Source organism: Mycobacterium colombiense, from assembly GCF_001953985.1.
In the GTDB taxonomy this organism is placed as follows: domain Bacteria; phylum Actinomycetota; class Actinomycetes; order Mycobacteriales; family Mycobacteriaceae; genus Mycobacterium; species Mycobacterium colombiense_B.
The window spans coordinates 1-44,009 of the sequence record NZ_MBEI01000024.1; the positions used below are offsets into that span (position 1 = coordinate 1).

A 44,009-nucleotide genomic window follows, 5' to 3' on the forward strand; every position below is an offset into this window, starting at 1 on the left:
GGTCCCATCGCTGGTTCTCGCCGCGGCGCGCGCGGGCAGCAAACGGCTGCGGCTGGTCTGGTTCAACCTGGTGCAGACCGCGGTGGCCGCCGGCCTGTCCTGGTACCTGGCGCACGATGTTCTGGAGCACCCGCAGCCGTTCTTCGCGCCGATCGCCGCCGCGGTGTCGTTGTCGACCAGCAATGTGCTGCGCGCGCAACGCGCCATCCAGATGATGATCGGGGTGACCCTGGGGATCGGGGTGGGCTCGCTGGTGCAGGGCCTGCTCGGTCCCGGCGGGGTGCCCATCGGGGTCGCCGCGCACGTGGCGCTGGGCGCCGCGGTGTTCATCGGGGGCGGCTTCATCGGACACGGCATGATGTTCGCCAACCAGACCGTGGTGTCGGCGATCCTGGTGCTGGCCCTTTACCGCGGCGGCGTCGGGCTGGAACGCATCTTCGACGCGCTGCTCGGCGGCGCTGTGGCCATCGTCTTCGCCGTCCTGCTGTTCCCCGCCGACCCGCTGACGGTGCTGCGCGACGCCCGCGTCGGCGTGCTCGGCGTGCTGCGCGACGTGCTGTCCCGGGCGGCGGACGTCGCCGTCGGCCGCAAGGAGCCGCCGCCGGACTGGCCGCTGACGGCCGTCGACCGGGTGCACGAGCAGCTCAGCGGGCTGCTCGAGGCACGCACCACGGCGCGCCACGTCGTCACCATCGCGCCGCGACGATGGGGCCTGCGGACCGCGATCCAGGCCGCCGACCATCAGGCCGTGCACGTGGCCCTGCTGGCCGGCTCGGTGCTGCAACTGGCCCGCGCCGTCTCGCCGGGCCCCGAGACCACCTCAGGCCGCGGGCGCCTTTCCGAGCCGGTGCCCACCGTGCTGGTGGTGCTGGCGGCCGCGACCGCGCTCGCCGACACCGATCCCGTCGGCGCCTGCGCGTACGCGGCCTCGGCGCGTCATCACGCCGCGGAACTGCAGTCAGGCGCGGGCGAGAAGACGCAGGTGATCCTCGCGGACGTCGTCAGCGCCTGCGTCGACGACCTGCAACGGGTCATCGATCTTCGGCACGTGTGAGCGCTTCAGCGCGAGTCGGCCAGGAACTCCTGAACCAGTTTTCGCGGCGCCTGGGTCAGCCACGCCTCGGTGATCAGGTCCTCGAGGTCACGCACCGAAATTGCGGCCAGGTTGACCAGCACCGCGGGATAGCCGTCGAAATGCGGTGTGGTGAAGTAGATTCCGGGCTCGTCGTCGATCAGCGCGAACTTGACGCCCTCGTCGGACACCCGAACGCCGAGGATGTCGCCCTGCGGCGGTTGGGGGTTGTCGCGCTCCAGCGCCTCGCGCTCGGAGGGGCGCAGCGGCCGCTCCCAGGCCAGCAATTTCTTGCCGACCCGCCAGTCGTGCGGTGACGGCTCGGAGGTGAGTGCCAGCTCACCAACGATGCGGGCGACCTCGCCCCACGTGGCCACAACACGATTGTGCTCCCGTTTTTGCGCGAATGCCGTCGGATCGGCAAACGGTACGCGCCGAGGGTCCCACGCACCCCACTCAACCCGTCGGCATGTGATGAGATCAGCGGTAAGGAGGAGGAAGCGCTTGCCAGCAGAACCATCGGAACCGGGGACCGGGGTCGCACGCCGCCACCGGGTCACCCACCGCACCGAGTACCGCTACTCCGACGTTGTGACCAGCTCGTACGGCCGCGGATTTCTCACCCCGCGCGACTCGCTGCGGCAGCGCTGTGTCGCGCACCGGCTGATCATCGACCCCGCCCCCGCCGACAGCTCCACCAGCGAGGACAGCTACGGCAACATCAGCTCCTATTTCCACGTGACCGAGCCGCACCGCGTGCTGAAGGTGACTAGTGATTCCATCGTCGACGTCTATCCGCCCCGCCCCGATTCCCGCACACCGGCGGCGCAGCCGTGGGAGGCGGCCCGGCCCGTCGGGCCCGGCGGAGCGCTGGCGACCGAGTTCACCCTGGACCTCAATCCGCCCGAGATCACCGACGATGTGCGCGACTACGCGGCGCCCAGCTTCACCCCCGGGCGCCCGCTGATCGAGGTGTTGGGCGATCTGACGTCGCGCATCTTTACCGATTTCACCTACCGATCGGGGTCGACGACGATTTCGACCGGGGTCAATGAGGTTCTGGCCGCCCGCGAAGGGGTATGTCAAGACTTTGCCAGGCTGGCGATTGCCTGCCTGCGAGCCAACGGGTTGGCGGCCAGTTACGTATCCGGGTACCTGGCCACCGATCCGCCACCCGGAAAGGATCGGATGATCGGCATCGACGCCACCCATGCCTGGGCGGCGGTGTGGACTCCGCAGCAGCCCGGCCAATTCGAATGGCTGGGGCTCGATCCCACCAACGACCAGATGGTCGACGAGCGCTACATCGTCGTAGGCCGGGGGCGTGACTACGCGGACGTCCCGCCGCTGCGGGGCATCATCTACACCAACTCCGAGCACAGCGTGATCGACGTCGCCGTCGACGTGGTGCCCTACGAAGGCGAAGTGCTGCATGCGTGACTTCACCTGCCCCAACTGCGGCCAGCGCCTGACCTTCGAGAACTCGACCTGCCTGAATTGCGGTAGCGCGCTGGGGTTTTCGCTCGATCAGATGGCGCTGTTGGTGATCTCGGAGGACGACACAGGCGAGCACGCCGGCTTCGTGCACGCCAGCGAGTATCAGCTGTGCGCCAATTTGCTTCTCGCCGAATGCAATTGGCTGGTCCCCGTCAACACCCCCCGGCTGCTGTGCCCCTCGTGCGCGCTGACCATCGAACGGCCCAACGATGCCGACACCGTCGGGATGGCCGAGTTCGCCCGCGCCGAGGCGGCCAAGCGCAGGCTGATCGCCGAGCTGAACGAGCTCAAGCTGCCGATCGTCGGGCGGGACAAGGATCCCGACTACGGCCTGGCGTTCCGGCTGCTGTCCAGCGCCCACGAGAAGGTGATGACCGGACACGAAAACGGGGTCATCACCATCGATTTGGCCGAAGGTGACGACGCGCACCGCGAACAGCTGCGCGTCGAGATGGACGAGCCCTACCGGACCCTGTTGGGGCACTTCCGCCACGAGATCGGGCATTACTATTACTACCGGCTGATCGCGCCGTTCAGCGACTACGTGCAGCGGTTCAACGAGCTGTTCGGTGACCACGAAGCCGACTATCAGGAAGCGCTCGACCGCCACTACAACGAGGGCGCTCCCGAGGGCTGGCAGGAGGACTTCGTGTCGTCCTATGCCACCATGCATCCCGCCGAGGACTGGGCCGAGACGTTCGCCCACTACCTGCACATCCGCGACACGCTGGACACCTCGGCGTGGTGCGGACTGGCGCCGGCCTCGGCCACGTTCGACCGGCCCGCCCTGGGCCCCAGCGCTTTTCAGACGATCATCGACATGTGGCTGCCCCTGTCGTGGTCGCTAAACATGGTGAACCGGTCGATGGGACACGACGACCTGTACCCGTTCGTGCTGCCGGTCGCGGTGCTGGAGAAGATGAGGTTCATCCACACCGTGGTCGACGACGTGACCTCGGAATCCCGCGGTCGCGCCTCGGTAGCCGGCTAGGGCGCTACGGTGTGCTTCTCGATCACGGCGGACCTGGTGGTGGGCACCGCGCTGGTGCCGGTCGCGGTGGCGACCCTGCGTGAGGTGAAGCACTGGCGCGAAGTGCCATTCGCTTTGTTGCCGACGGTGTTCGCGGTCCACCAGTTCATCGAGGCGGCCGTGTGGCCCAACGGCGTTGTCTCCACGGGAATGGCCAACTTGGCGATGCGTGCGTATGTCTTCATCGCGCTGCCACTGCTTCCCGCGCTGGTGCCGTGGGCGATCTTGATGCTGGAACCGCGCGGCGCCCGGCTGCGGGTGGCGCCGTTCGCGGCGCTCGGCACGGTCGTGTCGGTCTATCTGGCCGTCGTCGTGCTCACCGAACCGGTCACGGTGACGAAGGGTCCCCACGCGCTGCAGTACCAGACCGGCGTGAGCGACGGCTACGTGTGGGCGGTGCTGTACGTCATCGCCGTCATCGGGCCGGCGGTGATGTCGGGCTATCGGTCGATTGTGGTGTTCGGGTTGGCGAACCTGGTGGGGCTGATCGTGGTCGCGATCCTCTACACGCAGGCATTCGCGTCGCTGTGGTGCATCTACGCCGCCGCGCTGTCGGTCCTGGCGCTGGTGCACATGGTGCGGCGCCGGCGCCTGCCCGATCCGCACCGCTTACGTGGCGTCGTCGAGGAGCGGGCGACGTCGAACGCGTGAGGCTAGGCCGGCATCACCCGTCGTTCGTCGGGACCCCAAATCGGTTGCATGCCACCGGGCAGCGTCAGCTGGGTGGTGGTGATGACCTCGGCCAGGTCGCGCAGCTCGCCATGCACCGCCGCGAGCAGCTCCGCGAGCTCCGCACGCCGGCCGTCGCCGCCGACCCGTTCGAGCTCGGCGGGATGGGACCGCCGCAGCAGGGTGCCGATCTCGTCCACCAACCGTTCGGGCCGCGACGACCCCGACGAGCCGGGCAGGTCCCGGAGATTGGTGCGCAGGCGCTCCAGCTGGTACAGCAGTGACCGCGGGTTCTGCGCGTCGAACAGCATCAGCTCGGCCATGGCGGCCACACTGATCTTGCCCACCGTGCGGCGCCGGTAGATGACCGAGGACTCGCACGCCACCAGGGTGGACTCGATGACGGTCTGCTCGGCCGCGGCGCCGCGGCCGACGGTCAGGGTGGACTGCAGCAACGCCGTCAGCCACAGCCCGCGTTCGATCCGTTTGCCGATGTCCATCATCGTCCAGCCGACGTCGCGCACCAGCGACTCGCTGGCCACCCCGGACAGGGTCAGCATGCCGGCCAGCGTCTGGGCCTGGGCGCCGGTGAGCAGGGCGTCGGCCTCGGAAAGTGAGTCCGGCGGTTCGCTTTCCAGTGCCAGCGCGCGCTCGACCGCGGCCAGCACCATCCAGGTGTCGTTCGACATCTGGTCACGGACCGCCCGCGCCGCCAGAGCCAGCCCCTCCACCGACTGCACCAGGGAGCCGGGCCGGTACGGATCGACGGTGAGTGACCACAGCGTGGAGGGGGCGATCGCGATCATCTCGGCGTGGTCGCCGTCGCTGTCGGGCGTGATGTCGGTTCCGGTGATGCGGCCCAGCGCGGTCATCAGCACCGGCACGCATTCGCTTTCCTCGCTGTGCTGGTGGTGGCGGTAGACGTGGAACCGGTCGCGGGTGACGATCAGCAGCCGCGCCATGCTTTCCGCACGCTCGCCATAGCGGCCGATCCAGAACATGTCGGACAGCACACGGGGAGAACTGATGCCCCAGGTGCCCGCGGCCGTCTTCGCCGGCGGCTCCGGCGTTGGCAGGCTGATCGCCTCGGCGCGGGCCCGCTCGGTGGGCCGCACCCAGACATCCTTTGCCGCAATGGTTTTCAGTGTGTATGCGGCGGATCCAGGTGCCAGCACATAGCCGATGCCGCCGATCATCGGCGCGTAGCCGCCGCGCTGGGCAACGGTGAACAACCGGATGCCGACGCCCGCCGACGACAGCACGCCGGCGTGGTCGGTGGGCGCGGACGAGAACTGCGGCAGCTCCTGGCCGATCCACTGCCACGGCGTCCGCTCGATGCCGGCCGCCAACTCTGTCAGCTGCCGAGACGAAAGCGTGGGCCCGACAAGGGTTTTCTCGCCGACGGTGGACTTCACCAACAACGACGACAGGTTCGCCAGCAGGTGTGAGCGCTCACTGGCGATGCCGCCCCAGTAGACCTGGGCGGTGGGCAGTTGCAGCGTTTCCGAGAGCAGGTGCTCGGCGATCGCGGGCAGGAAACGCAGCAGCCCAGGGTTTTCCAGAACTCCGCTGCCCAGCGTGTTCACCACGGTCACCGTCCCGCGGTGCTGGGCCTCCACCAAACCGGCCACCCCGAGCCGGGAGTCGGCGCGCAGGTCCAGCGGGTCCGTGTAGTCGGCGTCGACCCGGCGCAGCACGACGTCGACGCGCTTCAGCGTGCCCAGGGAGCGCATCCACAACATGCCGTCGCGCACCACCAGGTCGGCGCTTTCCACCATCGGAAAACCCAGCAGCGTGGCCAGATACGCCTGGTCGAACGCGGTCTCGGAGTAGATGCCCGGAGACAGCACCACCACGACCGGGTCCTGGGCGTCATCGGGTGCCGCGTCGATCAGGGCCAGCCGCAGCGTCTGGGCGAACGGCGTCGTCGGCCGCGGCGCGATGCTCTCGTAGAGCTCGGGAATCGAGTGCGCGATCACGCGCCGGTCGGCCAGCGCGTAGCCGGCCCCGGAGGGCGCCTGGGTGCGGTCGCCGTTGACGACGAAGGTGCCGTCCGGTCGCCGGCTGACATCGCAGGCATGCATGAAAAGCTGGTGGCGGCCCGGGATTTCGATGCCGTTGGCCGCGCGCACGTACCCGGGGTGGCCGAACAGCAGCTCGGGCGGCAGGACGCCTTCGGTGAGCAGGCTGCGCGGACCGTACAGGTCGGCCAGCACGGCGTCGAGCACCCGCGATCGTTGCAGCAGGCCGGCCTCGAGCACCTCCCAGTCGGCCGCGGACAGCACGATGGGCAGGGTGTCCAGCTGCCAGGGCCGGGGCTCCTGGCCGCGACCGCCGGGCACGACGTCGGTGTAGGTGATGCCGTCGTTGTCGATGAGGTCGTGCACCACCGAGCGCAGCCGGTCCAGCCCGGCGCGGCCGCGCTCGGCGATGGCGTCGGCCAGCTCCGCCCACGCGGGGCGCACGTTGCCGTCTTGGTCGACGAACTCGTCATAGCCGCTCGCCGGGCCGTGCCGCAGGTCGAAGAGCGCCTCCTGGGCCCGCGCGGCGCGGTACCCGGCCAGCAGGCGGTCGGCGTCGTAGTGCGCGGTGCCGGCCATCGAGCCGGACCCAGCCGGTGCACCGGTGCCGAATGTCATGTCCGCAAACGCCATTACTGCGCAACGGTACGCACGCGGCGCAGGTCAAGGATGCCCGGCGCGCCGACATCGGTGACGGGCGCCAGCCGGTCAAAGGTGTGGCTGGTGTGGTGCTCCAGCGCAACTTTGATGCTCATAGTCGCTGATCCCATCACACGCGCGGACACGGCGCAGGGCGCCGCAATTGCGGCTGACCGCGCCGTAATACGAGAAATCTGCGCGCAGTGTCAGGCCGGTGCGTGTCCCGGCGGGGTGCCGGGCGGCGGGCCGGCCTGGTATCCCGCCTGCTGCGGCGCGGCGACCTGGCCGCCGGAGAACTTGCGGTAGGCGTAGATCCCCACCAGCGCGGCGACCGGGACCGCCACCAACACACCGACGCCACACGCCAGGAAGCCCACCACGACGGCGGCGACCTCGACCAGCCACACCAGCAGGGCGTTGCCGAAGTTCGACGTGACGGTGGAGAAGCTGGAGGTGAGCGCCTTGATGGGCTGTTCGGACCGATCGATCGCGTACGGGATGGTGAACTGGGCAAAGATCCCCAGGATCAGGCCGGGCAGGAAGCACAGCACCGAGGCGATCGAGGTGAGAATTCCGACCAGCAGCGCCGCCAGAAACACCATGCCGAAGTTGCGCGGCTTGAAGAAGGACCCGATGGTCACCGGGCGACCGTCGGCCAGATCCAGGCAGCCGGACAGGAACGCGGACTGGGCGAACGCACCCACGAGGTAGGCGACGAGATAGCCGAGGATCAGCAGCGCCGTCCCGCCGCCGTTGAGGTTCGCGGTGAAGGTGAAGTAGTCGTCGTCGGCGTTGCTCGTCGTGCCCATGTTCTGGCTCAGGCCGATCAGGGTGGAGGCGATGGCGAACAGCACCGCGTACGCCAGGGTCGGAACGATAAGTGCCACAGCGTTTTTGGTGAACGTGTTCCAGGCCCAGCCGAACGCGTCTCCGATGCTGAACGCGGGCCGGCCACCGTAGCCTGGTGGCGGTCCGTAGCCGGGAGGGGGCGCGCCATATCCCGGGGGCGGTCCGTAACCCGGAGGCGGCGGTGGGGGTGCGCCGTAGCCCGGCGGCGGGGGAGGTGTGCCATAACCCGGCGGAGGCGGTGCGCCGTAGCCCGGCGGCGGCTGGTAGCCGGGAGGGTTGCTGCCCTGGGGATCTGCCGGGATGCCCGGATACTCGGGAGGTTGGCTCATGTCCGTCCTTGCTCTCGGATTTCCTCGTGTGGCGAAGTTTCCTAGGAGGGAACGCGCGCGGAACTTGGCAAACCGGAACTTAGCAAAGATGCGGCCCAGGCGCGCGGATTGCCGGCCCGCATGCCTGGGCCGGCGCGAGTGTCCGCCCGCCGTGGTATGCCTGAAACCGTGTCCGACGGTCTGTTTGACCTCCCCGGTGCGCCGCAGCCGACCGATCACGGGCTGGTCGTGTCGGGCGGTGCACCCCTGGCGGTCCGGATGCGTCCGGCATCGCTGGACGAGGTGGTCGGGCAGGACCATCTGCTGGCGCCCGGATCTCCGCTGCGCCGGCTGGTCGAGGGCTCGGGTGTGGCGTCGGCCATCCTGTACGGCCCGCCCGGCAGCGGCAAGACGACGTTGGCGGCGCTGATCTCGCAGGCGACCGGCCGTCGGTTCGAGGCGCTGTCGGCCCTGTCGGCCGGTGTCAAAGACGTTCGGGCGGTGATCGACACCGCGCGGCGGGCGCTGCTGTCCGGTGAGCAGACGGTGCTGTTCATCGACGAGGTGCACCGGTTCTCCAAGACCCAGCAGGACGCGCTGTTGTCCGCCGTGGAGAACCGGGTGGTGCTGCTGGTGGCGGCGACCACGGAGAATCCGTCGTTCTCGGTGGTGGCGCCGTTGCTGTCGCGCTCGCTGATCCTGCAGTTGCGGCCGCTGAGCGCCGACGACATCCGCACCGTGGTGCAACGCGCGATCGAGGACCCGCGCGGGCTGGGCGGCCAGGTCGCGGTCGCGCCCGAGGCCGTCGACCTGCTGGTGCGGCTGGCCGCGGGTGATGCCCGGCGCGCCCTGACGGCGCTGGAGGTCGCCGCCGAGGCGGTCGAGCCCGGCGGCGAGCTGACCGTCGCGGCGGTCGAGCAGTCCCTGGACGAGGCCGCGGTGCGCTACGACCGCGACGGCGACCAGCACTACGACGTCATCAGCGCCTTCATCAAGTCGGTGCGCGGCTCGGACGTCGACGCCGCGCTGCACTACCTGGCCCGCATGCTCGTCGCCGGCGAGGACCCACGGTTTGTCGCGCGCCGGCTGATGATCCTGGCCAGCGAGGACATCGGCATGGCCGACCCGAACGCGCTGCAGGTCGCGGTAGCGGCCGCGCAGACGGTGGCGCTGATCGGCATGCCCGAGGCGCAGCTGACCCTGGCGCACTGCACGATTTATCTGGCCACCGCGCCGAAGTCGAACGCGGTCACCACGGCGCTGGCCGCGGCGATGGCCGACATCAGGGCCGGCAAAGCCGGTCTGGTTCCGCCCCATCTACGCGACGGTCACTATTCGGGTGCGGCGGGACTGGGCAACGCGCAGGGCTACAAGTATTCCCACGACCACCCGGATGGGGTTGTCGCACAACAATATCCGCCGGACGAGCTGGCAGGGGTCGACTACTACCGGCCCACCGGACGCGGCGGTGAACGTGAGATGGCCGGCCGGCTGGACCGGCTGCGCGCGATCATCCGCAAGAGGGGACGGCCATGAAGATCTTCACCGACGAGGAGATGGGCGCTCTGCTGCCCACCGCCCGGCCCTACAGCGTGGTGATCCTCAAGCGCGGCCCGAGGTTCGGCGACGAGTCGTCAGTGGGCGTCATCTGGGAGCACGGCCGGCGCAATTTCGGGCTGCGAGACGACGGCGTGCTCGCGGTGGTGCTGCCGGTCAGCGACGAATCCGACGTCTGCGGCATCGGGGTCTTCGCGGCGACGGTCGAGGACACCACGGCGATCATGGCCGACGACCCCGGGGTCGCCGCGAATGTCTTCACCTACGAGGTGCACGCCTGCCGCGGATTCCCCGGCGACGCGCTGCCCTGAAGCGCTAGACCAGCTCGGGCACCCGCAGGTGGGCGATCGCCAGCTCGAACTCGGCCACGTCGATCACCTCGGCGCCCAGTTCGCGCACGCGCCGGCTGCGCAGCTCGCTGGCGCGGTCGCGGTTGCGGGCCATCGCCTCCATCGAGTCGAACGTGGAGCAGCTGACGGCGCGGCGGCAGGCGGGGTGATCGACCATCAGGCTGGCGCTGCAGAACCCGTCGAGGTTTTGCATCTCGGGCAGCACGGCCATGCGGTAGAAGTCCAGCGACCGGTCGAGCTGATCCGGCACCACCTTGAGCCAGGTGGCGCGCACGCACGCGCCGGGGCGGGACGGGTGGTCGCGGTGCAGCAACGGGATATCCCATTCCTCGACGCGCGCGCTGCCGTCGAACATCAGCGAGGCCCGGTCGCGGATGGGTGCGACCTGCTCGGCGCTTCCGCGCATGGCTTCCATGGTGTCCCACGAGCTGGTGGCGATGCAGGTGCCCGATTGCCGGTCAACCAGCAGCGACAGTCCGACACACCCGTCGATCTCGGTGAGCGCGGGCATGACGACATCGCGGACATGCGCAATGCCGATGTCGACCGACAGGGGTTGCGCCTGGATGGTGGTGGAGCGTGCGTACACGGTCGACCCCTCCTATGTCGGGGCGGCGCCCCGGTGGCGCCACCGGTCCCACTCGCTACCTTCCTCCTGCCGGTTACTCGCCGCAATGCTTTCCGGGCGCAGATCGCTGACCGGCCGAATGCCTGGTTCGGCCGGTCAACCGCCGCATCTCGATCAGACCAGCTCGGGCACGCGGAGGTGCGCCAGCGCCAGCTCGAACTCGCATTCATCGAGTTCCTCGGCGCGCGCCTCTTGCATCGAGGAGTCCTTCAGCGCGGTTGCCTGGTCCCTGTTCCGCTCCATCGCGTCGATGCTGTCGAACGTCGCCGAGGACACACCACGCCCTGAGGCGCGGTCGATCAGCAGGCTCGCGCTGCAGAACCCGTCGAGGTCCTCGAGCTGGGGCAGGACGGACGACTTGTAGTACTCGATGCCCTGGTCCATGGTCTCGGGCGGCACCTTGACCCAAGTCGCACGCACGCCCGCACCGTCGGGCGCGCGGTGGTCGCGATGCAGCACCGCGATCTCCCACTGCTCGACGTCCGCCGTGCCGCCGAACATCTCCGACGCCCGGTCACGGATCGGCGTCACGCTTTCACCGCTGGCGCGCATGGACTCGTCGCTTTCCCAGGCGCTGGTGGCGATGCACCGGCCTGAGCGACGGTCGACCAAAAGGGATACTCCGATGCACCCCGGCATACCTTGCAGCGCGGGCATGACCTCGTCGCGAACATGCGCAATTCCGGCGTCGATGGACGAGGGTTGCGCCTGAATTGTGGTAGAGCGTGCGTACACGATCCACCCCCTCTTTGTTCGGGGCAGCGCCCCGGTGGCGCCACCGGTCATGAACTACCTTCCTCCTGCCCGTCGGCACCGGCAATGGTGTGGCAGCACTCACAATTGGTTGGCCGGTCATGTCGCCGGCGCCGTAGGCTTGACCGGATGCATACCGATGTGTTGGACGTGGACACCTCCCGCCGCCGCATCGTCGATCTCACCGAGGCGGTGCGCGGGTTCTGCTGGTCGCGGGGAGATGGCCTGTGCAACGTGTTCGTCCCGCACGCCACCGCGGGGGTGGCCATCATCGAGACCGGCGCCGGTTCCGACGACGACCTGGTCGACACGCTGGAACGGCTGTTGCCGCGCGACGATCGCTACCGGCATTCGCACGGTTCCGCGGGCCACGGCGCCGACCACGTGATGCCGGCGCTCGTCGCGCCGTCCGTGACGGTTCCGGTGTCCGCCGGTGAGCCGATGCTGGGGACGTGGCAGAGCATCGTCCTGGTCGACCTGAACCGGGACAACCCGCAACGCTCGGTCCGGCTGAGCTTTCTGGAGGGTTAGCGGCCCGGTGCCCGGCGCGCCGGGGCAGGTACTGTGAGCGGTCGAAATGCGTCGTGAGACGGGCTTGCCATGCCCCGGCGAATAGGCTGGGAATGAGACATCGAAGTAACGGAAAGAAGCGGACTCGAAAGTGCAGACACACGAGATCAGGAAGCGGTTTCTTGATCATTTCGTGAAGGCGGGCCACACCGAGGTGCCGAGCGCATCGGTGATCCTCGACGACCCCAACCTGCTGTTCGTCAATGCGGGCATGGTCCAGTTCGTGCCCTACTTCCTGGGCGCGCGCACCCCCGAATACTCGACCGCCACCAGCATCCAAAAGTGCATCCGCACCCCCGATATCGACGAGGTCGGTATCACCACCCGACACAACACGTTCTTTCAGATGGCCGGGAACTTCTCGTTCGGCGACTATTTCAAGCGCCGCGCCATCGAACTGGCCTGGACCCTGCTGACCAACGGTGTCGAGCAGGGCGGTTACGGCCTGGATCCCGAACGCATCTGGACGACGGTCTTTTTCGACGACGACGAGGCCGTGCGGCTGTGGCAGGAGATCGCCGGGCTGCCCGAGGATCGCATCCAGCGCCGCGGCATGGAGGACAACTACTGGTCGATGGGCATCCCCGGCCCGTGCGGCCCGTCCTCGGAGATCTACTACGACCGCGGGCCGGAGTTCGGCGTCGAGGGCGGCCCGATCGCCAACGAGGACCGCTACATCGAGATCTGGAATCTCGTGTTCATGCAGAACGTGCGTGGCGAAGGGGCCGGCAAGGCCGACTTCGAGATCCTGGGGCCGTTGCCCCGCAAGAACATTGACACCGGGATGGGTGTGGAGCGGGTCGCCTTCATCCTGCAGGGCGTGCACAACGTCTACGAGACCGACCTGTTGCGGCCCGTCATCGACACCGCGGCCGCGCGCGCCCCGCGCGGGTATGACGTCGGCAACCACGAAGACGACGTGCGCTACCGGGTCATCGCCGACCACAGCCGCACCGCGGCCATCCTGATCGGCGACGGCGTCACGCCCGGCAACGACGGCCGCGGCTATGTGTTGCGCCGGCTGCTGCGCCGGGTGATCCGCTCGGCCAGGCTGCTCGACATCGAGGGGCCCATCGTCGGTGATCTGATGGCCACCGTGCGCGACGCGATGGGCCCGTCGTATCCCGAGCTCGTCACCGACTTCGATCGGATCCGGCGCATCGCGGTCGCCGAGGAGACCGCGTTCAACCGCACGCTGGCGGCGGGCTCCAAGCTGTTCGACGAGGTGGCCGGAACCACCAAAGCCTCCGGTGCAAAAGCGATCTCGGGTTCGGACGCCTTCACCCTGCACGACACCTATGGGTTCCCGATCGAGCTCACGCTGGAGATGGCGTCCGAGGCCGGCCTGCACGTGGACGAGGTCGGCTTCCGGGAACTGATGGCCGAGCAGCGCCGCCGCGCCAAGGCCGATGCCGCCGCGCGCAAGCACGCGCACGCCGACCTGACGGCCTACCGGGAGCTGGTCGACGCCGGGCCCACCGAGTTCACCGGCTTCGACGAATTGACTTCCGAGGCAAAGATTCTGGGCATCTTCGTGGACGGCAGGCGGGTTCCGGTGGTCACCCACGGGGTCGAGGGGGCCGACCGGGTCGAGCTGGTGCTGGACCGCACGCCGTTGTACGCCGAGGCCGGCGGCCAGATCGCCGACGAGGGCACCATCAGCGGAACGGGCGCCGGACAGAGCGCCCGCGCCGCCGTCACCGACGTGCAGAAGATCGCCAAAACCCTGTGGGTGCACCGCGTTAACGTCGAGTCCGGTGAATTCGTGGAGGGCGACACCGTCGTCGCGGCCGTCGACCCGCAGTGGCGCCACGGCGCCACCCAGGGGCACTCGGGCACCCACATGGTGCACGCGGCGCTGCGACAGGTGTTGGGGCCCAACGCCGTTCAGGCCGGATCGCTGAACCGGCCGGGCTATCTGCGGTTCGACTTCAACTGGCAGGGGCCGCTGTCCGAAGAACAGCGCACCCAGGTCGAAGAGGTGACCAACCAGGCCGTCCAGGCCGACTTCGAGGTGCACACGTTCACCGAGCAGCTGGAGAGGGCCAAGGCGATGGGCGCGATGGCCATGTTCGGCGAGGCCTACCCCGACGAGGTCCGGGTGGTGGAGATCGGCGGCCCGTTCTCGCTGGAGCTCTGCGGCGGGACCCACGTGCACAACTCGGCGCAGATCGGGCCGGTGACCATCCTGGGCGAATCCTCGGTCGGTTCCGGGGTGCGCCGGGTGGAGGCCTACGTCGGGCTGGAGTCGTTCCGGCACCTGGCCAAGGAACGCGCGCTGATGGCGGGGCTGGCGTCGTCGCTGAAGGTGCCGTCCGACGAGGTGCCCGCCCGGGTGGCCAACCTGGTGGAGCGGCTCAAGGCGGCGGAGAAGGAACTCGAACGCGCGCGGCTGGCAGGCGCGCGGGCCGCGGCGACCAACGCGGCGGCGGGCGCGGAGCGTATCGGTAACGTCCGGGTGGTGGCGCAGCGGATGTCGGGCGGGATGACGGCGGCCGATCTGCGCTCCCTGGTCGGCGACATTCGCGGGAAGCTGGGCAGCGATCCCGCGGTGGTCGCGCTGATCGCCGAGGGCGAGGGCGGGTCCGTTCCGTATGCGGTCGCCGCCAACCCGGCCGCCCAGGATCTCGGGCTGCGCGCCAATGACCTGGTCAAACAGCTCGCCGCGACGGTCGAAGGCCGCGGGGGCGGCAAGGCGGACCTCGCGCAGGGCTCGGGCAAGGATCCGGCGGGCATCGACGCAGCGCTCGACGCGGTACGTTCCGAGATCGCCGTGATAGCGCGGGTCGACTGAGTGGTCTCCACACAACACCGCTTGCCCGACCGGCCCGGCGATCCCCACCAGGACCCAGGACGGGGACGGCGGCTCGGCATCGACGTGGGCAGCGTCCGCATCGGGGTGGCCTGCAGCGACCCCGACGCCATCCTGGCCACCCCGGTCGAGACCGTCCGCCGCGACCGCAACGGCAAACACCTGCGGCGGCTGGCCGCGCTGGCCGCCGAACTCGAGGCCGTCGAGGTGGTCGTCGGCCTGCCGCGCACGCTGGCCGATCGCACCGGCCCGTCGGCGATCGACGCGATCGAGGTGGCCGACGCGCTGGCCCAGCGGATCGCGCCCACTCCGGTGCGGCTGGCCGACGAGCGGCTGACCACGGTGGCCGCGCAGCGTTCCCTGCGCGCGGCCGGGGTCCGGGCCAAAGAACAGCGTGCGGTGATCGATCAGGCGGCGGCGGTGGCGATCCTGCAGAGTTGGCTGGATCAGCGTCGCGCGGCGGTGGCGGGGGAGCTCAGCGATGGTTGACAGCGCACGGCGGGAACGGGCCGAGCCCGAGGCGGTGGGTGCGCCGTCGGGGCGCAGGCCGAGCCGCGTCTCCCGCAAACAGGCCAAGCGGGGCCGTCGGCGGCGGTTCGTCGGCAAGATCGGGCTCGCGCTGCTGGTCGTGGTGGTGCTCGCGGGTGTCTTCGCGGGCGGCAGGCTGTGGCACACCCTGTTCGGGCCCGACAACGACTTCAGCGGTGGCGGCAAGCGGGACCTGGTGATCCAGGTGCAGGCCGGCGACTCGACCACCAACATCGGCGAGACCCTGCAGAAAGAGCAGGTGGTCAAGACGGTGCGGGCGTTCGTCAACGCCGCGCACGGCAACAGCGCCATCAACTCGATCCAGCCCGGCTTCTACCGGATGCGCACCGAAATCCCGGCGGCCAACGCCGTCGCGCGGCTGACCGATCCGAAGAGCCGGGTGGGCCGGCTGGTCATCCCGGAGGGCCGCCAGCTCGACGACACCACCGACATGAAGACCAACGTGGTGACGCCGGGGATCCTGACGCTTATTTCGCGCGCCACCTGCGTGGATTTCGACGGTGACACGCGCTGCGCCCGGGTGGAGGACCTGCGCGCGGCCGCGACCAACAGTTCCGCCTTGGCGTTGGCGGTGCCGCCATGGGCCACCGAACCCGTCGGTGAGCTCGGCAAGGACCACCGCCGGATCGAGGGCCTGATCGCGCCGGGCACCTTCAACATCGATCCGTCCGCGTCGCCGGAGGCCATCCTGGCCACCCTGATCGGCGCCGGCGGCGAGGAGTACGTGAAGTCCGGGCTGGTGGACACCGCCCAGGCCATGGGCCTGTCGCCCTACGACATCCTGGTGGTGGCGTCGCTGGTGCAGCAGGAATCGAACTCCCAGGACTTCGCCAAGGTCGCGCAGGTCATCTACAACCGTCTGCACGCCCACCACACGCTCGAGTTCGACTCGACGGTCAACTACCCGCTGGACCGCCGCGAGGTGGCCACCAGCGACGCTGACCGCGCCCAGAAGACGCCGTGGAACACCTACGTGTCGCAGGGCCTGCCGGCCACCGCGATCTGTTCGCCCGGCACCGACGCGCTGCGCGCCGCCGAGCATCCGCAGCCCGGTGACTGGCTGTACTTCGTCACCATCGACGGCCAGGGCACGACGCTGTTCACCCGCGACTATCAACAACATCTGGCCAACATCGAGCTGGCTAAGCGCAACGGTGTCCTCGACAGCACGCCCCGCTAGCGCGGGCCCCCGCAAGGCTGCCGTGCTCGGCAAGCCGATCGCCCACTCGAAGTCCCCACAGTTGCACCTGGCCGCCTACCGTGCGCTGGGCCTGGCCGACTGGACGTACGAGCGCATCGAATGCGACGCCGAGCAGCTGCCCGGCGTGGTCGGCGGCTTCGGCCCCGAATGGGTCGGCGTATCGGTGACCATGCCCGGCAAGTTCGTCGCCCTGCGATTCGCCGACGAGCGCACCGACCGGGCGCGGCGGGTGGGATCGGCCAACACCCTGGTGCGCACGCCCGCGGGCTGGCGGGCCGACAACACCGACATCGACGGGGTCGCCGGGGCGCTCGGCAGCGCCTCGGGATGGGCGCTCGTCTGTGGATCGGGCGGCACCGCGCCGGCCGCCGTCGCCGGCCTGGCCCAGCTGCGCGTCGCCGGCATCACGGTGGTGGCCCGCGATCCGCGCAAGGCGGCCCGGCTGGTGGACCTGGGCAACGAGCTGGGCGTGCCGACCCGGTTCTGCGACCTGGACGGCGACGGGCTGGCCGATGAGGTGGCGGGCGCCGAGGTGCTGGTCAGCACCATCCCGGCGGACGTGGCCGAACGGTACGCCGGCACCTTCGCCCGCATCGGGGTGCTGCTGGACGCCGTCTACGACCCGTGGCCCACGCCGCTGGCCGCCGCGGTGAGCGCCGCCGGCGGGCGGGTGGTCAGCGGCCTGCAGATGCTGCTGCACCAGGCGTTCGCGCAGGTGGAACAGTTCACCGGGCGGCCCGCGCCGCGCGAGGCGATGACTTGCGCGGTGACCGCACCGGAATAGCCTGCCGCGCATGCGGATTGCGGCCGCGTGCCTGGTGCTGGCCTGGTTGGCGGCGTTGAGTTGCTACGACCTTCGCGAACGCCGCCTGCCCAACGCGCTGACGCTGACCGGGGCCGCGGCGATCCTGGTGGTCGCGACGCTGGCCGGGCGCGGGCCGGCGGCCCTGGCCGGAACGCTCGCCCTGACCGCGATCTACCTGACGGTGCACTGCGCGGCGCCGGGCGGGATGGGCGCCGGTGACGTCAAGCTGGCCCTCGGTCTGGGCGCGTTGACCGGTTGCTTCGGCGTCGGCGTGTGGTTTGTCGCGGCGCTGGGCGCGCCGCTGCTGACCGCGGCGCTCGGGGTGGTCGCCCGGCTTCGCGGCGGTGCCGACGACACGGCCACGGTGCCGCACGGGCCGTCGATGTGTCTGGCCAGCGCGGCGGGGGTGGGGCTGACGCTGCTCTGACGCGCTCAGTTCGGGACAGCGGTGGGGCGCAGCAGCGGCAGCAGCTGGTCGCCGAGCCTGACCGTCTCCGACTTGTACGGGGTGTCCGACAGCACGAAATGACTGACACCGAGATCGGCGTAGTTGCGCAGCGCGTCGGCGACTTCGACCGCCGAGCCGACCAGCCAGGTCGTCCCGGCGCCCTCCCCGCCGTACTTGCTCGGCGTCGTATACAGGCAGGAATCGACCACCTCTCCGCGCCCGGCAAGGTCGTTGAGCCGCCGCTGCCCCTCCGACCCGGCCGGGTCGTGCAGCAGCAACATGGTCGGCGTGCCGGCCAGCTCGGCGACCTTCGCCTCGGCGTCGCGCCAGGCCTGCTCGGACGTGTCGCGCACCAGCGTCGTCACCCGAAGCCCGAACTCCAGCGGCGCGTGCTCGCGACCGAGCTTGTGAGACAACGACTTCAGCCTGTCGATGCGCTCGGCGATCCCGTCCAGTGACTCGCCCCAGAACAGTTGGACGTCGGCGTCGGTCGCGGCGACCTGCTCGGCGGCCGCCGATGCTCCACCGAAGTAGAGCTTCGGGTACCGGCCGTCGGCCGCACCGAGCGGGCGCGGCTGCAACGTCGAGTGTTCGACGCCGAAAAACTCGCCGCGGAAGGTGACGTCGTCCTCGCTCCACAAGCGGCGAACCAGCCGGATGAATTCGCGGGTGCGGTCGTAGCGGCGGCCCTTGTCCACCTCGGCGTCGCCGTACGCGGCCAGATCGTCGGCACCGCTGACGACGTTGATCAGCAGCCGGCCGTCGTTGAGCCGATCCAGCGTTGCCGCCGCACTGGCGAAATGCGCCGGATGCCAATAACCGGGGCGGACCGCCACCAGCGGGGCGAAGTGGGTGGTGCGCGCGGCGATCGCGGTCGCGACGGTGAAGGTGTCCGGCCGCCCCCAGCCGGTGCCTATCAGCGCGCCTTCCCAGCCGTGTTGCTCGGCGCGCAGCGCCAGGTCGACCGAATAGTCCAGAGTTCCCCAGCCGTCGACGGTGTCGTCGCCTCGATGGCCCGGCTCGACGGTATTCGGTATGTACCAGAGAAATTGACCCACCAGGCAACATGGTGGCACATCTCGGCGGGGGCGTGACCCGGCTTCGCGGCTTCTCTCGTGGTCAACCCAGGAATCAGCACGGATGAAAGTCCAGGGCGAAAAATTCAGGACGCAGCAAACCGTTGCCACCGGCATCCGCTCCTGACAGCGTTTCGGGCTGGTCGTCGTGCGCACGACATCGATTCGCCCAGAAAGGCTTTGACTCCCATGCCCGTTGGATCCCACGAGCACCCGGCAACAGATCCGGCGGCGATCGACGGGGTGCTCGCCGACATCGCCGCCGACTATCGCCAGCGGCTGGCCGCCGGCGGCACCGAGCCGCCGCTGCGCGGCCTCAAACTCATCCGCGACCAGCGGTGGGGCGCGGTGCGATTGGCCCGCGAGCACGAAGGTGCCGGCTACTCGGTGCCCCAATTCTTCGACCACCTCATCGCGCTCGCCGCGGCCGACCCCGACCTGGCCCACATCCTGCGGATCCACTACGCGCTGGTCGAAGAGCTACAGGTCGCGCCGCGGCGACCGGGCAGCGACCGGTGGATCGCGGTGGTCGCCGAGGGCGGGCTGATCGGCGGCGCCAACGCCGAAAAGAGCCAGAAGTCGGTGGGCGGCAACGACCGTGACACCCGACTGGTGTCGACGGGGGACGGGCTGCGGCTGCGCGGCCGCAAGTTCTACAGCACCGGCGCACAGTTCTCCGACTATCTGCGCATCACCGCCCAGGACGACGACAACACCCCGACCGCCGTGGTGATCCCGGTGGACCGGGCCGGCGTCGAGCACCTCGACGACTGGGACGGCATCGGCCAGCGCCAAACGGGCAGCGGCACAACGGTATTCCACGACGTCGCGGTCGCGCCCGACGAAGTCTTCCCGCTGGCCGACACCATCGGGGTGAACCGCGCCCGCGGCGCGCTGATGCAGCTGTTCCTGCATGCCATCGCCGCCGGCATTCTGCGCGCCCTGACCGCCGACGCCGCGGCGCTGGTGCGTGGGCGGGGACGCACCTACACCTTCGCCAGCGTGGGGGAGCCCACCGCGGACCCGCAGCTGCTGCAGATCGTCGGCGAGATCGATGCGGTGGCCTACGCCGCGCAGGCGCTGGTGCACAGCGCGGCGGCCGAGCTCGCTCCGGCGCTCGAGGCGGCGCGCGACACGGGGATCGATCCCGAGCTGGAAACCCGGTCGTCGATCGCCGCCGCGCGGGTGAAGGTCGCGATCCAGGAGCCCGCGCTGCGGGCCGCGTCGCGCGTGTTCGACGTCGGTGGCGCGTCGGCCGTGCAGGCGTCGTCGCTGTTGGACCGGCACTGGCGCAACCTGCGGACGCTGTTCTCGCACAACCCGACCGTCTACAAGGCGCGGGTGCTCGGCGATGTCGTCGTCAACGGCGCGGAGCTGCCGCAGAGCAGCTTCTTCTGACGCAGCGCGCGGATTTAAGTCAGCGCAGGTGCCCATGGGACAATGGGACCCGTGTTGCGTTGGATCACTGCTGGGGAGTCGCATGGCCGCGCGCTGGTGGCCGTGCTCGAAGGCATGGTCGCCGGTGTGGAGGTCACCTCCCTCGACATTTCGGAACAGTTGGCCCGTCGTCGCCTGGGCTACGGTCGCGGCGCCCGGATGGCGTTCGAGCGTGACGCGGTGAGCGTGCTGTCCGGGGTGCGTCACGGTGTCACCCTGGGCGGGCCCATCGCCGTCGAGATCGGCAATACCGAATGGCCGAAGTGGGAGACCGTGATGGCCGCCGACCCGGTCGACCCCGGCGAGCTGGCGGACAGCGCGCGTAACGCGCCGCTGACCCGCCCGCGGCCCGGCCACGCCGACTACGCCGGCATGCTCAAGTACGGCTTCGACGACGCCCGGCCGGTGCTGGAGCGGGCCAGCGCCCGCGAGACCGCGGCCCGCGTCGCGGCCGCCACCATCGCCCGCGCGTTCCTGCGTCAGGCGCTCGGCGTCGAGGTGCTCTCGCACGTCATCGCGATCGGCCCGTCGGCGCCCTACGACGGCCCGCCACCCGGCCCGGGCGACCTGCCCGCGATCGACGCCAGCCCGGTGCGCGCCTTCGACAAGGCCACCGAGGAGGCGATGATCACCGAGATCGAGGCCGCCAAGAAGGACGGCGACACGCTCGGCGGTGTGGTCGAGGTGGTGGTCCTGGGCCTGCCCGTCGGGTTGGGCTCGTTCACCAGCGGCGACAACCGGCTGGACAGCCAGCTCGCCGGCGCCGTCATGGGCATCCAGGCGATCAAGGGCGTCGAGATCGGCGACGGCTTCGAGACGGCCCGTCGCCGCGGCAGCCGCGCCCACGACGAGATGTACCCCGGCCCCGACGGCGTGGTCCGCTCGACGAACCGCGCGGGCGGCCTGGAGGGCGGCATGACCAACGGCCAGCCGCTGCGGGTGCGCGCCGCGATGAAGCCCATTTCCACGGTGCCGCGCGCGCTCGCCACGGTCGACATGGCTACCGGCGACGAGGCCGTCGCGATCCACCAGCGTTCGGACGTGTGCGCGGTGCCCGCGGCCGGCGTGGTGGTCGAGGCCATGGTGGCGCTGGTGCTGGCGCGGGCGGCGCTGCAGAAGTTCGGCGGCGATTCGCTGGCCGAAACCCGCCGCAACGTCGAGTCCTACCGGCAGGCGGTCGCCGAGCGGGAGTCGCCGGCCGCCCGGGGTACCGCGTAATGGCGCCCAAGGCGGTCCTGGTGGGTCTGCCGGGGTCGGGCAAGTCCACCATCGGCCGGCGGCTGTCCAAGGCGCTCGGTGTCGATTTCCTGGACACCGATGTGGCCATCGAGCAGCAGACCGGGCGCCGCATCGCCGACATCTTCGCCACCGACGGCGAGCCGGAATTCCGCCGCATCGAGGAAGACGTGGTGCGCGCCGCGCTGGCCGGCCACGACGGCGTGGTGTCGCTCGGGGGCGGCGCCGTCACCAGCCCGGGGGTGCGCGAGGCGCTCGCCGGTCACACCGTCATCTATCTCGAGATCAGCGCCACCGAAGGCGTGCGCCGCACCGGCGGCAACGCCGTGCGCCCGCTGCTGGCCGGCCCCGATCGCGCCGACAAGTACCGCGCGCTGCTGGCCGAGCGCAGCCCGCTGTACCGGCGGGCGGCCACCATCCGCGTCGACACCAACCGGCGCAACCCCGGCGCGGTGGTCCGCTACATCGTCTCGCGGTTGCAGGCGCCCGCCGGGGCCGCCACATGACAGCGCCGGCGACGATGCAGAGCGCAGCGATGAGGAGGAGCGGCGCACGTGACTGAGCCCGGTGATCCGGTCACCATCGAGGTGGCCGTCGACCCGCCGTACCCGGTGATCGTCGGCACCCGCCTGCTGGGTGAGCTGGACGAACTTCTCGGCGGCCGGCACAAGGTGGCCATCGTCCATCAGCCCGTGCTGACCGAGACCGCCGAGGTGATCCGAAGCCGGTTGGCGGACAAGGGCGTTGACGCCCACCGCATCGAGATCCCGGACGCCGAGGAGGGCAAGGATCTCCCGGTGGTGGGCTTCTTGTGGGAAGTGTTGGGCCGCATCGGGATCGGGCGCAAAGACGCATTGGTCAGCCTTGGCGGCGGTGCGGCCACCGACGTCGCCGGATTCGCGGCGGCCACCTGGCTGCGCGGCGTCGACATCGTGCACGTGCCCACCACGTTGCTCGGCATGGTCGACGCGGCCGTCGGCGGCAAGACCGGGATCAACACCGACGCGGGCAAGAACCTGGTCGGGTCGTTCCATCAGCCGCACGCCGTTCTGGTGGACCTCGACACGCTGAAGACGTTGCCGCACAACGAACTTGTGGCCGGAATGGCCGAAATCGTCAAGGCGGGATTCATCGCGGATCCGGTGATCCTCGACCTCATCGAGGCCGACCCACAAGCCGCGGTCGACCCGTCGGGTGACGTGCTGGCCGAGCTGATCCGCCGCGCGATCGCCGTCAAGGCAGAGGTGGTGGCCGCCGACGAGAAAGAGTCGGAGCTGCGCGAAATCCTCAACTACGGGCACACATTGGGGCACGCCATCGAGCGTCGCGAGCGCTACCAGTGGCGGCACGGGGCCGCGGTGTCGGTGGGACTGGTCTTCGCCGCCGAGCTGGCCCGGCTGGCCGGCCGCCTCGACGACGCCACCGCGCAGCGGCACCGCACCATCCTGTCCGGGCTCGGCCTGCCGGTCAGCTACGACGCCGACGCGCTGCCGCAGTTGCTGGAATACATGGCGGGCGACAAGAAGTCGCGGGCCGGGGTGCTGCGGTTCGTGGTCCTCGACGGCCTGGGCAAGCCGGGCCGGATGGCAGGCCCCGACCCGTCGCTGCTGGCGGCGGCCTATGCCGGACTCGCGCAGGAGGCCTCGTGACCACGACCGTGAACGTCATCAACGGCCCGAACCTGGGCCGGCTGGGCCGGCGCGAGCCGGACGTGTACGGCGACACGACGCATGATCAGCTGGCGGCGCTGATCGAGCGGGAAGCCGACGCGCTCGGCCTCAAAGCCGTTGTGCGGCAAAGTGATAGCGAAGGCGAACTGCTGGATTGGATCCATTCTGCCGCCGACGCTGGCGAGCCGGTGATCCTCAACGCCGGCGGTCTCACCCACACGTCGGTGGCGCTGCGGGACGCGTGCGCGGAGTTGAGTGCTCCCCTGATCGAGGTGCACATCTCCAATGTCCATGCGCGCGAAGAGTTCCGGCGACACTCCTACCTCAGCCCGGTCGCGACCGGAGTGATCGTCGGGCTGGGGGTGCAGGGCTATCTGCTCGCCCTGCGCTATCTGGCCGGGGAGCCCGGCGCCGGCAGCTAGCCCTTGTCGTGTTCGGTGCGCGGCTTGGTGTGCTCGTCGCCGGTGCGGATCGTCTCGGTCTTCGGGTCGTCCTCGGTGTGGTGAATCGCTTCGGTCGGTGATTCGGTGGTGGACGAGTCGGTGGGCGCCTCGCGCTCGGCCGTGGCGACCGCCGACGTCCGCGGTTCGGCGTGGCCGCCGGCGGTCTGCGTGGGGATCTCGCCGGTGGGGGTGTCGTCGGCGCGCACCGCGGAGAACACGTCGGTGTCGGCCCGGTCGTCGTCGGTGCCCGGCCGGCGCGCCGGGGGATTGCGGTCCACCCGCCAGCGCCCGATGGTCACGCCGATGATTCCGGGCAGGAAGACACACAGCGCGGTGAAGGCCGCAAAGGTCGTCACCTCGTTGAGCAGCCCGCCGGTGTACAGGCCGCTGTAAAAGGTCGCGATCAGCCAGGTGACGGCCCCGCTGAGTACGCCGGCCAGCAGGCCGGCCAGCAGCCAGGTCATCGCCAGGTCGCCGCGGCGATCCGGATCCGGGTTGGCGATGGCGTCGGCCCGGCCGTCGCGAATCCCCCAGATCATCACGGCGATGATGAACAGAATCAGCAGGGAAACGCTGAACAGCCCGGCCTGCGTCTGCCACGCGTTGATCAGTGCACCTTGGAACAATCGAAGGACGACCATCGCCGCGGCGTAGACCAATCCGCGCAGGATCCAGTTACTCATGGCCCAAAAGCGTAGCGAGTACCGTCAAGACCTGTGACACATTCTCAGCGTCGGGACAGGCTCAGAGCGCGACTTGAGGCCAGCGGAGTGGATGCGCTGCTGGTCACGGACTTGGTGAACGTCCGCTACCTCTCCGGTTTTACCGGATCCAACGGCGCGTTGCTGGTGTTCGCCGACGATCGCGGCCCCGTGCTGGCCACCGATGGGCGGTACCGGACCCAGGCCGCCGAGCAGGCGCCGGACCTCGACGTCGCCATCGAGCGGGCGCTGGGACGGCACCTGGCCGCGCACGCCGCCGAGGCCGGCGCGCAGAAGCTGGGCTTCGAAAGCAACGTGGTGACCGTCGACGGATTCGACGCGCTGACCCGCGAGCTGGACGAGCGCAAGGCGACCACCGAACTGGTCAAGGCCGCCGGAACCGTCGAGGCCTTGCGCGAGATCAAGGACGCCGGCGAGGTTGCGCTGCTGCGGCTGGCATGCGAGGCCGCCGATGCGGCGCTGACCGATCTGGTGGCGCGGGGCGGCCTGCGGCCCGGCCGGACCGAACGCGAGGTCAGTCGCGAACTGGAGGCCCTGATGCTCGACCACGGCGCCGACGCGATCTCGTTCGAGACGATCGTTGCCGCGGGCCCGAATTCGGCGATCCCGCATCACCGCCCCACCGACGCGGTGCTGGCCAGCGGCGATTTCGTCAAGATCGACTTCGGTGCGCTGGTCGGCGGCTACCACTCCGACATGACCCGCACCTTCGTGCTCGGCAAGGCCGCCGACTGGCAGCTGGAGATCTACCAACTGGTCGCCGACTCGCAGCGGGCCGGCCGCGAGGCGCTGCACGCGGGCGCCGACCTGCGCGAGGTGGACGCCGCGGCCCGCCGGGTGATCGCCGACGCGGGCTATGGCGAGCAGTTCAGCCACAGCCTGGGCCACGGCGTGGGCCTGGAGATCCATGAAGCGCCGGGCATCGGCGCCACCTCCACCGGCACGTTGCTGGCCGAATCCGTGGTGACCGTGGAACCCGGCGTCTATCTGCCCGGCCGCGGCGGGGTGCGCATCGAGGACACGCTGGTGGTGCCGGACGAGGCCCTCGGCAAGGCTCCGGAATTGCTGACCAAGTTCCCCAAGGAGCTCGCCGTTTTGGCGTAGCAGGCGCCGCGGGTTCCGGTTAGGGGCACAGCGCCAGCAAGTGCCGGATCAGTTCGGCTTGCCGGTGTGTGCCGGTCTTGTCGAAGACGTGCTGGAGATGGGTGCGAACCGTCGTCAGGGAGATCGACAACTCCTCCGATATCTGCCTGACGTCGGCGCCGCCCGCCAGGCGCACCGCGATCGCGGCCTCGGCTTCGGTGAGGTGGTAAAGCCGCCGCAAGAGACCCGCGGCGGGTAAGGGCTCGGACTCGGGGTCGACGACCACCACCAGGGCCATCGGCTGCCGGATCGGCTCGTCGGCATTGCGGCGGTAGGACGGCAGCACGTGAACGACATAGGGCCGCCTGCCCGAGGGCCGGCCGCACGTGAGCGACCGGGCCGAGCGAACCGTACACCGGTCCGCGACGAGGGCATCCCGGATGGCGCGATGCAGGGCCTGGTCGGCGTGCGGGCTGGTCGCGGCGATGCGTCCCGACCGTAGGCACAAGCCGTCCTCGCTGCGCAGGACCCGCTCGGCGGTCGAATTGACGTTGACCACCACACCTTCGCCCGCCACGACGACCAGTCCATGACGGACGGCCTCGAGCGCACCGGCCATCTCGACGGCCTGGTTGGCCAACGCCGCGACCTTGTCCTGCGTGCGCAGTGCCTGGCGCAGGTGGGGAACCAGCGCGCGCATCAAATCGACTCGTTCCGGGGTGTCGAACGAGCGCGTCGGGGAGATGACGAGGAAGCAGGCCGGCTGGGTGCCGTCCGTCAGCCGGACGAACAGGCCGTCCTCGAGCCCGTTCGGCCGCATCCATTCGGCGTAGAACTCCCGGTTGCGGTTGGGAATGACGATTTCCGGGCCGGTTCTCACCACGCCCACCGGCCCATTTCGTACCCCGGCGAGCACGTAATCCAAGGGTGCGTAGTGCTGCGAGTAGTTTTCCAGGGCCTCCACTGGAAGTGTCGAATTCTGGAACAACCAGGTGCCGCCGCCACCCCAGAGCAACGAGCCACCCGCTCCGCCGATCGTTTGGTGAATGTCGCGGATCGCCGACTGCCAGTGCTGCTGAGCTACCGCGGCGTCGTAAATCCCGGAGACCAGCCGCGAGAAAACCTCAACCGTGACCATCGCTCGGCCTTCCTGTGCCGCCGGGAGGCTTGTGCAAAGACTAGTCGGATTTGCTGTGTCTGGATATCTCATCCATCTGAATGAGGTATTGGTGACGCCGTGGTGCTTGTCTGTCAAGTGTTCAACAGCAGTGACTCCCAGCCGGGGCCACATTCAGCGAAAGGCATCGGCACATGTTGCACTTGTTACGAAAGCCCGCGGCGCCGGAATTTGCACCGGCCACTGCCGCGGTGGCCCCCACGCCACAGGGCCCGGCACCGGTCCTCGTCACCGAGCAGGAAGTCTTGTTCAAGAGCGCGGCGGCGTTCTCGGTACCACCCGAAATAGCTCATCGGCACTGGACGGGCGCAACTTTGCTGACGTCGATCCGCCATATCCACCTCAGGCTGCCCGAACCGCACGTCGTGTACCCGCGGCGCGAAGCCAGCTACCTGGAAGGGCCTCGAATGTCTCGCATGATGGAGCACCTCTGATCGGCGTCATGCCCGGGTACTCGCGCCGCGAGTCTCGCCGATTCCCCCGGAATTGAGTATCCGGCTGCGCTATGTAATCCGCTGTGCCGCGACACGGCCGTCATGGAGGGCGCGTTCGGCGAGAAGGCGCTCGCGGGCAGCGGCGCCGAATGAGGAGTCTGCCGCTGTCTCTTGACTCGCCAGCGAATCTCGGCCGCGGCGGGGTGCGCATCGAGGACACGCTGGTGGTGCCGGACGAAACCCTCGGCAGGGCCCCGGAATTGCTGACCAAGTTCCCCAAGGAGCTCGCCGTTTTGGCGTAGCTGATGGTGCCCGGGGGTTGCGCCCCCGAGTACAGTCGGGTGCGTGAACGGGGTGGCACGGGGTTTGGCGCGCCTGCGAGACTTCCGGTGGGACATGTACGCCCAGCCCCTTCGGGAGCTGCGGCTGGAGATGCAGATCGTCTACTTCGCGATCCACCTGCCGTTCGCCAGTGGGGTCACGCTGCACGTCCCGCTGCTGACGATGATCAAGCCGCTGCCGTCGACGGACGAGCACGCCGCGCTCGGCTCCGAACACGTCCACCACTAACGGCGTTTCGGCCGTCACGGCCCGACCCCGGCCCGCGGGGCACGGTCGCGGAGCGCTCTAAACTGGCCGACAAGTTACAGACAGTTCCGTAGCGACTGTCCATCCTCGAGGAGATATACCGAACCGTGGCAAGCACTGCCGATTTCAAGAACGGACTGGTGCTGGTGATCGACGGCCAGCTGTGGCAGATCGTCGAGTTCCAGCACGTCAAACCGGGCAAGGGCCCGGCCTTCGTGCGGACCAAGCTCAAGAACGTGCTCTCCGGCAAGGTCGTCGACAAGACGTACAACGCCGGCGTGAAGGTGGAGACCGCCACCGTCGACCGGCGCGACGCCACCTACCTGTACCGCGACGGCTCGGACTTCGTTTTCATGGACAGCCAGGACTACGAGCAGCACCCGCTGCCCGAGTCGCTGGTCGGCGATTCCAGCCGGTTCCTGCTGGAGGGCCTGCCCGTGCAGGTGGCGTTCCACGACGGCGCCCCGCTGTACCTCGAGCTGCCCGTCTCGGTCGAAATGGTGGTCACGCACACGGAGCCGGGCCTGCAGGGCGACCGGTCCAGCGCCGGCACCAAGCCCGCCACCGTGGAGACCGGCGCCGAGATCCAGGTGCCGCTGTTCATCAACACCGGAGACAAGCTGAAGGTCGACACCCGCGACGGCAGCTATCTGGGGCGCGTCAACGCGTGAGCAGACCCGTGCGCGGACGCCATCAGGCCCGCAAGCGCGCCGTCGACCTGCTTTTCGAAGCCGAGGCCCGTGGGCTGAGCCCGGCGGAGGTCGTCGACGTCCGCACCGGGCTCGCCGAAACGAACCCCGAAGTCGCGCCCCTGCAGCCGTATACGGCCGCGGCGGCCCGGGGCGTCGGCGAACACGCCGCGCACATCGATGACCTGATCAGCTCGCATCTGCAGGGCTGGACGCTGGACCGGCTGCCCGCCGTGGACCGCGCCATCCTGCGGGTCGCGGTCTGGGAGTTGCTCTACGCCGACGACGTGCCTGAACCGGTCGCCGTCGACGAGGCCGTCCAGTTGGCCAAGGAGCTGTCCACCGATGAATCGCCGGGCTTCGTCAACGGGGTGCTCGGCCACGTCATGCTGGTGACGCCGCAGATCAGGGCCGCCGCCCAGGCGGTCCGGGGCGCGGGAACCCCGGAGGACCCCGGGCCGCAGCCATGACCCGGCTGGAGCTGCACCTGGCCATCGCCGCCGCCCTGGCCGCGACGGTGGTGCTGGGTGCGGTGGTCTGCGCCGCCTACGGGCTGAGCATCGTCGCCTCGGTGCTCGCGATCTTCGCCCTCGGCGTGGGTGCGTGGCTGTATCACTGCATCGAGCGGGTGACCGTCGCGCGCCGCATCAGCACCGTGCGTTCGGCGGCCAAGCCGCTGCAGCCGCTGCTGCCGGTGATGGCGGCCATCATGGGCCTGACGCAGGGCGTGGTGCGTTCGCTGTCCGATGTCACCGACTTGCCGGCCCGACGCCCGCGCGCGAATCGGCGGATCGTAGAGGGTGACGACGAGCCGAATCGCTGAGCAAGCTGGGGTGAAATGACCACGGGCGTGGCGCAGCGGGTTCACAATACGAGCGGCACGTCAGCGGCGGCGAACGAAGAACAGGTGAGGTCATGATTCGATACAGCACCCAGCCGCGACGACTCCGAGTGTCCGCACTGGCGGCCGTGGCCAACCCGTCCTACGCCCGGGTCGACACCTGGAACCTGCTCGACGACGCCTGCCGTCACCTCGCCGAGGTGGATCTCGCCGGACTGGACAAGGCCCACGACGTGGCGCGGGTGAAGCGCCTGATGGATCGCATCGCCGCCTACGAGCGGTACTGGCTCTACCCCGGTGCGGGGAACCTGGCGATCTTCCGGGCCCACCTGGAGAGCCTGTCGACGGTGCGGCTCACCGAGGAGGTCTCCCTGGCCGTGCGGCTGCTGAGTGAATACGGTGACCGCGCAGGCCTTTTCGATACCTCGGCGCCCCTGGACGACCAGGAGCTGGTCGCCCAGGCCAAGCAGCAGCACTTCTATACCGTGCTGCTCGCCGACGACGCCCCGAGCACGGCGCCTGACAGCCTGGCCGAGTGCCTGCGCGCGCTGCGCTGCCCCTCCGACGATGTGCAGTTCGAGATCCTGGTGGTGCCCAGCGTCGAGGACGCGATCACCGCGGTGGCGCTGAACGGGGAGATCCAGGCCGCGATCATCCGCGACGACCTGCCGCTGCGGTCCCGCGACCGGCTGCCGCTGATGAACACATTGCTCGGGCCCAACGAGGATGCGGGAGACGGCATTCCGGATCGCGCCAACTACTGGGTGGAGTGCGGCGAGTGGATCAGGGAGCTGCGGCCCCACATCGACCTGTACCTGCTCACCGACGAGTCGATCGCGGCCGGCGATGACACCGAGCCGGACGTCTACGACCGCACGTTCTACCGGCTAAACGACGTCACCGACCTGCACAGCACGGTGCTGGCCGGACTGCGAAACCGTTACGCCACACCGTTTTTCGATGCGCTGCGGGCATACGCCGCCGCGCCGGTCGGCCAATTCCACGCCCTGCCCGTCGCCCGCGGCGCCAGCATCTTCAACTCCAGGTCGCTGCAGGACATGGGGGAGTTCTACGGCCGCAACATCTTCATGGCCGAAACCTCCACCACCTCCGGCGGCCTCGACTCGCTGCTGGACCCGCACGGCAACATCAAAAAGGCGATGGACAAGGCCGCCAAGACGTGGAACGCCGACCACACCTACTTCGTCACCAACGGGACGTCGACGGCCAACAAGATCGTGGTGCAGTCGCTGACCCGGCCGGGCGACATCGTGCTGATCGACCGCAACTGCCACAAGTCGCACCACTACGGGCTGGTGCTGGCCGGCGCCTATCCGCTGTACCTGGACGCGTATCCGCTGCCGCAGTTCGCGATCTATGGCGCGGTGTCGCTGCGCACCATCAAGCAGACGCTGCTGGACCTGGAGGCGGCCGGACAGCTGCACCGGGTGCGCATGCTGCTGCTGACCAACTGCACCTTCGACGGCGTCGTCTACAACCCGTTGCAGGTCATGCAGGAGGTGCTGGCGATCAAGCCGGACATCTGCTTCCTGTGGGACGAGGCGTGGTACGCGTTCGCCACGGCGGTGCCGTGGGCGCGGCAGCGGACCGCGATGGTGTCCGCCGAGCGCCTGGAGCAGATGCTGGCATCGCCGGAATACGTTGCGGAATACCGGAAATGGGCCGCGGACATGGACGGGGTCGACCGGTCGGAGTGGATCGAGCGCGAGCTGATGCCGGATCCGGCCACCGCCCGGGTGCGCGTGTACGCCACGCACTCCACGCACAAGTCGCTGTCGGCGCTGCGGCAGGCGTCGATGATCCACGTGCGCGACCAGGATTTCAACGCGCTCACCCGGGACTCCTTCGGCGAGGCGTTCCTGACGCACACCTCGACGTCGCCGAACCAGCAGCTGCTCGCGTCCTTGGACCTGGCCCGCCGCCAGGTCGACATCGAGGGCTTCCAACTGGTCCGGCAGGTCTACGACATGGCGCTGGTCTTCCGGCACCGGGTGCGAAAAGACCGGTTGATCAGCAAGTGGTTCCGCATCCTCGACGAATCCGACCTGGTGCCCGAGGAGTTCCGGGAGTCCTCGGTGAGTTCCTACCGCGAGGTCAGGCAGGGCGCGCTGGCCGAGTGGAACGAGGCCTGGCGCTCCGATCAGTTCGTGCTGGACGCGACGCGGGTGACCTTGTTCGTGGGCGCGACCGGAATGAACGGCTATGACTTCCGCGAGAAGATCCTGATGGAGCGATTCGGCATCCAGATCAACAAGACGTCGATCAACAGCGTGCTGCTGATCTTCACGATCGGCGTCACCTGGTCCAGCGTGCATTACCTGCTCGACGTGTTGCGAAGGGTGGCAACCGATTTCGATCGCATCGAGAAGGCGGCCAGCGTCGCCGACCGGGCGCTGCAGGAGCGTCATGTCGAGGAGATCACCGAGGATCTGCCGCATCTGCCCGACTTCAGCGAATTCGACGTCGCGTTCCGGCCCGTCGACGAGTGCAACTTCGGCGACATGCGCTCGGCGTTCTACGCCGGCTACGAGGAGACCGACCGCGAACACGTGCTGATCGGCATGGCCGGGCGACGACTGGCCGAGGGCAAGACCCTGGTGTCGACCACCTTCGTGGTGCCCTACCCGCCGGGGTTTCCGGTGCTGGTCCCGGGCCAGGTGGTCTCCAAGGAGATCGTCTACTTCCTGGCCCAGCTCGACGTCAAGGAAATCCACGGGTACAACCCCGATCTCGGGTTGTCGGTCTTCACCGAGACGGCGCTGGCGCGCATGGAGGCGCAGCGCAGCGCCGCGATGGCGGCGGTGGGCTCGGTGACGGCGGCGTTCGAGCTGCCGGCGGACGCGTCGGCGACCAACGGCGCGCGCAACAACGGTGCGAACGACGCCCCGGCCGTGCCGTCGGTCGCCGACAGCAGCTGAGCGATCAGCCGGTCGTCGGAGGCGGATTCGCGCCGCACGTGGTGCGGGCCGAGGTGTGCGGTGCGCCCGCCGACCAGTCGGAGATACCTCGCCGGATCCCCTGCAGGAGTGCGTCGCGACCGCCGGGAGCCGTCTGGTTGCAGCTCGAACTGAGGGTGTGGAACGGACTCGGGTCGGCGGCGGCCGGCGCCGCGACGACGCCGGGGCCGAACACGACTGCCGCGCTGACCAATAGTCGGGCGATCGCACGATCGTTACGACGCACGGGGCGTGCAGTACCAAACATGACGGCGCCAGCCTAAGACGCGGCCGCTGAGAGGCCGCTGAGAACGCGCTGAGCTCGGTGTTTTCACCCGGGCCGCGGGCCTGCAGAATTAACGACGTGCGAATATCCGGTGTCTGGCCGTTTCGGCGAAGCGGGCGGGTGGGTCCCTGGCGCCTCGGCCACCTGGGCATTTCGGCTCGCTCGGCGGCCGTGTCGGCGATCGTCGTGCTGTGTGCGCTCGGCGTGGCCGGCGCGGGTCTGGACGCGATCCTGTACCGCACGCTGTTGTCGGGCGTCGATTACGCGGCCGCCGAAAGGGTCCGCGACATCACCAAGGCGCTGCAGTCCGATTCGGCCGAGGACCTCGACAATCATTTGCTGATCACCGACCAGCGGGTGGTCGCGATCCAGCTGCTCGGTCCGGATGGCAACGTGGTCAAGCGATCCGGCTCCGCTCCGAAGACCCCGCTGGTCCCCGCTAGTCGGTTCGACTTCAACCTGCTTCGCGGCCTGCCCGACGACGCGGTGGCCGGTGACGATATGCGCGTCAGTGGCCAAAAGGTCGCGACCCGATCCGGCGTGTACACGGTGCTGGTGGGGGGAGGCAGCGAGGCGGTCGAGTCGACCGCGCGGACCCTGGCGATCCTGCTGGCCTGCAGCGCGCCGGTCATCGTCGGGGTGGTGGCCGGGGCAACCTACTGGCTGGTGCGCCGCTCGCTGCAGTCGGTGGACGCCATCCGAACCAGGGTGGCCGACATCTCGACGTCCGATCTGGCCGAGCGGGTGCCGGTGCCGGACAGCCACGACGAGATCGCGGCCCTGGCCGTGACGATGAACGAGATGCTGTCGCGGCTGGAGGCGGGTCACCGTGCGCAGCAACGCTTTGTCGGCGACGCGTCGCACGAATTGCGGAGCCCGCTGACCACCATCATCTCCGGGCTGGAAGTGGCCGAGGCCCACCCCGATCTGCTCGACGCCGATCTGGCGGTGAACACCCTGCTGCCCGAGGCGCAGCGCATGCACACCCTGATCGAAGATCTGCTGCTGTTGGCCCGCGCCGACGAGCAGACGCTGCTCCGGCGCAAGGAGCAGGTGGCGCTCGACGACCTCGCGCGCGCCGAAGCCGACCGCGCGCGGCGTGACACGCAATGCCTGGTGCACACCGATATCCAGCCGGTGCGCCTGGAAGCCGACCCGGTGGCCATGTCGCGGATGATCCGTAATCTCGTCGAAAACGCTGTCCGCCATGCGGTTTCGTGCGTATCCATCGAAGTCTGCGACGGGGACGGGGCGGCGATCCTCACCGTCAGCGACGACGGCCCAGGAATCGCCCCCGCCGACCGGAGCCGGGTGTTCGAACGTTTCGTGCGCCTGGATTCCGACCGGGCCCGCAGCGGGGGAGGGACGGGCCTCGGCCTGGCGATCGTCGCCGAAGTCGTTGCCGCACATGGGGGCACGGTCACCATCGACGCCCCGCCCTCCGGCGGGACCAAGATGATCGTGACGTTGCCCGTGTCTCAGCAGAGCAATCGGTAACCGACGCCCCGAATCGTCTCGATGGTGTTGGTGCCGAACGGGACATCGATCTTGCGACGCAGATATCCCACGTAGACCTCGACCACGTTGTCCGGGCCGTGATGATGCGCGTCCCACACGTTCTGCAGTATCTCGGCCTTGGTCACCACCACGTCCTTGTTGCGCATCAAAAACTCGAGCACCCCGTACTCGCGGGGAGTCAGCGCGATCGGGGTCGAGCCCCGTTTGACCGTGTGCCGGGCGGGATCCAGCGCCAGCGTCCCGGCTTTCAGCACCACCGGCCGCGCCGGCGCACCGCGACGAATCAGCGCCCGCAGGCGCGCCACCAGCACCCGGAACGAGAACGGCTTGGTCAGATAGTCGTCCGCGCCCAGGTCGAAGGCGTCGGTCTCGTCGTACTCACCATCCTTGGCGGTCAGCATGAGCACCGGTGTCCACACGTTGTTCGACCGCATCCGGCGCAGCACCTCATAACCGCTGAGGCCGGGCAGCATGATGTCGAGAACGATTGCGTCGAAACCGTTTTCGGTGGCCTCCCGCAGGCCGTCGACACCGTTGCCGACGGCCACGACGACGAAACCCTCCGCCTTGAGCCCCCTGGCCACGGTGGCGGACAGCCGCGGTTCATCCTCGACGAGCAGGACTCTCATGTTTCAACGCTACGTCGAGCGCCGGACGCACCCTCAGTCGGGCCAGCGGGCCTCGATCAGCACCTCGGCGAACGGGCCGCCCATGCGGCAGAAACGATTGGTCGCCACCCACACGACGCCCGGGTTTTCCAGCGTGATGCGCACCGGGTGGCCGACGATGGTCTCACCGGGTTTGGTGTGGCTGAAGAACGTTGTCAGGCTGTCCACGTCGACATCGACTTTCCAGTCAGGCCACGGTTGTTGGAAGAAGTCACGGTTGAACCACATCGTCGGGCATTCTTCGACGCGACGCTCTCGCAGGCCCATCGGGGGAAGCATCATGAGCGGTGTTGCCTGGCGCTGCTGCGTGCCGGGTGGCATCCCCGCTCCTTTGTGCCGCCGTACATTACCGACCTCACAAACCGTACGGTCAAATCGCTGTGAAATCGTTGAGAATCTCCGCGCGCCTTGCCCGTTACCGCGGGTGGCGCCCGGTTTGCGAGTTAACTTCTCGATGAGCCGGGCCGGCGGGTCAGCGTGGATCCCGGTCCGGTTGCTCGACGCCGGTTTTCGGATGACGTTCGTTTCCATCATCTTTGGGCCGGCCCGGGTGGTGACCGGGGCGCTGCGGTATGACGACGATCAGCACCGCGATCAGCGCCGCGAGCACCGCCGAGGCGAGCGGGCGGCTCCACGCCAGGCCGCCGTCGGCGACGGGCTTGTCGATGAAGTCACCGACGGTCGCGCCCAGCGGCCTGGTGAGGATGAACGCGACCCAGAACAAGGTGACGCGGGAGATGGAGGTCCAGAAGTACAGGGCCGCAACCACCGCCAGGCCGACCGCGAAAACCAGCGCGCCGCGCTCGTAACCGAAATCGCGGGTGTCGGCCAGCCAATCGCCGAGCGCGGTGCCCAGCGTCTGCGAGAACGTGATGGTCGCCCAGTAAAAGGCCTCCACCTTGGGCGTGGCGACGGTGCTGACCGACACGGTGCCCTGCGACCAGCGCCAGAGCCCCAGGGTGGCCAGCAGGCACGCCAGCAGCAGCAGCGACCCGCCCGTGTAGCCGATGCCCAGCGATCGGTCCGCGAAATCGGCCAGCACGGTGCCGAACGTCGTCGAGGCCACGATCGTCGCCCAATAGAGGACCGCATGGAATCGCTTGGCCAGAATCTGCGCCGCGACCAGCGCCGCCAGCGCGACGCCGAAAATCGCGACCCCCGCGGCGTAGCCCCAATTCAGCGTCATCGTGACGGTGTCGCCACCCGTCTCGCCCAACGTCGTCGCCAAGACCTTGATGACCCAGAACCCCAGGGTGACCGCGGGCACCTTGGTCAACGCGTGCTTCGCAACGTCCGTCATGCCCGCCATCTTCCGCCGTCGGGAGTCAATTCGGGAATCGTCGGGTTCGGTGGCGTGGCAGGTTCTGCTCACCGGGATCGCAAAGCCGACGCGTTCTCGCAGGTGGCGCAATACCGCGGCGGGTGGCGGTTTTAGCTGGTCGGGCCTCGAGGCGGCCCGGCGCAATACCCGCGGCCGCCCCCGCGGGGCGTCATCGGCGACCCGAAAAGCGGCCCTGAGCTGCGTTAGCGTGGCTCCCGTGGCGCAACCAGTACCCATTGGAGGACCCAGGGCCGACCGTGCCCGCCGGGTCGCCGACGTGCTGCGCCAGCAGATCCACTCCGACGCCTACCCGGAGGGCCTGCCCGCCGAGCTGGACCTGGCCGCCGAATTCTCGGTCTCCCGCAACACCATTCGCGAGGCGCTGACCGTCCTCAAACACGAGGGGCTGATCGACCGCGGTCCCAAGGTCGGCACGCACGTCGCGCAGCGCAAGTACGACCACGGGCTCGACGCGCTGCTGGGTCTGAAGGAGACGTTCAAGGATCTCGGTGAGGTCCGCAACGAGGTGCGCGCCGCGATGCCGGTCACCGCGCCGCCGTCGGTGGCCCGCCGGCTGCGGCTGCAACCGGGCGAGCAGGCGGTGTTCATCGAGCGGCTGCGCTACCTGGGGGACCTGCCGCTCAGCCTCGATCTCACCTACCTCGCCCCCGACATCGGCCGCGAGGTGCTGACCCACCCGCTGGAGACCAACGACCTGTTCGCCCTCATCGAGAAGGTGAGCGGGCAACGGCTGGGGTCGGCGGCGCTGGCGCTGGAGGCCATTCCGGCCGACGCGCACTCGGCGGCCACGCTGCAGGTGCCCGACGGTGCGGCGCTGCTGATGCTGGAGCGGCTCACCAGCCTCGCCGACGGCACCCCCGTCGACCTGGAGTACATCCGGATGCGGGGCGATCGAATCACCATGCGGGGCAACCTGATGAGGAGCAACCCATGACGCTGATCAACAACAACCGCGCCGACGTGCCGGTCACCATCGACGAGTCGCTGTGTATCGACGGCTGCACGCTGTGCGTGGAGGTCTGCCCGCTCGACGCGCTGGCCATCAACCCCGACACCGGCAAGGCCTTCATGCACGTCGACGAGTGTTGGTACTGCGGCCCCTGCGCGGCGCGCTGTCCCACCGGCGCCGTCACGGTCAACATGCCTTATCTCCTTCGCTGAAAAGCATTCGACCCCAGGATCTTCCATGAAACGACGCGCCATCCGGCTGGCGTCGGTGGTGATCGCGATCGCCGCGCTCACCTCCGGTTGCTCACTGGAATCCCTGTCGCAGTCCTCCGGTGTGGTCAACGTGGTGGTGGGATATCAGTCCAAGACCATCAACACCGTCACCGCGGGTACGCTGCTGCGCGCGCAGGGCTACCTGGAGCACCGCCTGGCCGACATCACCACCCGCACCGGCACCAAATACGCGGTGCGGTGGCAGGATTACGACACCGGCGCCCCGATCACCGCGCAGATGCTCGCCGAGAAGATCGACATCGGCTCGATGGGCGACTATCCGATGCTGATCAACGGCTCCAAGACGCAGGCCAACCCGCTGGCCAAGACCGAGATCGTCTCTATCACCGGCTACAACCCCAAGGGCGCGCTGAACATGGTGGTGGTGACGCCCGGTTCGTCGGCGACCACGTTGCGCGACCTGGCCGGCTCCAAGGTCTCGGCGAGTGTGGGGTCGGCCGGTCACGGCACCTTGATGCGGGCGCTGGACAGGGCCGGGATCAAGGGTGTGGAAGTGCTCAACCAGCAACCGCAGGTGGGCGCTTCGGCTTTGGAATCCGGTCAGGTGCAGGGCCTTTCGCAGTTCGTCGCCTGGCCGGGGCTGCTGGTGTTCCAGAACAAGGCCAAACTGCTGTACGACGGCGCCGAGCTGAACCTGCCCACCCTGCACGGGGTGGTGGTGCGGCGCTCGTATGCGACGTCTCATCCGGAGGTGCTGGGCGCATTCCTGCAGGCGCAACTGGACGCAGGAGACTTCCTCAACTCCAAGCCGCTGGAGGCGGCCCGGATCGTCGCCCAGGGCAGCGGCCTGCCGCAGGAAGTGGTGTATCTCTACAACGGCCCCGGTGGTACCTCGTTCGACACCACGCTCAAACCGTCCCTGGTCGAGGCGTTGAAAAACGATGTGCCATACCTGAAGTCGATCGGTGACTTCGCCGACCTCGACGTGTCCGGCTTCGTCCAGGACGGGCCGCTGCGCACCGTGTTCGGGGCCCGCGGCCTGAACTACGACGCGGCCCGGGCCGCCACCGCCAACCCGTCCGCGCTGCGCGGGGATCCCGCCCTGGCCAGCGAACTGTGGCTGGACGGTTCGGATTCCACGCAAACGGTCGCCAACCCGACCGGTCTGCTTCGGGCGGTCCGCGAGGCGATCGCCCGGGGCGCCAAAGTCCGCGCCGCCTACGTTCCCGACGCCGAGCTGGGCACCCGATGGTTCGCCGACAAGGCGGTCTGGGTGCAAGACGGCCAGAACTACCTGCCGTTCGGGACGCCGGCCGGCGCGCATCGCTATCTCGCCGCACACCCGGGCGGCGCCATCGTGAATTACGAGCAGGCCCTTGGAGGTTCGGTATGACCGCTTATCTCACCGGCGACCCGGCAGCCCCGGTGTCGGCGCAAGTCGTCGACACAGTCCCGGCGCCGGCCACCCCGCGACGTGCCGGCTCGCCGTGGCAGTGGCGGCTGCTGCGGCTCGCCTCGGTTGTCGCCGCGATCGGGCTGTGGCAGGCGCTCACCGCCGACAAGGTGCGGCTGCTGCTGCGCTTCGACACGCTGCCCACCGTCACCGAGATCGTGCACGCGCTGGGACGCCGGCTCGGAACCCCCGAGTACTGGCTTGACCTGGCGCAGTCGCTGATCCGGATCCTCACCGGCTTCGGATTGGCCGCGGTGGTCGGGGTCGCGACGGGCGTGCTGCTCGGGCGTTCCCGCTTGTTCGCCAACACCTTCGGCCCGCTGACGGAGTTGGTCAGACCCGTTCCGGCCATCGCGATGGTGCCGGTGGCGATCCTGCTGTTCCCGACCGACGAGGCCGGCATCGTGTTCATCACCTTCCTCGCGGCGTACTTCCCGATCCTGGTCAGTACCCGGCACGCGGTGCGCGCGCTGCCCACGCTGTGGGAGGACTCGGTGCGCACGCTGGGCGGCGGCCGGTGGGATGTGCTGAAGCAGGTGGTGTTGCCGGGCATCCTGCCGGGCGTGTTCGGCGGCCTGTCGGTCGGTATGGGCGTGGCGTGGATCTGCGTGATCTCCGCCGAGATGATCTCGGGCCGGCTCGGCATCGGCTATCGCACCTGGCAGGACTACACCGTGCTGGCCTATCCCCAGGTGTTCGTCGGGATCATCACCATCGGCGTGCTGGGTTTCGCGACGGCGGCGGCCGTCGAGGTCGTGGGCCGTCGGGTGACCAGCTGGCTGCCGCGTGCGGAGGAGGAGCAGCGATGACTGTCGGAGTGAGTCTGGAATTGGATCGAGTTCGCTTGTCCTACACCGGAGAGCCGGTGATCGACAGGCTGAGCCTGGCGGTGCGCCCCGGGGAGATCCTGGTGCTCACCGGGCCCTCGGGCTGCGGCAAGTCGACGGTGCTGCGGGCCCTGGCGGGACTGCTGCGGCCCGACGAGGGCCGGATCGTCGCCGACGGCGACGAGGTGACGACCACCTCGGGCGACCGGGGCATGGTGTTCCAGGACAACGCGTTGCTGCCCTGGCGCACCGTGCGCTCCAACATCGAGTTGGCCCTGCGGCTGCGCGGAGTCGCCCGGGCCGGCAGGCGCGCCGAGGCCGACCGCTGGATCGCCGAGCTCGGTCTCACCGGCTTCGGCGACTATCTGCCCAAGAGCCTGTCCGGCGGCATGCGGCAGCGCGTTCAGCTGGCCCGCGGGCTGGCCGGCGCGCCGCGCGCGGTGATGATGGACGAGCCGTTCGGCGCGCTGGACACCCAGACCCGGACGGCCATGCAGCGGCTGCTGATCGACACCTGGCGTGCCCATCCGACGACGATCGTCTTCGTCACGCACGATGTCGACGAGGCGCTGCTGCTGGGCGATCGCATCGCCGTACTGGGCAAGGCCGGTCAGCCGCTGCGCACCGTGGTCGATGTGCCCGAGCCGCGGGTCGACCGGCAGCGCGCCGCGCTGCGCGCCGAAGTCATTGCGGCACTGAATCACTCGGCGGTGGCGGCATGATGCAGATTCCCGATCCGGCGACCCCGGTCCGGCTCGACTGTGACGTCCTGGTCATCGGCGGCGGCACCGCGGGCACCATGGCGGCGCTGTCTGCCGCCGAGAGCGGCGCGCAGGTGCTGCTGCTGGAAAAGGCCCACGTGCGCCACTCCGGCGCCCTGGCGATGGGCATGGACGGCGTCAACAACGCGGTGATCCCGGGCAAGGCCGAACCCGAGGACTACGTCGCCGAGATCACCCGCGCCAACGACGGAATCGTCAACCAGCGCACCGTGTATCAGACCGCCACCCGCGGCTTCGCGATGGTGCAGCGGCTGGAGCGCTACGGCGTGAAGTTCGAGAAGAACGAGCACGGCGAATACGCCGTGCGCCGGGTGCACCGCTCTGGCTCCTACGTGCTGCCGATGCCAGAAGGCAAGGACGTCAAGAAGGCGCTGTATCGCGTGCTTCGGCAACGGTCGATGCGCGAGAAGATCCAGATCGAGAACCGGCTGATGCCGGTGCGGGTGCTGACCCACCAGGGCCGGGCCGTGGGCGCGGCGGCGCTGAACACCCGCACGGGTGAATTCGTCACGGTGGGCGCCAAGGCGGTCATCCTGGCCACCGGCGCGTGCGGCCGGCTCGGCCTGCCCGCCTCGGGCTACCTGTACGGCACCTACGAGAACCCCACCAACGCCGGCGACGGCTACTCGATGGCCTACCACGCGGGCGCGGAGCTGTCCGGCATCGAGTGCTTCCAGGTCAACCCGCTGATCAAGGACTACAACGGCCCGGCATGCGCGTACGTCGCCAATCCCTTTGGCGGCTACCAGGTCAACGCGCACGGCGAGCGGTTCGTCGACTCCGACTACTGGTCGGGGCAGATGATGGCCGAGGTCAAAACCGAGATCGACTCCGCGCGCGGGCCCATCTACCTCAAGGTGTCGCACCTGCCCGACGAGACGCTGACCGCGCTGGAGAACATCCTGCACACCACCGAGCGGCCCACCCGGGGCACCTTCCACGCTAACCGCGGCCACGACTACCGCACCCACGACATCGAGATGCACATCTCCGAAATCGGCTTGTGTAGCGGGCATTCCGCGTCGGGGGTGTGGGTCGACGAGCACGCCCGCACCACGGTGCCCGGGCTCTACGCCGCCGGTGACATGGCGTGCGTGCCGCACAACTACATGATCGGGGCTTTCGTGTTCGGCGACCTGGCCGGCACGCACGCCGCCTCGACCCTGGCCGACGTCGCTGCGCCGCAACAACTCCCGGAGGAGCAGGTGCGCGAGGCGCACGAGCTGATCTACCGGCCGCTGCGGCATCCGGACGGCCCGCCGCAGCCCCAGGTCGAATACAAGCTGCGCCGCTTCGTCAACGACTACGTCGCGCCGCCGAAGACCGGGGCCAAGCTGTCGCTGGCCATCCGCACCTTCGAGCGGATGAGCGCCGAGATCGCCGAGATGGGCGCCCGCAATCCGCACGAGCTGATGCGCGCGGTGGAGGTGTCGTTCATCCGCGACTGCGCCGAGATGGCTGCCCGCTCGTCACACACCCGCACCGAATCGCGTTGGGGCCTCTATCACGATCGCGCCGACCTGCCCGGCCGCGACGACAGCCAATGGGGCTATCACCTCAACCTGCGCAAGGACGCCGGTGGCGAGATGGTGTTCCTCAAGCGGCCGGTGGCACCGTATTTCGTGCCGGTCCCGGAGCTCGACGGTCTGCCGCCGACCGACCGGACCGTGTACCCGGTGGAGCAGCCGCCGCTGGTCGGCGGCCAGGCGCCGGCCACCGCGGTGTCCCGAATCGACTCGGCCGCAACGGCATTCGAGCCGCCGTCACCGCGCATCGCCGAGGTCCTGGCGCTCGAGGAACCCACGATGGCCGATCTCGATCCCTACCTTGCCGACGCGGATCCCGGCGTGCGCCGCACCGCGGTGTCCGCGTTGACCGAGCACATCCCGGACGGGTACGCGCCGGCCCTGGTCGCCGCGCTGAACGACGGCGACGCCTCGGTCCGCCTCACCAGCGCCGACGGCATCCGCGAGCTGGTCGAGGTGTTGCCGCAGCCGGAAAGCGTGCGCCAGCACCTGGATTCGGTCGATCGGGTGGTGCGTGCGGCCTCGCTGTACGTGCTGGCCGCCCGGCGGGCCGGTGACGCCGCGCAATACCGTCGCGCCCTCGACGACGTCGATCATCGGGTGCGCATCGAGGCGGTGCGCGCGCTGGTGTCCGTCGACGACGTGGCCGGTGTCGTGGCCGCCGCCGGTGATGAGAACCGCGAGGTCCGCATCGCGGCGGCCGCCGGGGGGGCGACGCTGCGTGGCGGCGCCGACGCTGTGCGCCGGCTCGTCGCCGACTCCGACCCGCTGGTCCGCGCGGCCGCGCTGGCCGCGCTGGGCCAATTGGGTTGCGGTCCAGACGATTACGCCGCCATCAAGCAGGCGCTGCGGGTGCCGGCCTGGCAGGTGCGGGAAGGCGCGGCCCGCGCGCTGGCGGGCGCGCCGGTCGACTTCGCGGTTCCGCACCTGTCCGAGGCGCTGGGCGACGCCCATCTGGACGTGCGCAAGGCGGCCGTGCTCAGCCTGACCCGGTGGGCCGGGGAGGCCGCCGCCCGGGACGCGCTGGGGCTTGCACTCAAGGACGGCGACGCCGACGTGCGGGCCTACGCGCGCCGGGCGCTCGAGCAGGACAGCTTGGTGGAAAAGGGTTAGTCAGCGCAGGATCTTGGCGTACAGCAGGCTGTCCTGCGGCTCGGGTCCCATCGTGGGGTAGACCGCGTGCCGGGCCAGCCTTCCCTCCAGGAAGAAGCCGGCGTGCTCGAGCAGCCGCGCCGAGCGCTCGTTGTCCACGCTGCAGGTGGCCCAGACGCGGTACACCTCGCGATCGGCGTCGAGTGCGGTGAGCAGCATGCCGAGCACCTCGGACATCAGTCCCTTGCCCCACCAGCGCCGGCCCAGGCAGTAGCCGACCTCGACCGAGTGCGGCGCGGTGCGCCGGCAGCTGGCCAGCCCGATCACCTCGCCGCGGTGCCGCGACTCGATGACCCAGGTCTTCTCGTCGGCGCTGGCGTTGAGTTTTTCGGTGATCACGCGCCGCGTCGCGGCCACGTCGGGGTGCGGCGCCCACAACAGATACTTGGTGACCTGCGGGTCGTGGGCGACCCGCTGGAACAGCGCCCCCGCGTCGTCGAGCGTGGGTAGGCGCAGCAGCAGCCGCGGACCGCTGATGCGGTCGGGTGGATATTCGGGCATCGGGATGTGACTTTAAAGGTCGAGGGCGCGATAGGTGTTGCGGACGAATCGCGGTTGCGCCGTGCGGAGTTTGGCCAGCGACGTGTTTCCGGCGACGGCGGTGGCGGCGTCGACGGTCAGGTCCGGCAGGTTCTGAATCAGGTAGAGCAGGATCAGATCCGCACTGGGGTCGGCCTGCCACCACGTGCCGTAGGCGCCGGGCCAGCTGAACGTGCCGAGGCCGCCCGGCCCGAAAAGCGGTGTGCTTTTAGCTGGATCGGTCACCAGCGACAGGTTCAGCCCGAAGCCGCGGCCGACCCAGTACGGCGCGCCCAGGAAGTTGTGCCGCTTCTGCTCCTCGGTGAGCCGGTCGGTCCGCATCGACCGGACGGACTCTTCCGAGAGCACCCGCACGCCGTCGACCGTTCCGCCGTCGAGCAGCATCCGCACGAAGCGCAGGTAATCGTCGGCGCTCGACCACAATCCGCCGCCGGCATTGCAGAACGAGGGCGGCGTGATGTGCGGTGGACCCATCACGCCGTGATGCAGCCGGCTCTGTTCGTCGAGTGAATACATGGTCGCGGGGGGGGGGGGGGGCGCCCGGGGGGGGGCCCAAAAGGGGGGGGCGGGGCGCGGCGCCGCGCCTCGGCCGGGGGGGCGGGCCCCGGGAAAACACAACGGC

At 69.4% G+C, this 44,009-nt stretch carries 46 protein-coding genes and 1 pseudogene; 32 read left to right on the forward strand and 15 right to left on the reverse strand.

The genetic code is table 11. From position 1 onward, the window contains the following. The coding region (locus tag A5732_RS04605; protein WP_253189002.1) for an FUSC family protein at positions 1 to 1,054 on the forward strand (1,054 nt) is incomplete at its 5' end. A 5-nt stretch (positions 1,055 to 1,059) separates the two neighbouring features. Here the strand turns inward: A5732_RS04605 and A5732_RS04610 are convergent. Next, positions 1,060 to 1,449 carry an MmcQ/YjbR family DNA-binding protein gene (locus A5732_RS04610; protein WP_076053293.1) on the reverse strand — a complete coding sequence of 130 codons (390 nt, stop codon included), beginning with the start codon at positions 1,447 to 1,449 and terminating at the stop codon, positions 1,060 to 1,062. Between the two features lie 97 nt (positions 1,450 to 1,546). Here A5732_RS04610 and A5732_RS04615 point away from each other — a divergent pair, with 97 nt between their 5' ends. Genes A5732_RS04615 through A5732_RS04625 form a run of 3 tightly spaced genes read left to right on the forward strand, consistent with a single transcriptional unit; the run spans position 1,547 to position 4,250 of the window. Then, positions 1,547 to 2,512 (forward strand): transglutaminase family protein, encoded by a 966-nt coding sequence (locus A5732_RS04615; protein ID WP_076053291.1) that lies wholly within the window; start codon positions 1,547 to 1,549, stop codon positions 2,510 to 2,512. Next, positions 2,505 to 3,560, forward strand: coding sequence for a zinc-binding metallopeptidase family protein (locus A5732_RS04620; protein ID WP_076053289.1), 1,056 nt, complete (start codon positions 2,505 to 2,507; stop codon positions 3,558 to 3,560). The genes A5732_RS04615 and A5732_RS04620 overlap by 8 nt, the downstream gene beginning before the upstream one ends. Positions 3,561 to 3,569: 9 nt before the next feature. After that, a complete protein-coding gene (locus tag A5732_RS04625; protein WP_076101010.1) occupies positions 3,570 to 4,250 on the forward strand; it encodes a DUF6629 family protein in 681 nt (226 codons plus the stop codon). A gap of 2 nt (positions 4,251 to 4,252) precedes the next feature. Here A5732_RS04625 and A5732_RS04630 read toward each other — a convergent pair whose 3' ends face one another. From A5732_RS04630 to A5732_RS04635, 3 genes are all read right to left on the reverse strand, one after another. Further along, positions 4,253 to 6,868 carry a circularly permuted type 2 ATP-grasp protein gene (locus A5732_RS04630; RefSeq protein ID WP_142256556.1) on the reverse strand — a complete coding sequence of 872 codons (2,616 nt, stop codon included), beginning with the start codon at positions 6,866 to 6,868 and terminating at the stop codon, positions 4,253 to 4,255. A gap of 53 nt (positions 6,869 to 6,921) precedes the next feature. Beyond that, positions 6,922 to 7,044, reverse strand: coding sequence for a hypothetical protein (locus A5732_RS27705; protein WP_256715395.1), 123 nt, complete (start codon positions 7,042 to 7,044; stop codon positions 6,922 to 6,924). A 90-nt stretch (positions 7,045 to 7,134) separates the two neighbouring features. Next, a complete protein-coding gene (locus A5732_RS04635; RefSeq protein WP_076101015.1) occupies positions 7,135 to 8,106 on the reverse strand; it encodes a hypothetical protein in 972 nt (323 codons plus the stop codon). A 156-nt stretch (positions 8,107 to 8,262) separates the two neighbouring features. On the opposite strand from A5732_RS04635, the gene A5732_RS04640 reads away from it, so the two are divergent. Both A5732_RS04640 and A5732_RS04645 read left to right on the forward strand, forming a co-directional pair. After that, a complete protein-coding gene (locus A5732_RS04640) occupies positions 8,263 to 9,621 on the forward strand; it encodes a replication-associated recombination protein A (RefSeq protein ID WP_076101018.1) in 1,359 nt (452 codons plus the stop codon). Then, on the forward strand, positions 9,618 to 9,953 hold the full coding sequence (locus A5732_RS04645) for a hypothetical protein (protein ID WP_076053281.1): 336 nt from the start codon (positions 9,618 to 9,620) through the stop codon (positions 9,951 to 9,953). The genes A5732_RS04640 and A5732_RS04645 overlap by 4 nt, the downstream gene beginning before the upstream one ends. A 4-nt stretch (positions 9,954 to 9,957) precedes the next feature. Here the strand turns inward: A5732_RS04645 and A5732_RS04650 are convergent, their stop codons facing one another. Together A5732_RS04650 and A5732_RS04655 are read right to left on the reverse strand one after the other, a co-directional pair. Beyond that, on the reverse strand, positions 9,958 to 10,581 hold the full coding sequence (locus A5732_RS04650) for a hypothetical protein (RefSeq protein ID WP_076053279.1): 624 nt from the start codon (positions 10,579 to 10,581) through the stop codon (positions 9,958 to 9,960). A 153-nt stretch (positions 10,582 to 10,734) separates the two neighbouring features. Further along, a complete protein-coding gene (locus A5732_RS04655) occupies positions 10,735 to 11,355 on the reverse strand; it encodes an antibiotic biosynthesis monooxygenase (protein ID WP_076101058.1) in 621 nt (206 codons plus the stop codon). Positions 11,356 to 11,514: 159 nt separating this feature from the next. Here A5732_RS04655 and A5732_RS04660 point away from each other — a divergent pair, with 159 nt between their 5' ends. The 6 genes from A5732_RS04660 to A5732_RS04685 all read left to right on the forward strand — a co-directional run bounded on the left by A5732_RS04660 (position 11,515) and on the right by A5732_RS04685 (position 17,737). Next, positions 11,515 to 11,904, forward strand: a complete 390-nt coding sequence (locus A5732_RS04660) for a secondary thiamine-phosphate synthase enzyme YjbQ (protein WP_170880053.1) — start codon at positions 11,515 to 11,517, stop codon at positions 11,902 to 11,904. Positions 11,905 to 12,034: 130 nt separating this feature from the next. After that, a complete protein-coding gene (gene alaS, locus A5732_RS04665; protein WP_076101020.1) occupies positions 12,035 to 14,737 on the forward strand; it encodes an alanine--tRNA ligase in 2,703 nt (900 codons plus the stop codon). Continuing rightward, positions 14,738 to 15,244 (forward strand): Holliday junction resolvase RuvX, encoded by a 507-nt coding sequence (gene ruvX / locus A5732_RS04670; protein ID WP_065051664.1) that lies wholly within the window; start codon positions 14,738 to 14,740, stop codon positions 15,242 to 15,244. Then, the gene (gene mltG, locus A5732_RS04675; RefSeq protein WP_076053276.1) at positions 15,237 to 16,484 is read left to right on the forward strand and encodes an endolytic transglycosylase MltG; all 1,248 of its coding nucleotides are present in this window, start codon (positions 15,237 to 15,239) and stop codon (positions 16,482 to 16,484) included. The genes ruvX and mltG overlap by 8 nt, the downstream gene beginning before the upstream one ends. Continuing rightward, the gene (locus A5732_RS04680) at positions 16,459 to 17,289 is read left to right on the forward strand and encodes a shikimate dehydrogenase (protein ID WP_076101023.1); all 831 of its coding nucleotides are present in this window, start codon (positions 16,459 to 16,461) and stop codon (positions 17,287 to 17,289) included. The genes mltG and A5732_RS04680 overlap by 26 nt, the downstream gene beginning before the upstream one ends. A 10-nt stretch (positions 17,290 to 17,299) precedes the next feature. Beyond that, positions 17,300 to 17,737 (forward strand): prepilin peptidase, encoded by a 438-nt coding sequence (locus A5732_RS04685; RefSeq protein WP_076053273.1) that lies wholly within the window; start codon positions 17,300 to 17,302, stop codon positions 17,735 to 17,737. A 5-nt stretch (positions 17,738 to 17,742) separates the two neighbouring features. On the opposite strand, the gene A5732_RS04690 is transcribed toward A5732_RS04685, so the two are convergent. Beyond that, positions 17,743 to 18,816 (reverse strand): LLM class flavin-dependent oxidoreductase, encoded by a 1,074-nt coding sequence (locus tag A5732_RS04690; RefSeq protein WP_076053271.1) that lies wholly within the window; start codon positions 18,814 to 18,816, stop codon positions 17,743 to 17,745. A gap of 207 nt (positions 18,817 to 19,023) precedes the next feature. Here A5732_RS04690 and A5732_RS04695 point away from each other — a divergent pair, with 207 nt between their 5' ends. From A5732_RS04695 to aroQ, 5 genes are read left to right on the forward strand one after another with little or no spacing between them, the layout of a single operon-like run. Further along, positions 19,024 to 20,232, forward strand: coding sequence for an acyl-CoA dehydrogenase (locus A5732_RS04695; RefSeq protein ID WP_076101026.1), 1,209 nt, complete (start codon positions 19,024 to 19,026; stop codon positions 20,230 to 20,232). A gap of 51 nt (positions 20,233 to 20,283) precedes the next feature. Further along, entirely contained in the window at positions 20,284 to 21,489 is a 1,206-nt protein-coding gene (gene aroC, locus A5732_RS04700; protein ID WP_076101060.1) for a chorismate synthase, read from the forward strand. Further along, the gene (locus A5732_RS04705; protein ID WP_064951893.1) at positions 21,489 to 22,013 is read left to right on the forward strand and encodes a shikimate kinase; all 525 of its coding nucleotides are present in this window, start codon (positions 21,489 to 21,491) and stop codon (positions 22,011 to 22,013) included. Before aroC ends, A5732_RS04705 begins: the two co-directional genes overlap by 1 nt. Positions 22,014 to 22,061: 48 nt before the next feature. Then, a complete protein-coding gene (aroB, locus tag A5732_RS04710) occupies positions 22,062 to 23,156 on the forward strand; it encodes a 3-dehydroquinate synthase (RefSeq protein ID WP_076101029.1) in 1,095 nt (364 codons plus the stop codon). Next, entirely contained in the window at positions 23,153 to 23,599 is a 447-nt protein-coding gene (gene aroQ / locus A5732_RS04715) for a type II 3-dehydroquinate dehydratase (RefSeq protein ID WP_076101031.1), read from the forward strand. The genes aroB and aroQ overlap by 4 nt, the downstream gene beginning before the upstream one ends. Here the strand turns inward: aroQ and A5732_RS04720 are convergent. After that, positions 23,596 to 24,303 carry a B-4DMT family transporter gene (locus A5732_RS04720; protein WP_076053265.1) on the reverse strand — a complete coding sequence of 236 codons (708 nt, stop codon included), beginning with the start codon at positions 24,301 to 24,303 and terminating at the stop codon, positions 23,596 to 23,598. The genes aroQ and A5732_RS04720 overlap by 4 nt on opposite strands. 33 nt (positions 24,304 to 24,336) lie before the next feature. On the opposite strand from A5732_RS04720, the gene A5732_RS04725 reads away from it, so the two are divergent. Next, the gene (locus tag A5732_RS04725) at positions 24,337 to 25,446 is read left to right on the forward strand and encodes a M24 family metallopeptidase (protein ID WP_076101034.1); all 1,110 of its coding nucleotides are present in this window, start codon (positions 24,337 to 24,339) and stop codon (positions 25,444 to 25,446) included. A gap of 19 nt (positions 25,447 to 25,465) precedes the next feature. On the opposite strand, the gene A5732_RS04730 is transcribed toward A5732_RS04725, so the two are convergent. After that, on the reverse strand, positions 25,466 to 26,563 hold the full coding sequence (locus A5732_RS04730) for a helix-turn-helix transcriptional regulator (RefSeq protein WP_076101037.1): 1,098 nt from the start codon (positions 26,561 to 26,563) through the stop codon (positions 25,466 to 25,468). A 230-nt stretch (positions 26,564 to 26,793) separates the two neighbouring features. Between A5732_RS04730 and A5732_RS04735 the strand changes: the two genes are divergently transcribed. From A5732_RS04735 to A5732_RS04755, 7 genes and pseudogenes are all read left to right on the forward strand, one after another. Continuing rightward, positions 26,794 to 27,036 carry a hypothetical protein gene (locus A5732_RS04735; protein WP_142256555.1) on the forward strand — a complete coding sequence of 81 codons (243 nt, stop codon included), beginning with the start codon at positions 26,794 to 26,796 and terminating at the stop codon, positions 27,034 to 27,036. 191 nt (positions 27,037 to 27,227) lie between these two features. Further along, a pseudogene (locus A5732_RS27260) lies at positions 27,228 to 27,338 on the forward strand (hypothetical protein); the annotation flags it as partial. A gap of 43 nt (positions 27,339 to 27,381) precedes the next feature. Continuing rightward, positions 27,382 to 27,606, forward strand: coding sequence for a hypothetical protein (locus A5732_RS26715; RefSeq protein ID WP_076108275.1), 225 nt, complete (start codon positions 27,382 to 27,384; stop codon positions 27,604 to 27,606). Between the two features lie 125 nt (positions 27,607 to 27,731). After that, on the forward strand, positions 27,732 to 28,295 hold the full coding sequence (gene efp, locus A5732_RS04740; RefSeq protein ID WP_076053257.1) for an elongation factor P: 564 nt from the start codon (positions 27,732 to 27,734) through the stop codon (positions 28,293 to 28,295). Continuing rightward, on the forward strand, positions 28,292 to 28,783 hold the full coding sequence (nusB, locus tag A5732_RS04745) for a transcription antitermination factor NusB (RefSeq protein ID WP_076101042.1): 492 nt from the start codon (positions 28,292 to 28,294) through the stop codon (positions 28,781 to 28,783). Before efp ends, nusB begins: the two co-directional genes overlap by 4 nt. Next, on the forward strand, positions 28,780 to 29,136 hold the full coding sequence (locus tag A5732_RS04750) for an antitermination protein NusB (RefSeq protein ID WP_076053253.1): 357 nt from the start codon (positions 28,780 to 28,782) through the stop codon (positions 29,134 to 29,136). Before nusB ends, A5732_RS04750 begins: the two co-directional genes overlap by 4 nt. Before the next feature lie 92 nt (positions 29,137 to 29,228). Continuing rightward, a complete protein-coding gene (locus A5732_RS04755) occupies positions 29,229 to 32,093 on the forward strand; it encodes an aminotransferase class I/II-fold pyridoxal phosphate-dependent enzyme (protein ID WP_076101045.1) in 2,865 nt (954 codons plus the stop codon). A 4-nt stretch (positions 32,094 to 32,097) separates the two neighbouring features. Here A5732_RS04755 and A5732_RS04760 read toward each other — a convergent pair whose 3' ends face one another. After that, positions 32,098 to 32,358 (reverse strand): hypothetical protein, encoded by a 261-nt coding sequence (locus A5732_RS04760; protein ID WP_253189003.1) that lies wholly within the window; start codon positions 32,356 to 32,358, stop codon positions 32,098 to 32,100. A gap of 78 nt (positions 32,359 to 32,436) precedes the next feature. Here A5732_RS04760 and A5732_RS04765 point away from each other — a divergent pair, with 78 nt between their 5' ends. After that, positions 32,437 to 33,894, forward strand: coding sequence for an ATP-binding protein (locus A5732_RS04765; RefSeq protein WP_436971811.1), 1,458 nt, complete (start codon positions 32,437 to 32,439; stop codon positions 33,892 to 33,894). Here A5732_RS04765 and A5732_RS04770 read toward each other — a convergent pair. The 3 genes from A5732_RS04770 to A5732_RS04780 all read right to left on the reverse strand — a co-directional run bounded on the left by A5732_RS04770 (position 33,876) and on the right by A5732_RS04780 (position 35,883). Then, positions 33,876 to 34,544: a response regulator transcription factor gene (locus A5732_RS04770; RefSeq protein ID WP_076053249.1), complete on the reverse strand. Its 669-nt coding sequence runs from the start codon at positions 34,542 to 34,544 to the stop codon at positions 33,876 to 33,878. The genes A5732_RS04765 and A5732_RS04770 overlap by 19 nt on opposite strands. A 33-nt stretch (positions 34,545 to 34,577) precedes the next feature. Further along, positions 34,578 to 34,904 carry a hypothetical protein gene (locus tag A5732_RS04775; protein WP_076101050.1) on the reverse strand — a complete coding sequence of 109 codons (327 nt, stop codon included), beginning with the start codon at positions 34,902 to 34,904 and terminating at the stop codon, positions 34,578 to 34,580. A gap of 151 nt (positions 34,905 to 35,055) precedes the next feature. Beyond that, positions 35,056 to 35,883: a COG4705 family protein gene (locus A5732_RS04780; RefSeq protein ID WP_076101064.1), complete on the reverse strand. Its 828-nt coding sequence runs from the start codon at positions 35,881 to 35,883 to the stop codon at positions 35,056 to 35,058. Positions 35,884 to 36,112: 229 nt separating this feature from the next. On the opposite strand from A5732_RS04780, the gene A5732_RS04785 reads away from it, so the two are divergent. From A5732_RS04785 to A5732_RS04810, 6 genes are read left to right on the forward strand one after another with little or no spacing between them, the layout of a single operon-like run. Further along, positions 36,113 to 36,859 (forward strand): GntR family transcriptional regulator, encoded by a 747-nt coding sequence (locus A5732_RS04785; RefSeq protein WP_142254661.1) that lies wholly within the window; start codon positions 36,113 to 36,115, stop codon positions 36,857 to 36,859. Then, entirely contained in the window at positions 36,856 to 37,086 is a 231-nt protein-coding gene (locus A5732_RS04790; RefSeq protein WP_064885673.1) for a 4Fe-4S dicluster domain-containing protein, read from the forward strand. The genes A5732_RS04785 and A5732_RS04790 overlap by 4 nt, the downstream gene beginning before the upstream one ends. Positions 37,087 to 37,111: 25 nt before the next feature. Next, a complete protein-coding gene (locus A5732_RS04795) occupies positions 37,112 to 38,500 on the forward strand; it encodes an ABC transporter substrate-binding protein (RefSeq protein WP_076053245.1) in 1,389 nt (462 codons plus the stop codon). Continuing rightward, positions 38,497 to 39,369 carry an ABC transporter permease gene (locus A5732_RS04800; protein ID WP_076101052.1) on the forward strand — a complete coding sequence of 291 codons (873 nt, stop codon included), beginning with the start codon at positions 38,497 to 38,499 and terminating at the stop codon, positions 39,367 to 39,369. The genes A5732_RS04795 and A5732_RS04800 overlap by 4 nt, the downstream gene beginning before the upstream one ends. Next, the gene (locus A5732_RS04805; RefSeq protein WP_076053241.1) at positions 39,366 to 40,109 is read left to right on the forward strand and encodes an ABC transporter ATP-binding protein; all 744 of its coding nucleotides are present in this window, start codon (positions 39,366 to 39,368) and stop codon (positions 40,107 to 40,109) included. Before A5732_RS04800 ends, A5732_RS04805 begins: the two co-directional genes overlap by 4 nt. Then, on the forward strand, positions 40,106 to 42,808 hold the full coding sequence (locus tag A5732_RS04810) for a fumarate reductase/succinate dehydrogenase flavoprotein subunit (RefSeq protein ID WP_171974959.1): 2,703 nt from the start codon (positions 40,106 to 40,108) through the stop codon (positions 42,806 to 42,808). Before A5732_RS04805 ends, A5732_RS04810 begins: the two co-directional genes overlap by 4 nt. On the opposite strand, the gene A5732_RS04815 is transcribed toward A5732_RS04810, so the two are convergent. Next, positions 42,809 to 43,348: a GNAT family N-acetyltransferase gene (locus tag A5732_RS04815; RefSeq protein ID WP_076101054.1), complete on the reverse strand. Its 540-nt coding sequence runs from the start codon at positions 43,346 to 43,348 to the stop codon at positions 42,809 to 42,811. Between the two features lie 12 nt (positions 43,349 to 43,360). Further along, positions 43,361 to 44,005, reverse strand: coding sequence for a serine hydrolase (locus A5732_RS04820; RefSeq protein WP_171974960.1), 645 nt, complete (start codon positions 44,003 to 44,005; stop codon positions 43,361 to 43,363). Positions 44,006 to 44,009 lie beyond the last annotated feature (4 nt).

Bases quoted from the DNA above. Each gene is read 5' to 3' on its own strand.
- A5732_RS04615 (WP_076053291.1), top strand. From the start codon at position 1,547: ATGAGATCAGCGGTAAGGAGGAGGAAGCGCTTGCCAGCAGAACCATCG.
- A5732_RS04620 (WP_076053289.1), top strand. From the start codon at position 2,505: ATGCGTGACTTCACCTGCCCCAACTGCGGCCAGCGCCTGACCTTCGAG.
- A5732_RS04630 (WP_142256556.1), bottom strand. From the start codon at position 6,868: ATGGCCGGCACCGCGCACTACGACGCCGACCGCCTGCTGGCCGGGTAC.
- A5732_RS27705 (WP_256715395.1), bottom strand. From the start codon at position 7,044: ATGAGCATCAAAGTTGCGCTGGAGCACCACACCAGCCACACCTTTGAC.
- A5732_RS04635 (WP_076101015.1), bottom strand. From the start codon at position 8,106: ATGAGCCAACCTCCCGAGTATCCGGGCATCCCGGCAGATCCCCAGGGC.
- A5732_RS04640 (WP_076101018.1), top strand. From the start codon at position 8,263: ATGCCTGAAACCGTGTCCGACGGTCTGTTTGACCTCCCCGGTGCGCCG.
- A5732_RS04645 (WP_076053281.1), top strand. From the start codon at position 9,618: ATGAAGATCTTCACCGACGAGGAGATGGGCGCTCTGCTGCCCACCGCC.
- mltG (WP_076053276.1), top strand. From the start codon at position 15,237: ATGGTTGACAGCGCACGGCGGGAACGGGCCGAGCCCGAGGCGGTGGGT.
- A5732_RS04685 (WP_076053273.1), top strand. From the start codon at position 17,300: ATGCGGATTGCGGCCGCGTGCCTGGTGCTGGCCTGGTTGGCGGCGTTG.
- A5732_RS04695 (WP_076101026.1), top strand. From the start codon at position 19,024: ATGCCCGTTGGATCCCACGAGCACCCGGCAACAGATCCGGCGGCGATC.
- A5732_RS04705 (WP_064951893.1), top strand. From the start codon at position 21,489: ATGGCGCCCAAGGCGGTCCTGGTGGGTCTGCCGGGGTCGGGCAAGTCC.
- A5732_RS04720 (WP_076053265.1), bottom strand. From the start codon at position 24,303: ATGAGTAACTGGATCCTGCGCGGATTGGTCTACGCCGCGGCGATGGTC.
- A5732_RS04730 (WP_076101037.1), bottom strand. From the start codon at position 26,563: ATGGTCACGGTTGAGGTTTTCTCGCGGCTGGTCTCCGGGATTTACGAC.
- A5732_RS04750 (WP_076053253.1), top strand. From the start codon at position 28,780: ATGACCCGGCTGGAGCTGCACCTGGCCATCGCCGCCGCCCTGGCCGCG.
- A5732_RS04755 (WP_076101045.1), top strand. From the start codon at position 29,229: ATGATTCGATACAGCACCCAGCCGCGACGACTCCGAGTGTCCGCACTG.
- A5732_RS04770 (WP_076053249.1), bottom strand. From the start codon at position 34,544: ATGAGAGTCCTGCTCGTCGAGGATGAACCGCGGCTGTCCGCCACCGTG.
- A5732_RS04775 (WP_076101050.1), bottom strand. From the start codon at position 34,904: ATGCCACCCGGCACGCAGCAGCGCCAGGCAACACCGCTCATGATGCTT.
- A5732_RS04780 (WP_076101064.1), bottom strand. From the start codon at position 35,883: ATGACGGACGTTGCGAAGCACGCGTTGACCAAGGTGCCCGCGGTCACC.
- A5732_RS04790 (WP_064885673.1), top strand. From the start codon at position 36,856: ATGACGCTGATCAACAACAACCGCGCCGACGTGCCGGTCACCATCGAC.
- A5732_RS04795 (WP_076053245.1), top strand. From the start codon at position 37,112: ATGAAACGACGCGCCATCCGGCTGGCGTCGGTGGTGATCGCGATCGCC.
- A5732_RS04800 (WP_076101052.1), top strand. From the start codon at position 38,497: ATGACCGCTTATCTCACCGGCGACCCGGCAGCCCCGGTGTCGGCGCAA.
- A5732_RS04805 (WP_076053241.1), top strand. From the start codon at position 39,366: ATGACTGTCGGAGTGAGTCTGGAATTGGATCGAGTTCGCTTGTCCTAC.
- A5732_RS04810 (WP_171974959.1), top strand. From the start codon at position 40,106: ATGATGCAGATTCCCGATCCGGCGACCCCGGTCCGGCTCGACTGTGAC.
- A5732_RS04815 (WP_076101054.1), bottom strand. From the start codon at position 43,348: ATGCCCGAATATCCACCCGACCGCATCAGCGGTCCGCGGCTGCTGCTG.